The 55,354-nt window shown below is 71.3% G+C and carries 67 protein-coding genes and 1 pseudogene (2 of these 68 only partly in view); 59 read left to right on the top strand and 9 right to left on the bottom strand.

The annotated features are described in order from the left end of the window. Positions 1 to 449: the beginning of a cytochrome P450 gene (locus OG556_RS16425; RefSeq protein WP_371517691.1), read on the bottom strand. 781 nt of this gene lie to the left of the window's left edge; the window shows 449 of its 1,230 coding nt (coding positions 1-449); it begins with the start codon at positions 447 to 449; the stop codon falls past the left edge of the window. A 293-nt stretch (positions 450 to 742) separates the two neighbouring features. Between OG556_RS16425 and OG556_RS16420 the strand changes: the two genes are divergently transcribed. Both OG556_RS16420 and OG556_RS16415 read left to right on the top strand, forming a co-directional pair. Beyond that, positions 743 to 1,609: a helix-turn-helix domain-containing protein gene (locus OG556_RS16420; protein WP_371517690.1), complete on the top strand. Its 867-nt coding sequence runs from the start codon at positions 743 to 745 to the stop codon at positions 1,607 to 1,609. Continuing rightward, a complete protein-coding gene (locus tag OG556_RS16415) occupies positions 1,606 to 1,911 on the top strand; it encodes a DUF397 domain-containing protein (RefSeq protein ID WP_331743531.1) in 306 nt (101 codons plus the stop codon). Before OG556_RS16420 ends, OG556_RS16415 begins: the two co-directional genes overlap by 4 nt. A gap of 354 nt (positions 1,912 to 2,265) precedes the next feature. Here the strand turns inward: OG556_RS16415 and OG556_RS16410 are convergent, their stop codons facing one another. The 3 genes and pseudogenes from OG556_RS16410 to OG556_RS16400 all read right to left on the bottom strand — a co-directional run. Further along, positions 2,266 to 2,997 carry a 5-formyltetrahydrofolate cyclo-ligase gene (locus OG556_RS16410; RefSeq protein WP_331743534.1) on the bottom strand — a complete coding sequence of 244 codons (732 nt, stop codon included), beginning with the start codon at positions 2,995 to 2,997 and terminating at the stop codon, positions 2,266 to 2,268. An 11-nt stretch (positions 2,998 to 3,008) separates the two neighbouring features. Continuing rightward, positions 3,009 to 3,977, bottom strand: coding sequence for a transcriptional regulator (locus tag OG556_RS16405; RefSeq protein ID WP_331743536.1), 969 nt, complete (start codon positions 3,975 to 3,977; stop codon positions 3,009 to 3,011). Positions 3,978 to 3,989: 12 nt separating this feature from the next. After that, positions 3,990 to 4,154: pseudogene (locus OG556_RS16400) on the bottom strand (helix-turn-helix domain-containing protein); the annotation flags it as partial. 204 nt (positions 4,155 to 4,358) lie between these two features. Between OG556_RS16400 and OG556_RS16395 the strand changes: the two are divergent. The 5 genes from OG556_RS16395 (at position 4,359) to OG556_RS16375 (ending at position 7,030) form a co-directional block, all read left to right on the top strand. Next, positions 4,359 to 4,790 carry an ATP-binding protein gene (locus OG556_RS16395; RefSeq protein ID WP_331743539.1) on the top strand — a complete coding sequence of 144 codons (432 nt, stop codon included), beginning with the start codon at positions 4,359 to 4,361 and terminating at the stop codon, positions 4,788 to 4,790. A gap of 65 nt (positions 4,791 to 4,855) precedes the next feature. After that, positions 4,856 to 5,281 (top strand): hypothetical protein, encoded by a 426-nt coding sequence (locus tag OG556_RS16390; protein ID WP_371517689.1) that lies wholly within the window; start codon positions 4,856 to 4,858, stop codon positions 5,279 to 5,281. Between the two features lie 14 nt (positions 5,282 to 5,295). Further along, positions 5,296 to 5,799 (top strand): hypothetical protein, encoded by a 504-nt coding sequence (locus OG556_RS16385; RefSeq protein ID WP_371517688.1) that lies wholly within the window; start codon positions 5,296 to 5,298, stop codon positions 5,797 to 5,799. Positions 5,800 to 6,045: 246 nt separating this feature from the next. Then, entirely contained in the window at positions 6,046 to 6,426 is a 381-nt protein-coding gene (locus OG556_RS16380; RefSeq protein WP_371517687.1) for a hypothetical protein, read from the top strand. Positions 6,427 to 6,475: 49 nt separating this feature from the next. After that, positions 6,476 to 7,030, top strand: a complete 555-nt coding sequence (locus tag OG556_RS16375) for a hypothetical protein (protein WP_371517686.1) — start codon at positions 6,476 to 6,478, stop codon at positions 7,028 to 7,030. Positions 7,031 to 7,092: 62 nt separating this feature from the next. Here the strand turns inward: OG556_RS16375 and OG556_RS16370 are convergent, their stop codons facing one another. Then, entirely contained in the window at positions 7,093 to 8,403 is a 1,311-nt protein-coding gene (locus OG556_RS16370; RefSeq protein WP_371517685.1) for a M14 family zinc carboxypeptidase, read from the bottom strand. 187 nt (positions 8,404 to 8,590) lie between these two features. On the opposite strand from OG556_RS16370, the gene OG556_RS16365 reads away from it, so the two are divergent. The 34 genes from OG556_RS16365 to OG556_RS16200 all read left to right on the top strand — a co-directional run bounded on the left by OG556_RS16365 (position 8,591) and on the right by OG556_RS16200 (position 38,269). Further along, positions 8,591 to 8,713: a hypothetical protein gene (locus OG556_RS16365; protein ID WP_371517684.1), complete on the top strand. Its 123-nt coding sequence runs from the start codon at positions 8,591 to 8,593 to the stop codon at positions 8,711 to 8,713. Positions 8,714 to 8,796: 83 nt separating this feature from the next. Then, positions 8,797 to 9,936 carry a ThiF family adenylyltransferase gene (locus tag OG556_RS16360; RefSeq protein ID WP_371517682.1) on the top strand — a complete coding sequence of 380 codons (1,140 nt, stop codon included), beginning with the start codon at positions 8,797 to 8,799 and terminating at the stop codon, positions 9,934 to 9,936. A gap of 269 nt (positions 9,937 to 10,205) precedes the next feature. Further along, positions 10,206 to 12,062, top strand: a complete 1,857-nt coding sequence (locus OG556_RS16355) for a glycoside hydrolase family 15 protein (RefSeq protein ID WP_371517681.1) — start codon at positions 10,206 to 10,208, stop codon at positions 12,060 to 12,062. Between the two features lie 248 nt (positions 12,063 to 12,310). Then, a complete protein-coding gene (locus OG556_RS16350; RefSeq protein ID WP_371517680.1) occupies positions 12,311 to 13,255 on the top strand; it encodes a hypothetical protein in 945 nt (314 codons plus the stop codon). Continuing rightward, positions 13,252 to 13,521: a hypothetical protein gene (locus tag OG556_RS16345; RefSeq protein ID WP_371517679.1), complete on the top strand. Its 270-nt coding sequence runs from the start codon at positions 13,252 to 13,254 to the stop codon at positions 13,519 to 13,521. Before OG556_RS16350 ends, OG556_RS16345 begins: the two co-directional genes overlap by 4 nt. A gap of 144 nt (positions 13,522 to 13,665) precedes the next feature. After that, on the top strand, positions 13,666 to 14,592 hold the full coding sequence (locus tag OG556_RS16340) for a phosphotransferase family protein (protein WP_371517678.1): 927 nt from the start codon (positions 13,666 to 13,668) through the stop codon (positions 14,590 to 14,592). 264 nt (positions 14,593 to 14,856) lie between these two features. After that, positions 14,857 to 15,456, top strand: coding sequence for a hypothetical protein (locus tag OG556_RS16335; RefSeq protein WP_371517677.1), 600 nt, complete (start codon positions 14,857 to 14,859; stop codon positions 15,454 to 15,456). Next, positions 15,456 to 15,797, top strand: a complete 342-nt coding sequence (locus tag OG556_RS16330) for a hypothetical protein (RefSeq protein ID WP_371517676.1) — start codon at positions 15,456 to 15,458, stop codon at positions 15,795 to 15,797. The genes OG556_RS16335 and OG556_RS16330 overlap by 1 nt, the downstream gene beginning before the upstream one ends. Next, positions 15,797 to 16,267, top strand: coding sequence for a hypothetical protein (locus OG556_RS16325; RefSeq protein WP_371517675.1), 471 nt, complete (start codon positions 15,797 to 15,799; stop codon positions 16,265 to 16,267). The genes OG556_RS16330 and OG556_RS16325 overlap by 1 nt, the downstream gene beginning before the upstream one ends. Before the next feature lie 109 nt (positions 16,268 to 16,376). Beyond that, positions 16,377 to 16,631 carry a hypothetical protein gene (locus OG556_RS16320; RefSeq protein WP_371517674.1) on the top strand — a complete coding sequence of 85 codons (255 nt, stop codon included), beginning with the start codon at positions 16,377 to 16,379 and terminating at the stop codon, positions 16,629 to 16,631. Next, a complete protein-coding gene (locus OG556_RS16315) occupies positions 16,624 to 17,052 on the top strand; it encodes a hypothetical protein (protein WP_371517673.1) in 429 nt (142 codons plus the stop codon). The genes OG556_RS16320 and OG556_RS16315 overlap by 8 nt, the downstream gene beginning before the upstream one ends. Before the next feature lie 128 nt (positions 17,053 to 17,180). Next, the gene (locus OG556_RS16310) at positions 17,181 to 17,750 is read left to right on the top strand and encodes a hypothetical protein (RefSeq protein ID WP_371517672.1); all 570 of its coding nucleotides are present in this window, start codon (positions 17,181 to 17,183) and stop codon (positions 17,748 to 17,750) included. 238 nt (positions 17,751 to 17,988) lie between these two features. Beyond that, positions 17,989 to 18,582 carry a hypothetical protein gene (locus OG556_RS16305; protein ID WP_371517671.1) on the top strand — a complete coding sequence of 198 codons (594 nt, stop codon included), beginning with the start codon at positions 17,989 to 17,991 and terminating at the stop codon, positions 18,580 to 18,582. 5 nt (positions 18,583 to 18,587) lie between these two features. Continuing rightward, complete coding sequence (locus OG556_RS16300) at positions 18,588 to 18,851, top strand: hypothetical protein (RefSeq protein ID WP_371517670.1); 264 nt, start codon at positions 18,588 to 18,590, stop codon at positions 18,849 to 18,851. Continuing rightward, positions 18,844 to 22,638, top strand: coding sequence for a hypothetical protein (locus OG556_RS16295; RefSeq protein WP_371517669.1), 3,795 nt, complete (start codon positions 18,844 to 18,846; stop codon positions 22,636 to 22,638). The genes OG556_RS16300 and OG556_RS16295 overlap by 8 nt, the downstream gene beginning before the upstream one ends. Then, positions 22,638 to 23,471 (top strand): hypothetical protein, encoded by an 834-nt coding sequence (locus OG556_RS16290; RefSeq protein ID WP_371517668.1) that lies wholly within the window; start codon positions 22,638 to 22,640, stop codon positions 23,469 to 23,471. Before OG556_RS16295 ends, OG556_RS16290 begins: the two co-directional genes overlap by 1 nt. Before the next feature lie 12 nt (positions 23,472 to 23,483). After that, positions 23,484 to 26,309, top strand: coding sequence for a hypothetical protein (locus OG556_RS16285; protein ID WP_371517667.1), 2,826 nt, complete (start codon positions 23,484 to 23,486; stop codon positions 26,307 to 26,309). A 17-nt stretch (positions 26,310 to 26,326) separates the two neighbouring features. Continuing rightward, positions 26,327 to 27,016: a hypothetical protein gene (locus tag OG556_RS16280; protein ID WP_371517666.1), complete on the top strand. Its 690-nt coding sequence runs from the start codon at positions 26,327 to 26,329 to the stop codon at positions 27,014 to 27,016. Beyond that, positions 27,013 to 27,189 (top strand): hypothetical protein, encoded by a 177-nt coding sequence (locus OG556_RS16275; RefSeq protein WP_371517665.1) that lies wholly within the window; start codon positions 27,013 to 27,015, stop codon positions 27,187 to 27,189. Before OG556_RS16280 ends, OG556_RS16275 begins: the two co-directional genes overlap by 4 nt. A gap of 17 nt (positions 27,190 to 27,206) precedes the next feature. Further along, complete coding sequence (locus OG556_RS16270; protein ID WP_371517664.1) at positions 27,207 to 27,425, top strand: hypothetical protein; 219 nt, start codon at positions 27,207 to 27,209, stop codon at positions 27,423 to 27,425. A gap of 28 nt (positions 27,426 to 27,453) precedes the next feature. Beyond that, complete coding sequence (locus OG556_RS16265) at positions 27,454 to 27,699, top strand: hypothetical protein (protein ID WP_371517663.1); 246 nt, start codon at positions 27,454 to 27,456, stop codon at positions 27,697 to 27,699. 456 nt (positions 27,700 to 28,155) lie between these two features. Then, positions 28,156 to 29,391, top strand: coding sequence for a recombinase RecT (locus tag OG556_RS16260; RefSeq protein ID WP_371517662.1), 1,236 nt, complete (start codon positions 28,156 to 28,158; stop codon positions 29,389 to 29,391). 79 nt (positions 29,392 to 29,470) lie between these two features. Further along, positions 29,471 to 30,745 (top strand): hypothetical protein, encoded by a 1,275-nt coding sequence (locus tag OG556_RS16255; RefSeq protein WP_371517661.1) that lies wholly within the window; start codon positions 29,471 to 29,473, stop codon positions 30,743 to 30,745. A gap of 146 nt (positions 30,746 to 30,891) precedes the next feature. Then, positions 30,892 to 31,122 (top strand): hypothetical protein, encoded by a 231-nt coding sequence (locus OG556_RS16250; protein WP_371517660.1) that lies wholly within the window; start codon positions 30,892 to 30,894, stop codon positions 31,120 to 31,122. 69 nt (positions 31,123 to 31,191) lie between these two features. Next, positions 31,192 to 32,040, top strand: coding sequence for a hypothetical protein (locus OG556_RS16245; protein WP_371517659.1), 849 nt, complete (start codon positions 31,192 to 31,194; stop codon positions 32,038 to 32,040). After that, complete coding sequence (locus OG556_RS16240) at positions 32,037 to 32,936, top strand: hypothetical protein (RefSeq protein WP_371517658.1); 900 nt, start codon at positions 32,037 to 32,039, stop codon at positions 32,934 to 32,936. The genes OG556_RS16245 and OG556_RS16240 overlap by 4 nt, the downstream gene beginning before the upstream one ends. After that, positions 32,933 to 33,871: a hypothetical protein gene (locus OG556_RS16235; RefSeq protein ID WP_371517657.1), complete on the top strand. Its 939-nt coding sequence runs from the start codon at positions 32,933 to 32,935 to the stop codon at positions 33,869 to 33,871. The genes OG556_RS16240 and OG556_RS16235 overlap by 4 nt, the downstream gene beginning before the upstream one ends. Then, a complete protein-coding gene (locus OG556_RS16230) occupies positions 33,868 to 34,227 on the top strand; it encodes a hypothetical protein (RefSeq protein ID WP_371517656.1) in 360 nt (119 codons plus the stop codon). Before OG556_RS16235 ends, OG556_RS16230 begins: the two co-directional genes overlap by 4 nt. Next, a complete protein-coding gene (locus OG556_RS16225; RefSeq protein ID WP_371517655.1) occupies positions 34,224 to 34,697 on the top strand; it encodes a 6-pyruvoyl tetrahydropterin synthase family protein in 474 nt (157 codons plus the stop codon). The genes OG556_RS16230 and OG556_RS16225 overlap by 4 nt, the downstream gene beginning before the upstream one ends. Beyond that, on the top strand, positions 34,694 to 35,428 hold the full coding sequence (locus OG556_RS16220) for a 7-carboxy-7-deazaguanine synthase QueE (RefSeq protein ID WP_371517654.1): 735 nt from the start codon (positions 34,694 to 34,696) through the stop codon (positions 35,426 to 35,428). Before OG556_RS16225 ends, OG556_RS16220 begins: the two co-directional genes overlap by 4 nt. Beyond that, the gene (gene folE, locus OG556_RS16215; protein WP_371517653.1) at positions 35,425 to 36,018 is read left to right on the top strand and encodes a GTP cyclohydrolase I; all 594 of its coding nucleotides are present in this window, start codon (positions 35,425 to 35,427) and stop codon (positions 36,016 to 36,018) included. Before OG556_RS16220 ends, folE begins: the two co-directional genes overlap by 4 nt. A 15-nt stretch (positions 36,019 to 36,033) precedes the next feature. Further along, on the top strand, positions 36,034 to 36,594 hold the full coding sequence (locus OG556_RS16210) for a hypothetical protein (protein WP_371517651.1): 561 nt from the start codon (positions 36,034 to 36,036) through the stop codon (positions 36,592 to 36,594). 329 nt (positions 36,595 to 36,923) lie between these two features. After that, positions 36,924 to 37,394, top strand: coding sequence for a hypothetical protein (locus tag OG556_RS16205; protein ID WP_371517650.1), 471 nt, complete (start codon positions 36,924 to 36,926; stop codon positions 37,392 to 37,394). 404 nt (positions 37,395 to 37,798) lie between these two features. After that, the gene (locus OG556_RS16200) at positions 37,799 to 38,269 is read left to right on the top strand and encodes a hypothetical protein (protein WP_371517649.1); all 471 of its coding nucleotides are present in this window, start codon (positions 37,799 to 37,801) and stop codon (positions 38,267 to 38,269) included. Between the two features lie 140 nt (positions 38,270 to 38,409). Here OG556_RS16200 and OG556_RS16195 read toward each other — a convergent pair whose 3' ends face one another. Then, positions 38,410 to 38,601, bottom strand: coding sequence for a hypothetical protein (locus OG556_RS16195; RefSeq protein ID WP_371517648.1), 192 nt, complete (start codon positions 38,599 to 38,601; stop codon positions 38,410 to 38,412). Between the two features lie 645 nt (positions 38,602 to 39,246). Here OG556_RS16195 and OG556_RS16190 point away from each other — a divergent pair. From OG556_RS16190 to OG556_RS16130, 13 genes are all read left to right on the top strand, one after another. Then, entirely contained in the window at positions 39,247 to 39,876 is a 630-nt protein-coding gene (locus OG556_RS16190; RefSeq protein ID WP_371517647.1) for a helix-turn-helix domain-containing protein, read from the top strand. Positions 39,877 to 40,050: 174 nt separating this feature from the next. Further along, entirely contained in the window at positions 40,051 to 41,142 is a 1,092-nt protein-coding gene (locus OG556_RS16185) for a hypothetical protein (protein ID WP_371517646.1), read from the top strand. 121 nt (positions 41,143 to 41,263) lie between these two features. Further along, complete coding sequence (locus tag OG556_RS16180; RefSeq protein WP_371517645.1) at positions 41,264 to 41,803, top strand: hypothetical protein; 540 nt, start codon at positions 41,264 to 41,266, stop codon at positions 41,801 to 41,803. 114 nt (positions 41,804 to 41,917) lie between these two features. Next, positions 41,918 to 42,886: a LysM peptidoglycan-binding domain-containing protein gene (locus OG556_RS16175; protein WP_371517644.1), complete on the top strand. Its 969-nt coding sequence runs from the start codon at positions 41,918 to 41,920 to the stop codon at positions 42,884 to 42,886. A 152-nt stretch (positions 42,887 to 43,038) separates the two neighbouring features. Next, positions 43,039 to 43,665 carry a hypothetical protein gene (locus tag OG556_RS16170; protein WP_371517643.1) on the top strand — a complete coding sequence of 209 codons (627 nt, stop codon included), beginning with the start codon at positions 43,039 to 43,041 and terminating at the stop codon, positions 43,663 to 43,665. A 67-nt stretch (positions 43,666 to 43,732) separates the two neighbouring features. Further along, positions 43,733 to 43,966 (top strand): hypothetical protein, encoded by a 234-nt coding sequence (locus OG556_RS16165; protein WP_371517642.1) that lies wholly within the window; start codon positions 43,733 to 43,735, stop codon positions 43,964 to 43,966. A gap of 85 nt (positions 43,967 to 44,051) precedes the next feature. After that, positions 44,052 to 44,408, top strand: coding sequence for an HU family DNA-binding protein (locus OG556_RS16160; protein WP_371517641.1), 357 nt, complete (start codon positions 44,052 to 44,054; stop codon positions 44,406 to 44,408). Beyond that, the gene (locus OG556_RS16155; protein WP_371517640.1) at positions 44,405 to 44,845 is read left to right on the top strand and encodes a hypothetical protein; all 441 of its coding nucleotides are present in this window, start codon (positions 44,405 to 44,407) and stop codon (positions 44,843 to 44,845) included. The genes OG556_RS16160 and OG556_RS16155 overlap by 4 nt, the downstream gene beginning before the upstream one ends. Before the next feature lie 103 nt (positions 44,846 to 44,948). Then, entirely contained in the window at positions 44,949 to 45,233 is a 285-nt protein-coding gene (locus OG556_RS16150) for a hypothetical protein (protein ID WP_371517639.1), read from the top strand. A 78-nt stretch (positions 45,234 to 45,311) separates the two neighbouring features. Next, positions 45,312 to 45,896: a hypothetical protein gene (locus tag OG556_RS16145; RefSeq protein WP_371517638.1), complete on the top strand. Its 585-nt coding sequence runs from the start codon at positions 45,312 to 45,314 to the stop codon at positions 45,894 to 45,896. Positions 45,897 to 45,907: 11 nt separating this feature from the next. Continuing rightward, positions 45,908 to 46,459: a hypothetical protein gene (locus OG556_RS16140; RefSeq protein WP_371517637.1), complete on the top strand. Its 552-nt coding sequence runs from the start codon at positions 45,908 to 45,910 to the stop codon at positions 46,457 to 46,459. After that, complete coding sequence (locus OG556_RS16135) at positions 46,456 to 46,788, top strand: single-stranded DNA-binding protein (RefSeq protein ID WP_371517635.1); 333 nt, start codon at positions 46,456 to 46,458, stop codon at positions 46,786 to 46,788. Before OG556_RS16140 ends, OG556_RS16135 begins: the two co-directional genes overlap by 4 nt. A 132-nt stretch (positions 46,789 to 46,920) precedes the next feature. Beyond that, entirely contained in the window at positions 46,921 to 47,277 is a 357-nt protein-coding gene (locus OG556_RS16130; RefSeq protein ID WP_371517634.1) for a hypothetical protein, read from the top strand. 23 nt (positions 47,278 to 47,300) lie between these two features. Here OG556_RS16130 and OG556_RS16125 read toward each other — a convergent pair whose 3' ends face one another. The 3 genes from OG556_RS16125 to OG556_RS16115 form a co-directional block, all read right to left on the bottom strand. Then, on the bottom strand, positions 47,301 to 48,920 hold the full coding sequence (locus tag OG556_RS16125; RefSeq protein ID WP_371517633.1) for an IS1634 family transposase: 1,620 nt from the start codon (positions 48,918 to 48,920) through the stop codon (positions 47,301 to 47,303). 126 nt (positions 48,921 to 49,046) lie between these two features. Beyond that, complete coding sequence (locus tag OG556_RS16120) at positions 49,047 to 50,027, bottom strand: hypothetical protein (protein WP_371517632.1); 981 nt, start codon at positions 50,025 to 50,027, stop codon at positions 49,047 to 49,049. Between the two features lie 2 nt (positions 50,028 to 50,029). Beyond that, positions 50,030 to 50,245 (bottom strand): hypothetical protein, encoded by a 216-nt coding sequence (locus OG556_RS16115; protein WP_371517631.1) that lies wholly within the window; start codon positions 50,243 to 50,245, stop codon positions 50,030 to 50,032. A 453-nt stretch (positions 50,246 to 50,698) separates the two neighbouring features. Here OG556_RS16115 and OG556_RS16110 point away from each other — a divergent pair, with 453 nt between their 5' ends. The 5 genes from OG556_RS16110 to OG556_RS16090 form a co-directional block, all read left to right on the top strand. Continuing rightward, positions 50,699 to 51,736 carry a DUF932 domain-containing protein gene (locus OG556_RS16110; RefSeq protein ID WP_371517630.1) on the top strand — a complete coding sequence of 346 codons (1,038 nt, stop codon included), beginning with the start codon at positions 50,699 to 50,701 and terminating at the stop codon, positions 51,734 to 51,736. Positions 51,737 to 51,839: 103 nt separating this feature from the next. After that, positions 51,840 to 52,826 (top strand): DUF4192 family protein, encoded by a 987-nt coding sequence (locus OG556_RS16105; protein WP_371517629.1) that lies wholly within the window; start codon positions 51,840 to 51,842, stop codon positions 52,824 to 52,826. A 200-nt stretch (positions 52,827 to 53,026) separates the two neighbouring features. Continuing rightward, positions 53,027 to 54,073, top strand: a complete 1,047-nt coding sequence (locus OG556_RS16100; RefSeq protein WP_371517628.1) for a DUF4192 domain-containing protein — start codon at positions 53,027 to 53,029, stop codon at positions 54,071 to 54,073. Positions 54,074 to 54,147: 74 nt separating this feature from the next. Continuing rightward, positions 54,148 to 55,245, top strand: a complete 1,098-nt coding sequence (locus OG556_RS16095; protein WP_371517627.1) for a DUF4192 domain-containing protein — start codon at positions 54,148 to 54,150, stop codon at positions 55,243 to 55,245. Positions 55,246 to 55,330: 85 nt separating this feature from the next. Then, positions 55,331 to 55,354, top strand: partial view of a hypothetical protein gene (locus OG556_RS16090; RefSeq protein ID WP_371517626.1) — the start only. Its footprint extends 330 nt past the window's final position; 24 of the gene's 354 nt are visible here — the first part of the coding sequence; its start codon is at positions 55,331 to 55,333; the stop codon falls past the right edge of the window.

Below are 55,354 nucleotides of genomic sequence, written 5' to 3'. Positions count from 1 at the left end.
ACCGGCAGGGGTTCAGCGATACTGCGCACCGCGTCGCCGCCGTCGGCCGCCATGAACCGGGACACGAGCGCGTCCGCCGTCGCTGTGATCTGCGGCTCCAGGGCGGCGATCCGCCGAGGTGCGAATGCCTTGGCCAGCAGGCCCCGCAACCGCTGGTGCTCTGGGGCGTCCGCGTAGAGCACCCACGATGCGACCGGTTCGAGTACCGACCGCAGCGCCGGGCTGATCTCGTCCAGCAGGCCGGCGGCGGTCGGCGCGCACACGAAGCCCGGGTGCCGAAGTAGGTGGCGAACTTCCCGATGACGTGGGAAGACGAGCCGCCCGCTGCCCAGGTCCGGACAATCGATGGCCCGGGGGCCCTCGGCCAAGGTCGTGAGCGCGGGCTTGCGCTCCGGTCCAGAGGAGAGCGCCGTTAAGACGGTGGCTTGGTCCATGTTGTTGCCTCCCATCTGCCCGAACGTCCGCGAAGGGCCTTCCCGGGCCGTCGCGAGCTGGACGGGCGTAGCACCGGGATGAGGGCCCACAGGCGGCAATCGGGCTGTGGTGTAACGAAGTTCGAGGGGGCTACGGGAGGCGCCTGCCGACCGCAGGGTGGCGCACGGCCCCGTTCCCAACCGTGAACCGATGATGACGCTACGTCAGGCAAACGGCAAGAGGGTCGGAAAGGACACTCTGTCCTTTTCGCCGAACCGGCATATGCGAGATACTGCCTAACCGCTAGCCTGTCCCAGAGAAGGGGGAGGTGCTGAAGGTGGCTGTCGAGCCGACACCGCGGCGACGCCGCCTTGCGAGCGAAGTCAGGCTTGCCCGGACCCGACTCGGCTGGAGCGTCGAACAGGCCGCCGCTGCACTCGGGTATGGCTCCGCGTCCACCATCTCGAAGATCGAGAACGGCACGCAGGGGATCAAGCCGCAGCAACTCCCGCACTTTTTCGATGTCCTCCAGATCGCCGACCCCGCCGTCCAGGAAGCCTGGCGCGAGATGGTGCGCAACGCCCGCGACCGTGACTGGCACCAGCGCTACCCCGGCGTCGCAGACGACCCACTCGGCGATTACCTCGCCAACCTGGAGATCGCCAACACCCTGTTCATCTGGTGCCCGGTAGTCGTCCACGGCCTCCTTCAGTGCGACGACTACGAGCGGGCCGTAGTCGTCGCTAGCCGAGCCTGGAAGAGTGGCGAGGACATTGAGCGCTTCATCACGGTACGGCGGAACACCCGCCTCAGCGCGCTGTCCCGCAAGACCCCGCTACGGATCTGGGCAGTACTCACCGAGGCCCAGCTCCGTCAGGAAGTCGGTGGTCGGGCCACAGCTCGCGCTCAAGTCCTTCATCTCATCGAACTGGCCCGCGCCCACCGTGACATCGTCATCCAGGTCGTCCCGCTGTCGCGCGGCGCGCACGCCGGCACGGACGGGCCCTACATGGCCTGGACGTTCCCGACCGGCCATGACTCGGTCACCATCGAGGGCATGAAGACCGCCCTTCACCTCAACGACCCCGCAACCGTCACCGACTACCACACCTGCAGCGATCACCTGAAGACCGATGCCCTGCCGCCGAAGGAATCGCTGGAACTGCTCGCTCGAATCGCCAAGGACCTCTTGTGACCCACGACTTCGCGCCCCACGCTTCCCATGTTGACGCTGACACCATCGTCACCGCTGAGGAGAAGAACCTCCTCGACCCGACGTGGGTCAGGGACCAGTTCGAACGTGCGGAGTGGCTGACGGCCAGCAGCGGTGGAACCAACTGCGTGAAGGTCGCCTTCCTCGACCGTGGACTCGTCGGGTTGGGCGACACCTTGAACCCTGACAAGGACCCTCTCCTCTTCGCGTGGACCGAGTGGAAGGACTTCCTTGAAGGCGCCAGGGCTGGGCGATTCGATCGCACCGCAGCCCCCACCGCCTAGCCGCGGGCCGCCGGCACGTCACACAGCGCCCTCGCAGCTTGAGTCTCACCCGAGACGGTGGAGAACTGCCCTGGCTGTGGTGCGCTCCATCCAAGACGACTCGGAGCGGTTGTTCGACCTCACCCGCCCCGATCAGACCCGTCGCCTTCGCCCGCTAGCGGATCTACGTCCCGGACCTACCCCGGCACCCGCCGGGCGGTCACGTGGCTGCTGTACGTGCCGGCCCAGTCGATCCCGCGCGACGAGTTCGGGCTTCTGCGGCTGGCACTTGGCCGGGGGCAGCTGTCACGAGGTCATGGAGCCCGTCGCCTTCAGGCGACGGGCTCCGGCGCGTATCTGGCCCGGCTCAGGACACTAGGCCGTCCGGCCTTGACGGAGCTGCCGGTCCACAAGAGCAGGAATTGACGCGATCTTCGCCTCGGTGAGGTGGTTCCACAGAATGCCGGACGGGCGAGGTCGAGGCGGGCACGTGATGATCTCGGTAGGCGTGACCACCAGGTCCACGTAGACGTCGTGCTCCGACGTCGGGATGCTGTCCACCAGTTGCAGCTGGTGGACCGTCGTCGCGATGACGGTGCCCGGCCCTACCAGTCCGGCCTCCGCGAGCAGCGCGTACTCCAGGTCGGAGTAGCCGGCGCCCTTGCCGATCCGGGCTCCGGAGCGATCGGCCGCGACACTCCCGAGAACGATCAGGTCGACGGGCCGCATTCCGCCCACGTCGGTCGTCGGTGCGATGGCCGCCGCCGTGCGACGGTTCGCCGCGGCCTCAGCGGGACTCGGCAGTTCAGCCGGATCGAGGACAAAGAAGGGGTGCGGAAGGGCGAGCCGGGGGACCGCCATGTAGACCAGACGCCCCTCCCGCAGGGCTATTGCCCGAACCGGCTCCTGCGCTGTGTCGGGTACCGACTTCACCACCGAGGCGGTACGCCACGCCGGAAGCTGGGCAAGCAGCTCTGCGGCCTCGTGAGAGCCGTGGAAGTCGGGGATGCTGTTGCGGACAGGTCCACGCACGGCCCCTGCGGCATCCAACGCACTCCACACGCGCTCTCGCAACGCGGACTTGTCCGCCTCGATGTTGTTGGACAAGGGGGCTCCTTCTACGGCGCAGCCATCAGGTCGAACAGCCTGTCCTGAACATCCTGCACCTCTTGGGCTGTTCGCCACGGCCTGAGTTCCCTGACTGCGGTGACGACCACGCCGATTCCGCCACCGCTCATGATGGTCTGAAGATCGTCGATGGCCCGGTTGATGGCGAAGACAGCACCGTCGAGCTGGCCTTGCCCGATGGCAGCGCGGGCAAGGTTGCCCAGCACGATCGGCCGGGACTTCGGGCCGATCGAGACGGAGCCGGCCGCAGCTTCCAACCGTCTGCGCGCGGTGCGGTGTTGCCCGAGTTCGAGGTAACACGACCCAGCGAGTCGTTCGACTTGGTCGACGGCGGCAAGGTCGCTGGCGATATCGGTGGCATCGACTGTTTCGAGGGTGCTGATCGCCTCGCCAAGCGCACGGTCGCACTCGCGGCCCTGGCGAAGCATCGCATGGGCCTCGCCAGCGTGCAGCAGCGCGAGACCCGCGAGCGCTGGGCTGATCGGTGCGGCCACCGTGGCGGCGGACTGGGCCAGGGCCAGGCCGGCTTCGGCATCCCGCGTTCCGTACAACTCGACGTACGCCGACCGTAGGAGGGCATGGCCCTGCACAGCCGGGTCGCGTAGGCGCTCACCGATGCGGGCGGCCTGATCGTAGTACGTGCGGGCTGCGGCGGAAGCCCGGCGCTGGCTCGCGTCCCAGACAAGCTTTCCCATCAGGATGGCGGTCTCGGCCTGCAAGGCGAGCACGTCCCGTGTGAGGCGACTGGAGTGGGATTGCTGGGCGAGCTGTTTGAGGTGTGCGAGTTGTTCGCTTCCCTCCGCGAGGAGTTCGGAGCCGGGGACCAGCTCGTAGCGTGCCGACAGAGCGAGGTGTGCCTCGCGTAGTTCAAGGACCGTGGTCAGATCGGCGATTGTCGGCGCGCTCGGCACCTGACTGTGCTCCACGGTTGCCGACGGACCGTCGAAGAAGACACTCAAGTCAGTGACCTTGATCTTGAGCGCTCGGGCGAGTGGCGGGTACCTCCATGGCCTGGGCTTGTCGTGCCCACGCTCCCACCTGCGCACGGTAGAGAGACTCACGGTCAACAGTTCGGCCAGCTGCTCCTGCGTAAGGCCGGCAGCTCTCCGCCATCGGACAAGCTGTCGTTGCTCCATAAATCCCCCGAAGATCCACGCCGAACAACAGTGCAGGCCACGGGCCACTTTGAACCCTAAGGGAACCATATTCGCACCAAATCCGGCCTGGTGATCGGAAGTTGATGGTGATTCCGTAGGTAGTGCATCGGGCGCGTCGTGTCTTCGACGCGAGGTCCGTTGACCCACGACCCGCAGCCTCTTCGCCCGCTGGGAGCGATGTACATGGTGGCCGTCGAACACCCGACCGTACGCCGCTGGAAGGGGCGCTACAGGGCGGATACGGACCTGGTCCCCATGGTGCGTCACAACGTGCGGACGGAGCTGGGGAAGTGGGGATGGGACGTGAACGGCGAGCGCGTCGGCGATGTACTGCTCATCCTCACGGAGTTGGTGTCGAACGCCATCCGGCACGGCAGCAGCCCGGGTGACTCCGTTGTGGTGCAGCTTGACGAGAGCGGCGGCACCTGCCGGGTCGAGGTCGAGGATTCCCGGCCCGACCGGCTGCTCCCCGGGGCCTTAACCGCCTGTGGAGAGCACGGCCGGGGACTGATCCTCGTCGACCGCCTGGCGCTCGCCGTGGGAGTGGTGACTACGGCGACGACGAAGAAGGTATGGGCGAGCGTTCTTGCCGACGACACGGGAGCCACGCGGTGAAATTCAGCAAACTTGCCCAGTTGTTCGGTCGGCGGCCTGCGCCCGGCAGTCGGCGCAGGGCTGAAATGCCTCGTCCGCGACCCTACGCGCCGCCGGCCCGCCACGTGACCGGCCAGGACGTGTTCGTTCGGGAGCGCCCTTGGACGCCGCCTGCGCCGTTTTGGTGCACGGTCACCGCCTACTACCGATTCGGGCAGCCGATCACGCTCTGGAGCGGCGGCGCGGGCAGTGTCCGCCTGGCCGTCAAGGTGCTGCGCGAGCGGGTCGAGGCGCTCGCCGACGACCTCGGCCTTCCCGAGGGCGACGAGCAGTTGCTGTGGCTGGACGCCCCGTCCGCCGAGGGGCGGGCGGCCGACGACCTCGCCAAGGGCCGATCTCACGCCATCGCGATCACCCACGGCACCGTCGTCTACATCATCAACGCCACCCGGGCCGCCGCCGCTCGCGCCGAGACCGGGGCGGCGATCAACGACCTGCTCTGTTCGGCCTGACAGGGGCGAGTCTCATGACGTACACGCGACGCGGCCGACTCCGAGTGGCCGCACCGGACTTCAACCTCGGCGCGACCTGGCTCGCCTCCGCCAACCGGGAGCCGGAAGCGGCCATCGACCGATGGCGGGCGGGCCAGCTCGCCGACATCGAAACCGGCGAGCTGTTCAACGTCCTGCGCGTCAACGGAGAACAACTCGGCATGGCCGTCTTGAAGGGCCTGCGCCTGGCCGACAGGCCAGTCGGCCCGGTGCTGCACAACCGGACCGGCCAGTGCGTCGAGTTCCTGGTCACGATCCGGGCCGCCGTGCAGTGGAGCATGTCGAGCACCGAGCTGATCGGCCGGCCCGCGGACGGTGATCCACCCGACACGGTCGCGATGCCAGCGCCCGGCATGCAGCGGTTCTCCGGGAGGAGCTGGCTTGTGCTCCCGGACGGCGAGCGCAGGCCGACCGACCTGGGCGACCTGGCCGTGGCCCTGCGGCACGCCCGCGACCTACTGCGGCGCACCGACCAATGAACTCCCGTCGCGGCCAAAGGCGGCTCTGAGGCCGCGACGGGCACCCGGCCCGCCCGTTCATCCCCCCTTGAACGGCCGGACCGGGACGGATCGGCCGTCCCCGCAGCCGATCCGCAAGCTGACCGTTCCCGGGCCGGGCGCACACGCCGGCGGGCGCGCTGCGCCCCCTGGGGACGGTCGGCTCCGATCTCCACACAAGACCAACCACGAAGCCCTGCGGCACCCCGCAGACCGGAAGGAACGACGATGCGATCCAGCTCCCGCGGGTCGACGGAGAAGGCGGCCGACCCGCCCGGGCTCCAGGACGGCACCGGCTGGACGGGCCGAGCCCCGGAGATCCTGCGCTCCTACTACCTGGGAGCGACCGCCGACGAGCTGTGCGAGTGGTACGGGATCCCCGACAGGAAGGCCTTCGGCCGGCTCCGGCTGCGCCACCACGCGCCCGTGCGCCCGCCGCACCGGTCGCGGCCCGCCTCCGCGCAGCCGGAGCGGGCCGAGACCAGGCCGAGCCCCCAGGCCCGGGAGATCACCGACGAACGGCTCGTCCTGCTGCTGCACGACCAGCTCTACGACATGCAGCAGCGGGTCCTCACCTCCTTGATGGGCCCCATCCTGCCCGTCGTCTGACACCCCCCCAGTTCATCTCGTCCGCCGACCCGTTCCCGAGGACCGTGCGATGACCGACAACGACCAGCCGCGCCTTTCGGCGAGTGCCCCCGAGCACCGGCTTCCCGTGGTGCAGGAGCCCCGGGTCCGCCCGTGCGGGCACTACGCCGACCTCACGGAAGAGGAACGCGAGGTGATGGCGCTGCTGGCCGCAGACTTGAACGCCGTGCAGATCATCGAGCACACCGGTGCGTCCGACTACGCCGTCCGGACCCGCATCGGCACGCTGGGACAAAAGCTCGGGGCGACCACGCTGCCGCAGATCACCGACATCGGGTGCCGGACGGGACTGCTGGTCCCGCCCCGGGGCGTGCTGAAGACCGCGATCTCCGTCACCGCGCTCGCCTCGTTCCAAGCTCTGGCACACGGCAGCACCCGAGAGCGGATCGCCCGCCGCAAGAAGATCTCGCAGAACACGGTCGCCAACCACTTGGCGACCGTCCGCGCCCGGATGCGTACCGCGTGGAACCCGGCGGCGGTCTACCGGGCCCACGGAGTGGTGCCCGCAGTCCTGGACGCCACCACCCCGCCCTGCCCGTTCTGCGCTGCCGGCGGCGCATCATGAACCACGCCCTGCCGCGCGTGGCGCGGCTGAAGGCTGACGGCCGCCCGAGCCCGGTCTGCGGCCTACCGAGCGAGAACGGCGGCCGCCACCGCGGCGCAGGCCTGCACCGCCACCAGGCGCCGCAGCCCCACCGGACGCGCGCGCAGCTGGCGTTCACACTGCCGCGCCCGCTCGAACAACAGCCTCTCCAGGCGCGCGCGGGTGCTCCGGACGGCCTTGCCGGGCGGCTCCTCACACACGGAGCGCAGCGCCATCCCCGCCGAGCGCAGCGTCAGCATGACTCGCGCGTAGTGCGCCTCGGCGAGTTCGGTGCCCGGAACCGGGGTGTCGTCCTGGGCCCGCTGCTGCCAGGAGCGGGTGACGGCGTCGGCGACGGCGGCGGTGTCGGCGGCCGCACGCGCGAACACGTCGCCAGGGTGGCCGGCCTGCCCCAGCAGCCGCAGCACCTCGGCGGTCTCACCCGTCAGGGCCTCGGCCAGGACGGCGAGCGCCACTGCGGGGGAGTCCTCGAACCGGGTAGCGACGTGCCAGCGGGGAACCTCCGGCAGCAGGGTGAGTGTGCCGTGCCGGGCGGCATGGTGGGCCAGGTGCGCGCCGTAGGCCGGAGCCTGCTGCCCGTGGTCGCGGATCACCAGTTCTTCGATCGGCGGCATGCGATAGACGCCGTCGCCGAGAACCGGCCAGCCGACGACGTCCGACGGGGCGGCCTCGCCAGCTGGCAGACCGTGCCGTGCGGCGACTGCGGCCAGGTGAGCCGCCAGGCCCGGCACGTCCCGGCTCACGACGAAGAAGGTCTCGCCGAACTCGGCGTTGTGCAGGCTCACGATGGCGGCCGGCTCCAGTTCGTCCACCAGCTCGGCCAGCGCCTGCTGCTCCGGCAGTCCGAACCGGTGGAGCTGGCCTCGCCAGGGAATGGGAAATGTCCATTCCGGCTGCTCCGCCAGTGCCGGGCGGTAGAAGTAGCGGTGTTCGGTGTGGAGGTCGAGCGGCATGCTTGTCCACTCGGAATTCAGCGCTGCTCCGTCGGGGTCCACGCATGGCAGGAAATTCCAGGCAACACCGTCGCGCAGCTCCGGCCGTGCGGTCATCAGGTCGGCCAGGAAAGCGACGGTCGCATACCCCACCGGCTCGTTCGGATGCGGGCCGCCGACCACCAGCACGGACCGCCTCCCCGCCCCGACCGACAGCACCTCCAGCGCCCGACCCCCACGTGACGTGCCGATCCGCCGCATCCTGCACAGCCCTGCCTCGCGCCGGGCGATGCCGCGAAGCCGCCGCGCGAGCTCTTCCACCGATGGCACCAGCTCTGCGGCCGGCACCAGCTCCGCGTAGCCGGCCAGCCGCTCGTTCAGACCGGAAAGGAAATCAACCACCGCTAAAAATCCCTTCTCGAAACCGGGCTGGAATAATCCTTGCCCGGAATTATGTGCTGCCCGAAAATGGGCATGGAAAGTGGTCGGTTAAATCCCCGGAAACCTCTTCCGGGGGAAGTTGATGAATGCTTTCATAGGTGTCGGTGAATTCGCCACCATCCCTTTCGATACCGACAGGAGTACCTTCATGGACGCCCTCCTCGCCGCCGCCACGACCGCTGACCCGCAGGACACCGAGCAGTCGCAGGACAGTGGGCTGCGCCCGGCCGCCGGCCACGAGCTGCTGGGCTGCACCGTCTCCGGCCAGTAGCCCACCGGCACCATCCACGGTGGGCCTGGCAGCGTGTCAGGCCCGCCCTCACCCCCGGTCCGCCCTCGACTCGAGGAACCCCAGTGAGTCACCTGCGACTTCGTGCCGAGCATCAGCCCACGATCCGGCCGGACGGCCGGATCCAGATCGGCTCGCTGCCCGGCCTCGCAAGCACCCTGCCCGACCTGGAAGGCTGGCGCCGGCGCCTCCTCCAGCTCCTGGACGGCACCCTGACGGCAGACCAGGCCGCTCAGACGATCACCACCGAGCACCCGGACGTCCCGGCCGCGCAGGTGCAACTGCTGCTCCTCGACCTGCTCCGAGCCGGGCACGTACAGGACGCCGCCCCACCCGGCCCGGCCGCCCGCCTGAACGCCGACACCGTCCGACTCCACCGGCGCGGTATCGAGTACTGGGAGATGGTCGACCGCAACCCCCGCCGAACCGGCGCGGACATCCAACAGGCCCTGGCTCGCTCTGCGGTGGCCGTCGTCGGCATCGGTGGCGTCGGCTCCAACGCCGCGGCCGCGCTGGCCGCCGCGGGAGTCGGCCGCCTGATCCTGGCCGACCACGACCGCGTCGAGGACTCCAACCTCAACCGCCAGGTCCTCTACACCCGCGCCGACCTCGGCCGACACAAGGTCGACGCCGCCCGCGACCGACTGCTGGAACGCCACCCCGACCTCGACCTCGTCCTGCTGCCCGAACAGATCACCCGCCAGGTGCAGTTCACGCGCCTGATGCGCAGGTGCGACCTGCTGATCCTCGCCGCTGACGAACCCGACGGCCTGCGCCTGACCGCCAACCGCGCCGCCCTCACCACCTCCCGACCCTGGATCGACCCCGGCTACCACGGCCCCGTCATCAGCACCGCCCTGTACACGCCCGGCACCGGCGACGGCCCGTGCTGGGAGTGCCTGCGCCACTTCGACGCCACCGCCTACGGACTGCCTGGCGTCCACGGTGACGTCCTGGCCGCCGCCCTGCCCCGCCCCCTCGGCAACCCCGTCATCTCCACCAGCGCACTCCTGGCGGGCGCCTACGCCGCCCACGCCGCGCTCGCCCACCTCACCGGCACCCGCAGCACGAACCCGGCAGGCGCCATCCAGCGGCACAGTCTCATCGCCCCCGCCGACCAGCCGCTGGGCCCCATCACCCACCCTCGCAACCCAGACTGCCCTTCCTGCGCCCCGTACCACCCGACCGCCGCACAGGCCGACTAGCGGAAGATCCCTGCCACCCGCTGGCCCACAGCAGCACCGTCCGGGCCCGGATGACAGGACGACTACCGCCCGCCATCCGACGAGTTCCTGCACAGCCGACTCCGAGGCCGGCTCTCTCCCGTACCCGACGGCGGCCCGCCGTCGACCGCCGAGCGCGCCGGGGCGAGAACACCGCGCTTCTGCGCATCCGCACATCACGCACCACCCATGGCGGCCGTCCGGGTTAGGGCCGCACTCCCACCACCCACCCTCGCCACAGGAGGTCCACCATGCCCGACCCGCTCATCGAGGAGCACGCCTTCCTCAGCAACACCCGCACCGCCGCCCTCACCCGGCCCGACGGCACGATCGCCTGGCTGTGCCTGCCGGACTTCGACTCCAACGCCGTCTTCGCCAGCCTCCTCGGATCCTCCGCGAACGGATCCTGGCGAGTCGGCCCGGCGACCTACACCAGCACGCCACCCGTGAGCCAGCGCCGCTACGTCGGCGACACCCTCGCCGTCGAACACGTCTGGGAAAGCACCGCCGGGACATTGGAGGTCATCGACTTCCTGCCCGCCCCGGACGCCACCGGGTACGCGCCGCCGACGATCGTGCGCATCGCCACCTGCCGCAGCGGCATGGTCCGCCTCGCCTCCGAATTCCGGCCCCGCCCCGGCTACGGCTCGCTGACCCCCGGGATGCACCAGGTGGACTACGGCACCTCCAGGCTGCGCGTGACAGCCGACAACGACACCTACTGGCTGGACGGCCCGAGCCACAGCATCAACCTCGGCGGTACCGCCTCGTGCGACATGCCGTTGCGCTCCGGACAGAGCATCGCCTTCGCCCTGACGTGGACGCGCACCGGCACCCCGGCGCCTCCCCCGATGACGGACAGCACCGCACTGGAGGCAACGAAGCGGTACTGGACCGAGTGGGCGGCCGCCTGCACCTACCAGGGCCAGCACCGGGACGCCGTCGTCCGGTCGGCGCTCACCCTCAAAGGCCTATGCGACGCCGGCGGCGCGACGGTCGCGGCCCCGACGACCTCACTGCCCGCACCCATCGGCGGCGTGCGCAACTGGGACTACCGCTACACCTGGCCACGCGACACCGCCTGGATCATGCAGTCCCTCCTGTCCCTGGGGTACACCGAAGAGGCCACCGCCTACCGGGACTGGCTGACCACCCACGTCGGCCCGGACGGCCCCACACCCCTGTACGGCCTCAACGGCGAGCCCGTCCCCGCCGAGGAAACCCTGCCCCACCTCAGGGGCTACCGCGGCTCCAAGCCGGTGCGGATCGGCAACGCCGCCGCCGGACAACACCAGCTCGACGTGTACGGCGAACTCGCAGACCTGCTCCAGCAGATCGACGACGCAGGCATCCCGCCCTGCCCCGACGCCGACCGCCTGCTGCTCGCCATCGCCCTCAACGTCGAGGCGCTGTGGGAGCAACCCGACGACGGAATGTGGGAGAGCCGGGGCACCCGCCGCCGCTACGTCTCCTCCCTGGTCTGGGCCTGGGTCGCCCTGGACCGGGCAGTCCGCGTGCTGTCCCGCCACGGTGCCGCCGACGAGGAAACCCTGCTGCGCCTGGCGGCGACCGCCGAGGCCATCCACACCGAGGTGTGCGCCCAGGGCTACGACGCTGAACGCAACACCTTCACCCAGTACTTCGGCAGCCAGGACCTGGACGCCTCCCTCCTGCACATCGCCCGCGTCCGCTTCCTTCCCCCGGACGACAAGCGAGTGATCGGCACCGTCGAAGCAGTGGAGCGCGAACTCTCCGCCGGTGGCGGCATGCTCCTGCGCTACCCCACCCACACCGACGCCGCCGACAACGTGGACGGACTGGCCGGCCACGAAGGGGCGTTCCTCGCCACCGCGTTCTGGATGGCCGAAGCCCTCGCCCTCATCGGCAGGAACGGCGAGGCCCGGGAACTACTCGACCGCCTCCTAGCGGTGCGCAGCGACCTCGGCCTCCTCGCCGAACAGTACGACCCTGCCCAGGGAATCCACCTCGGCAACTACCCGCAGGGCCTGTCGCACGACGGCCTGATCCGCGCCGCCCTGGCCATCAACGCCGCGAGCACGGTCCCCCCCGCCGACGGCGAGCTGATGCTCGCAGCGGCAGAGGGATAGCGGCGCAGCGCTGCCCACCCTCGCCGCCCACAGCATCCACCACCTCCACCCGCCGCCGCCCGCCTCCGAGCCGGTCCTCACGCTGCTGCGCCGCACGACCGGCGAGCAACGCGTCGCCGCCGAACCGCCGCACCGGCCCCTCCCCGGAGGAGCCGTCCCTCCCGGCGGACTGAGCACCCGCACCACCGCACCGACCCATGGCGGCCGTACGGGCCCGGGCCGCACCCCTTCGACCGCAGAGAAGAAGATTGAGCACTCCGCCACCCTCCGACGACGGGCTGGCAGCCCGTGATCTGGACCGCCACCTGATCAACCGTGCAGGCATCCTCGTCGACTCCCGCACGCTCGACGAGCTACCGGCCACCCGTCTGTCCGGGACCTCCCCCGTCCTCCTGGCCACGGGTACCCCCGTGCCCACCGGCGTCCCCGCACCGCTGCTGCGGCTGCTGATGCGCGCCGGTTCCATGGCGATCCCGTGCGCCCTGATCGCCGAGCGCCTCGGCCCGCAGTTGACCGGCATGCTCATCACACAGCGCATCCCCAACGTGTGGTCCGCCTCCGTGAGTGCGGCAGAGCAGCGCGAACGGGGAGCCAACGCTTACCGCGCCGCCGCCCACGCTCTCGGACTGTCGGTGGACACCTGCCTGGTCATCACCACCGACCCCGCACCGCCCGCAGCGAAGGCCAGCGGTGCGCGCCGGGTACTGCTCAGCCGCACCGGTGTCCTCAGCACTTACGCCACGGCCATCACCGGGCTGAACGAATACGAACACGCCCTCGCTCAGCTGATCGCCCTTGGACACACCTACGAGAGCGCCGCCGAGGAACTTGGCTGCTCGATCCCCAAGGCTTCCAACACCATGTTCAGGCTGATGCGCCGCCACGGCCGGAGCGACCGCACCCGCACCATCGCCGATCTCATCACCACCGGGCTGCTCGACACCACTGAGCTACGCGCCGAGCTGCCCGACAAGCTTCCCGACCTGCCCCCGCGCGTGCTCAAGGTCCTCACTCTGCTCGCCACCCACGAGGTCCGCACCGTCGCACGCCTGGCCGGCATCAGCCAGGACACCATCGGCAGCGTCATCACTCGTGCCGTCACCGCGATCGGCGCCCGCAGCCGCACCCACGCCGTCGTCACAGTTCTCCTCCTCAGCCGATCGGACCTCGCCGAATCCGATGGTGGGCGGTGAGGCTGATCGAATACCCGCGCCAGTACACCGCCGACGGCAGTCCGCCGTTGCACCCGGCCGGGACCGGTGCCGGCCGCTCGGGCTGGGAGGCCGATGCCGTCGCCCTCCTGCTCGGCACGATGCCCGGGCTGGCCGTTGTCGGAGACCCCGGCGCCACCGTGGAGACGGCCCCCGACCACCCCAGCGCCCCGGCCGCCACCACCCGTCCCGGTACCCCGGACTTCTTCACGTCACGATCCTCGGCGGCCGGACCCGACAGCGTGTGACGCCGGCTCCCCGCAGACCGATCCGGGGGCATCACACAGCCCGCCCATCCCGTCTGCTCAGGGTCGCCGAGTCGCAACGATCGACCGATCGGCTGGCCGCAGAACGGTCAGAACCGCTAACTACCCCTCACCAGAAGGCGCATTGTGACTCCCGACGAAAGCCGTGCCGCCGTCGTCGCCACGGCATCGCTCCAGGGCCTCGACCCGCGCGGAGCCGTCCTCCTCCACCTCGGTCCCCACCACACCTGGCGCCTGCCCAAGTGCGGAGCCATCGCGAAAGTTTGGCGTCCGGGCACCGACTTCGCGACGGCTTTCCGCGAGTGTCGCATCGGGTCGTGGTTGCGGCGTAACGGCATCCGGACCCCGCGGCTGGTGGGCAACTCGGCCTTCCCGGCCCCGTACGCCGAAGGCCGCTACTACCTCCACGTCACGTACACCGAGGACCTGGGCGACCGCCGTCCGAGCATGGCTGTCCTGGCCGACGTCATGAGGCGGATGCACGGCCTGGACGTGCCGCCCCGTCTGGGCCTGTGGACGTTCAGCCCGGTGCCGAAGCTCGCCCAGCGCATCACGGAACTGCCGCCGGGCGCGCTCTCCCACGACCAGGAGATGCACCTACGGGGACTGCTGGCCAACGCCCAAGCGGCCTGGTGTTCCGTGCCCTGGCCCGCTCCCAGCGTGATCCACGGCGATCCCGGGTTCGCGAACTGCCTCATGACCTCGACCGGTCCCGCACTGATCGACTTCGAGCGGACCTCGACCGGCCCCGCGCTGTGGGACCAGGCCATCTTCGCGTGGCGGCGCGACGTCTTCGGCATGCCCAGCAGCGAGTTCGAGGAGTTCGTCGGCGGCTACGGCGCCGACGTCACCACGCACGACGACGGCCGCACCTACCGTCTGCTGACCCCGCTCTTTGCGCTCACCGCTTGGCTCTACCTGGCCGAGTGCGCCCGGACCGAGCCCGAGCTCCAGGCCGAGTCAGACCGACGCCTGGCCACCCTGCTCGCCTTGCCGCCGTTCCCGTGGAGCTGGAAGTCCGCCACCGAGGCTAGGGCGAAGGCCACGCGATGACCGGCGGCGACCTCTGCCGCTACACCTGCACCACCATCCCACGCTGAGCAGAGGGACGCCGCGCCCCGCGACGTACCCCGGCCACTGCCGATGGGCGGGTGGTGAACTCGCCAGCGCCGGGGACGGGCTGCTGGAGGCGAACGGAGGCGCCGGCACTCACGCGCGTCACTGGGGCGTCGTACCTGCGGCGGTCCAGGACGACACAAGGCCGAGCCTCCGCCTACCTTCAGGTCCTCGCCACCGAGCTGCGCCAGGAGGTCAACGGTGGAGCTGATCGTCACGGCCGAGGAGATCGCCCGCCGTCTCGGCATTACCGTCCCGCTCAGCGAGGGCACCCGGCAGCGCATCGAAACGGCCATCGAGGACGCCCAAGACACCCTCGTCGCCCACCTTGGCCGGCCCCTGCTGCCCGTCCAGTACACCGAGAGCGGCGTCCACGCTGGCACCGACGGTTGGGTGCTCCACCACGCGCCCCTCATCGCGGTGATCTCCGCCGTCCTCGACACGGGCACGCCGTCGGGCCCCTTCGGCTCGCCGACCTACACCATCACCTACACCGCTGGCATCGATGCCCGCGCCGACCCGCAGACAGCCCCGCTGCGCCTGTGGGTCAGGGCGACGGCCTGCCATCACCCGCTGCTCGCGGACGCACCCGTGCGGCAGCGCCGTGTTTCCTCCGCCTCCGTGGAGGGCCAGTCGGTGACCTACGACACCGCGGCCGAGCCGCCGGTGCTGCTCGCGCCGCCGGACCTTGACACCATCGACCGGTGGCGGCTGCGTGGCCGCCGTATCTACCAGGCGCCGATCAGGCCGAACCCTCCCGGGCTCACCATCCGGGGTGGCTACGGCACGGGCCGGCTGTGATGGCTGTTCTGCTCGCCGACCGGCAGCTCGGCGTCCGTACCCGGGGAACACCCGTCCTGGACGTGCACGGCGCGGAGATGACCGGGCCGCTCGGTCCGCTGCGGGGACCGTGGCCAGGGCGGGCCATGCCGCAGACCGACGGCACGTGGCACCTGGCTCTGGACAGGCAGGCCGGCACTCTGCTGGTCGGCGACGTCGTAGCCGAGCCGGCCACCGGCACCGAGTGGACGGTGCTCGCGGCCGACGAGGTGACCAGCGCCAGCGATCCGACCCTGGGGTACGTGCGGGTGAAGGCCCGAGCCCGTACCTCGAACGGCACCCGGCCCGAAGGGCACCCCTGATGGCGCACCTCGAACTGCCCGCCGACATCGCCCAGCGTCTGGCCCCGCTGATGCTGCGGCACACACAGCTCCTGGCCGAAGAGGTCGCGGAGGAGGCCCGGCGGCGAGCCCCGGCGGCGAAGACCTGGCACATCCAGGAGGACGGCCAGGCACGGCCCACCCATCAAGCCGCCGATGGGCAGACTGTGCCCGCCCCGGTGCCGTTCAAAGTCGGCGACGCCTTCCTCGTCGGGCCCCGCGACCCGGACGGTCCGGTCGAGGAGACAGCCGGCTGCCGGTGCACGGTCACCGAGGACCCGGAAGCGGTCGCCGCGACCATCTCGGCAGGCAAGGCCGCCATCGACGGCGAGCGAACCCGCGCCGAGGTGACGTGCGACTTCCCGAGGGCAGCCGAGGCGGAGTTCGCGCACGGGGAGGGCACGCACTTCATGAGCGGCGCCACCTCGCAGGTCGCCAACCGGCACCGGTGACCGGCAGCCCCAGACGCCGGGCCTTCCTGCTGTCTGGCCCGGCGGGACGGTAGAGGTCCCGACTGCTTTCCTTCGGCCGGTCACCCCATTCCCGTTCGAAGGACCCGTCATGGCACACACCGACACCGTCAGGATCGTCCTCGCCCACCACCTCGACCGGCAGGGGAAGTCACTGCTGCCCGGCGACGAGATCGAGGTGCCGCACGATGAGGCCCGGCAACTGGTCAGCGCCGGGTACGTGGCCGGTGTGGACCCGTCCGACGCCGAGGCCGTCGCCAAGGCCCTCGCGCCCGCGGTCGAGCGCAAGCCGGCCCTGTCGAAGGCGCCGGCCAACAAGGCCGCCGAGGGCCAGGCGAGTGCGTGACCTGGCCTCCCTGGACGCCGAGGAGCTTGCCGTCACCTGGCTGTCCCAACACGACGAGCTGACCGGTGTCCTGGGAGGCCCCGGTCGGGTAGGGGCCCGCAACGCTCCGCCCTACCCGCGCATCCGCGTCACCCAGGTGCCTGGTGGCTCTGCCCCGGGGTGGCGTTGGACCGCCACCTTCCACCTCCAGGTCGAAGCGCTCGGCGACCTTGACCGCTCCACACCGCGCCCGGTGCTGCGCCTGGCGTTCACCACGGCGGTCAAGGCCCTGCACGAGCTGGCCGTGCAGGAGGGGAAGCCGGGGAGGCCGGTGGTGACCGCGGTGCGGGCTCTGTCGGCGGGCGGGTGGTTGCCGGAGCCGACCGGGCAGGGCCGGTACGTGGGCGTCGTCGCTCTCACCGCGCACCCTGCGGCCGGCTGAGGCCGGGGGATTGTGCGAGTTGCGCGACAGCCTCATGCGCGGTGAGGGGCGGGGACGGCGCGACGCTACCGCCCGGCGGGGCCTACGGTCCGACACGTCCCTGGCGCGTCCCTTGAGGAGGATCGACCGTGCCCACGGAGAGCCTGTTCGTTGCCCAGATGGCCCGGCTGTACCTGGCGCCGCCGGGTACGATCGCGCCCACGGACCCGGTGGCGGTGATGCCGACCGGGTGGACGGAGGTCGGGCTGTTCAAGCCGAGTTCGTTGGAGTGGAACACCGACCCCAAGTTCGAGGACATCAAGAGTCACCAGTTGCGGTACGCGGCTCGGACGATTCAGACCGAGGACGCGGCGACGGTCAAGGTCGAGCTTCAGGAGTGGAACGCTCGCAACATCGTCGCGGTGTACGGCGGTGGTGAGGTCACCTCCACCACCCAGAGCGGCAAGACGTTCTACCGGTACAGCCCGCCCAAGGTGGGCGGTCGCAAGCAGTTCGAGGCGGCGGTGGAGCTGATCGACGGCTCGAAGCACTACCGCCGGATCGTGCCGCTGTGCGAGCAGGTCGCGTCGGTGAACCAGAAGTTCCCCAACGACTCCGAGTCGACGCTGCCGCTGGAGCTGAAGGTGATCGGCGGGGCCGTCGGCGACCCGTGGTACGACCTGACCGACGACCCCGGATTCGCCCCGGCGGCACCGTGAACTTCCTCTGGAAGTAGCAACATTGGGCCTGTGCCCATAGGTGGCCCCTGCGCCTACTGTGGATCACGTCGGGCGGCCCTCCCCCCTGGGGCGGCCCGACCCAGCGATGCCCCGGCTACCCCCCTGGCCGGGGCATCGCCTTGTGCAGTACGGGGGCTGGCGCTCCTCGGGGCGACGCTAGCCCCCTGCGGCTCCTACGGTCTGCGGCGTTCCGTTGCCGACAGACCGAGGAGCCGACATGGCCGGGATCGACCTGGACGCCGCCCGCCGGCGCCGGCTGACCGCCGCCGCCGAGAGGGCGGGCGCCGCGCAGGCCGAATACACCGTCGGGGAGGAGCCGGTCATCCTCGGCGGCACCGAGGTGGCCGTCCTTCCGGCGGAGCTGCCGCTGGAGGTGTGGCAGCCGCTGATCGGCATCCCGTACCTGCCGCTGCTGCTGCGTTCGCTGGTGGAGGCCGCCCAGGCGCAGGGTGAGCAGCAGACGCAGGCCGCCAGCCTGATTGTGGACGTGCTCGGCTCGGAGCCGAGCCTGCCGTCCGACCTGATCGCGGCCGCCGCCGAGATGGGCCGCCGACTGCTGGGCGAGGACGGCTTCGCCCGGCTGATGGCCCAGCGCCCCAGCCACTCCGACATCCTGGAGCTGGTGCGCTACGCCTGGACCAAGTACCTGGCGGGCGGTGGCGGCCTGGGGGAACTTATCGGGCCGTCCGAGACGCCTTCGAGCGCTGGGACGACCTCGAGGCCGACTTCCAGCGGTACTACCAGCTCGATGTCCGAGGTGTCTGGCGACGGCCCGGCGACCCTCAATTCGTCGGCACCCGACGCCTCCTGACCCTGATGCGGGGACTGCCTGCTGAGGCCCTGCTGCGCCGGGACGAGGCGGAGGTCGGCGCGGATCGTTGGGGCCTGACACAGGAGCTGCTGGCGCAGCTGGTCGAGCTGGTGTCGGTGCTGGCGGCAGAGCACCGCCTGCGCCGACCGGTCGAACTGCCGCGCCCGGCCTACCTGAGCGCTGGCCGCGCGCGCGAGCGCGACGAGCAGGGCATGGCCCGTGCGGTCGCCGTGCTGCGCCGCAGCGGGAAGGCGGTCGGCCGTGGCTGAGGAGATCGACTCCGGTCGCCTCGTCGTCGAGGTCGTCGCCGACTCGTCGGGGTTCGCGACGGACGCGAAGGCCCGTGTCGACGCGGCCGTGCGCAACCTGCGGGCCAAGATCCGGCTGGACCCGGACGCTTCCGGTCTGCGTGAGCGCGTCGAAGCCGCTGCGCAGGCCACCCACGCCCGCATCAAGGTCACGGTCGACATCGACACCGCCGGGCTGCGCCAGCGCGTCAAGGCGGCCACGCGGGCCGTCAGTGCCCGCATCAAGGTCGCGGTCGATGCCGACACGTCCGGTCTGGCGGAGAAGGTGCGGGCGGCGACCGCCGGTGCCGCGTACGTGCGCGTCGGTGTCGGCCTGGACACCGGCAACCTGCGGCAGCGTGTCCGGTCCGCCGTCGAGGCCGCCGCCGCCACCGTCAAGGTCGACCTCGACGTCGAGACGGCCGGGCTGCGAGCTCGGGTCAAGGAGGCGCTGGCCGGCCTGTCGGTGCGCGTCCGGGTCGACGTCGACACCGCCGCCGCGACCACCCGCCTCGCGGAGTTCCGCGCGCTCGCGTCCCGGCCGGTCGACGTCCCGCTCAACGCTCACGGCTCCGCCGGCGGCGAGGGCGGGGGCGGGGGGCTGCTCCAAGCCGCTGAAGGCTTCGGCTCCACCGTCGCCGGTCTGGCCCGCCTGCCCGCGATGGCCTCCGGGGCGCTCGCCCTCGGCCAGGCCCTCACCCAGGTCGCCGCCGGGCTGTTCGCGATGGGCGCGGCCGCCGCGCCCGCGGTCGGGCTGCTCGGCGCCCTTCCCGGGGCGGCGGGCGCCGCCGTTCAGGGCGCGGGAACCTTGTTGGCCGCGTTCTCCGGCATCGGCGCCGCCGTCAAGGCGCTCGGCCAGGCGGACAAGCAGTCCGCCGGGGCGTCGTCCGCCTCCGCGCAGGCCCGGCAGGCCGCCGCCGACCGGGTGGCGGACGCGCAGCGCCGCCTCGGCTCCGCGCAGCGCGACAGCGACGAGCAGGCGCTTCGCGGCGCCGAGCAGGTCGCGCAGTCCCGGCGCCGGCTGGCCGACGTCCAGGAGCAGGCGGCGGCGCAGGTCGCCACCGCCGACCGGCAGCTGGCGGCGGCGGAGCTCACGGTCACCCGCGCGCACCAGGCCGCCGCGCAGGCGCAGCAGGCGCTCAACGACGCCCGGCAGCAGGCCGCCCGGACCCTGGAGGACCTGAACCGGGACGCGGCCCGCGGGCCGCTGGAGGAGCAGAAAGCGCTGCTCTCCCTGGAGCAGGCTCGCAGTCGGCTCAACCAGGTCAACGTCTCCCCGTTCTCGTCGGAGACGGACCGGCGCGAAGCGCAGATCTCCTACCAGGAGGCGGTCAACCAGCTCGATGACGTCCGCACCCGCAACCGGCGGCTCGCCGAGGACGTCAAGAAGGCCAACCAGCAGGGCGTCGAGGGCAGTGACCAGGTCGCCTCCGCGAAGGAGCAGCTCGCCCGCGCCCAGGAGGCCGAGCAGGACGCGGTCCGGGGCGTCCAGGACGCCGAGCAGCAGGCCGCCCGTGCCCGTGTCCAGGCGGTACGCGAGGTCCAGGACGCGCACAACGACCTCGACAAGTCCGTCCGTGAAGCGCAGCGCCAGCAGAAACGTTCCGCCGAGCAAGTAGCGGACGCGCAGCGGGACGTCGCCCGGGCGGTGCGGGATCAGTCCCAGGCGCTGAACTCCGCCGCCGGGGCCGCCAGCGCCGCCGAGCAGGCGCTCGACGCGCTCTCCCCCGCCGGGCAGCGCTTCGCACGCTTCATCTCCGGCACGGTGCAGCCGGCACTGCGCGGGCTGCGGAACACCGCGCAGGAGGCGCTGCTGCCGCCGCTGGAGAAGGCAATCAGCCGGGGCCTGACCCTGCTGCCGATCTTCAACGGGGCGATCGGCGAGACCGGGAAGGTACTCGGCCAGGCCGCCGAGCGCGGCGCGGAGATGGCCACGTCCGGGCCGTGGCGCGCGGACCTGGCCCAGGTCGCCTCGACCAACACCAGGGTGATCGGCTCGCTGGCGAACGCCGGTCTGAGCGCGGCCGACGGCCTGCGCAACATCACGGTCGCCGCGGCGCCGCTGCTGGAGCGGCTGGCCCGCGGTACCGAGCGCGGGATGGCCCTGGCGGCCGCGTTCATCCAGGCCCGCCGCGACGGCGGCCAGCTCGAAGGGTTCTTCCAGCGCGCGGGGGACACCGGGGCGCAGCTGTGGGGCATCCTGCGGGACATCGGCCTCGGTGTCCTGAACATCGGGCGCGCCGCCGCCCCCGCCGGGCAGCAGCTCCTCAACTCGCTGTCGGCCGCCGCGACGTCCTTCCGCACGCTCACGGGCGAAGGGGAGACGCAGGCCAAGCTCGCCGGGTACTTCGCCAACACCGTCCCCGTCCTCCAGGAGGTCGGTCGGCTGGTCGCAGCCCTCGGCGTTGCCTGGTTCAACTTCACCAACAACCCGACACTCGCGCCGCTCATCGCCCGGCTGCGCACCGACGTCCTGCCAGCAGTAGCCGAGTTGGCCGGATCGCTGGGCAACGGCGAGCTGTGGGGCCAGCTGGTTGGGCTGCTCACCTCGATCGCCGGCATCGCCGCTCAGCTCGGCGGCCTCGGCAACACCCTGTCCGGGTTCCTGTTCGTCATCCAGGCCGTCGCTTCGGCCGTGCAGGTGCTGCTGTCGATCCCCGGCATGGGCGCCTTCGTCTCGGCGCTGCTGACGATAGCTGGCGTCGCGGGCGGCATCATGTTCGTCGCCAACGCGATCGGTGCTGTGCGCGGCGCCCTGACCCTGCTGTCCGCCAACCCGATCATGCTGATCGTGGCGGCCGTCGCCGCCGTCGTCCTCGGGCTCGTGACGGCCTACCAGAAGGTCGACTGGTTCCGTAACGCCGTCAACGGCGCGTTCAGCGGGCTCGCCGACGGCGTGCGCTACGCCCTCGACAGCATGGTCTCCTTCGCGACCTGGTCCTGGGGCAAGCTGTCCGGGATCTTCGCCCCGCCCATCCGCTTCCTCGTCAACACCGTGTACGACGGCGGGATCCGGAAGGCCTGGAACTGGATCGCGGACAGCTTCGGCCTCGGCAAACTGCCCAGCTTCACCGTCGGGTTTGCCCGAGGCGGCGTCGTGCCCGGCTACGCGCCCGGGCGCGACACCGTCCCCGCCATGCTCTCCCCCGGGGAAGGCGTGCTCGTGCCGCAGGCCGTGCGCCAGCTCGGCGGAGAAGGCGGCATCACCGCCCTCAACGACGCCGCCCGCGCCGGCCGCCTCGCTGACGCCGGCGCGCCCGTGCAGGGCTTCTCCCTCGGCGGGCTCGTGGACGGCGCGGTCGACCAACTGCGCGGGTGGGCCGCCGGCGCCCTCGGCAAGGCCCTCAACCCGGTGCGGTCCTGGTTCAACTGGATGCCCGACACCGCGTGGGGCGGAGTGCTACGCGGCATGGTCAACCGGGCCGTGGACGGCGTGCTGGCGTTCGTGCGCGGCTACTCCGGCGGGGGAGTGGTGCCCGGTTATGCGCCCGGCCAGGACAGCGCCCTGGCCCGGCTTAGCCCCGGCGAAGGCGTCCTGACCCCGCAGGCCGTGCGCGGCCTCGGCGGCAGCACGGCCGTCAGCGCGATCAACGCCGCCCGCGGCCAGATCGCCGACGGCGGCCAGGGCGAGCGCATCGGCACCGTCATCTCGCCCGGCGCGATCGTGCAGTACATCACCAACCCGCTGCCCGAGACGCCGGGCGAGACCGTCAACAACCGGCTGCGGGCCCTCGCGAGCTTCGGCCTGTTCGACAAGGAGAGCGCCTGATGGCCCGCGAACGCTGGCTGGTGGACGGCTACGACCTCACCGACGGCCTGGTGCGCGACGTCGAGTACCGCGCCGGGCTGACCGCCACCCCGGCCGTCGTCGGCGCGAACGCCACCGTGCCCAACCGCATCGGGGAGCTGTGGCGGCCCAAGCACTTCGGCCCCGGCAAGTTCACCCTCGCTCTGTGGCTGGCCCCGCAGTCTGGTGGCTGGCAGGAGGTCGAAGCGGCGTGGGAGGACCTGCTGCGCATGGTCGCCCGCCCTCACCGGCTGCTCACCTTCGAGCGGCGCACCGCCGCCGGCCAGGTCCGGCGCTGCGAGGGCGAGGTGCTTTCTGCGCTCACCCCGACGCCGCTGGGCCAGAGCGGCATGCGCATCAGCCTTGAGGTCACCGTGCCCGCCGGGTACTGGGTGTCCGCCGACACCAGCACCCAGGCCAGCACCGCGGGCGCGGCCGCGCCTCAGGACCTGGCACTGACCGCGTTCGCTGACGCCACCGCGCCCATGGAACAGCTCGCCTACCTGATCACCGGGCCGATCACCGCCCCGACCGTCACCGACACCACTGACGGCACCGGCCGCGACGGCGATTCCTTCACCTACACCGGGCAGATCCCGGCCGGGCAGACCCTCACCGTCGACGCCGCCACCTGGCAGCTGACCGGCAGCGGCGGCCTCGTCCCCGACCCCGGGCGGCTGACCCTCACCGGGCCCGCGGTCCTTCGCCTGGCTCCCGGCCGACCAGGCAGCCCCCCGAGCGTGCGGCTGGCCGGCACCAACACCGGCGTCAGCACCCAGCTCGCCGTCACCGGCCGCCGCGCCTACCTGACCTGACCGGAGAACACCGTGGCCGTGCACCTGCGCGTCTTCAGCCCGAGCGGCGCCCTGCTCGGGCTGCTGCCCTACCCCGCCGACCTCAAGACGCAGGCCGAGCACAACGGTGCCGGCGCGCTGACCTTCACCTACCCGCGCAACGCCCTCGGCGCAGCCCTGCTGGCCGGTGACGACCCGCGCATCTCCCTGGTCATCGACGGTGTCGAGCAGCCGCAGCGCTACCTGCTGGAGGACGATGGCGACGACCCGGCAGACGGAGGCGGAGACGCCCGGCCGGTGCAGGTCGGCTGCCGGGGCGCCCTCGCCCTGTTGGACCGCGCCGTGATCTACCCGGTCGGCCACACTCCCGGTCAGGCCGTGCAAGGCCTTGACGCGCACTTCCCGTTCGTCAACGCCACTCCCGGGGCCGTCATCGCCACCCTCCTGCAGCGCGCCCAGGCCCGCGGCGCCCTGCCCGAGATCACGTGGGACTTCACCTCGGCCGCCGACAGCGCCGGCCGCCCCTGGCCCACCACGTACACCGTCCAGTACGACGCTGGCGGCGACCTGCTCAAGACCGTCACCTCGATCACCGGCGCCGGGTGGGCCGACGTGCGGATGGAGGGCTACCGGCTGCGCGCCTACGTGCCCGACACCGCGTGCGCCACCGACCATCCCGGGATCGTGTTGTACCTGGGCCGGGACGTCCTCAAGGGCCCCCGGCAGCGTTCACGTCGCTCGGTGCGGTCCCACCTGCTGGCCTCCGGCGACTCCGGAAACCTCGCCGAAGTCGTCAACCCGACCGCGGCCGCCCGCTACGGACGCCGCGAGGCCTTCGACGGCCGGGGCGGCATCACCGACACCACCACCCTCGCCGAACTGGCCCGCGTCACCCTCGGCGGCATGGGCGCTGCCTCCGAGGGCTTCACGATCGAGCTGGACCCGGCCGCGACCCAGCATCGGCCCGGCATCGACTACCGGCCCGGGGACTACATCCGCTACGACCAGCGGCGCACCGACCCGACCACGCTGGAGCCGCTGCGGGTGCGCACCATCGCCACCACGTACGACGACGCCGGCCTGCCCACTAGCAGCCTGGAGCTCAACGACCTGTTCGTGGAACAGCGCATCCGGGTGCAGCGGCAACTGGACGCCCTCACCAACGGCTCCGCGACCGCCTCCCGCACCCCGCTGCCGCCGCTGGGTGACCGCAACGACACCGTCGCCCCGAAGCAGCCGGACGCGGTGCTGCTCGGCTCCTGGGCCTACCTGGACCGGGACGGGCAGCAGCATGCCGCGCTCGCGGTGTCCTGGCCCAAGGTGACGCAGAACGCCGACGGCACCGTGTACGACGACGCCGGCAACTACTATGTCTCCTACCTACTACCCGGCCTGGCGACCGGAGGCCGGGACCCGCAGTGGTCCCCGGAGCAGGCCGTCAACGGCACCATCACCCACTACGACCAGCTTCCCGCCGGGCAGCGCGTCCAGGCCCGGGTGCGCACGGTGGACGCCTCCGGGAACTCCTCCACCTGGCGGCTGTCGGAGGAGATCATCCTCGCCAGCGACACCACGCCGCCCCCGGTGCCGTCGAAGCCGACGGTCACCTCGCTGATCGGCGCACTGCGGGCCGTGTGGGACGGCCGCGGCGCGCAGGGCGAGGAAATGCCCGCTGACTTCGCCGAGTTGGAGGTCCACGCCTCCACCGCGGCCGGGTTCACCCCCAGCGCGGCGACGATCGTCGACCGGCTCGCCGGAGCGGCGGCCGCCCCGATCACCGGCCTGTCCTACGGCACCACCTACTACGTGCGGTTCGTCGCCCGAGACCGCGCGGGCAACGCCTCGCGGCCATCCGTCGAGGCCTCCGCCGCTCCGACCGTCGTCATCAGGTCCGACCTCGCCGACCAGATCATCGGTACGCTCCAACTCGCGGACGCCACAATCGTCGGCGCGAAGATCGCGCTCGCCACCATCCAGGACGCCAACATCGGCACCGTCTCCGCCAGCAAGCTGACCGTGGGCAAGCTCAACGCGGACCTCACAGTGTCCGCCCGCATCAAGACCGCCGACACGGGCGCGAGGGTCGAGATCAACTCCGGCGGCATTGAAGCCTGGAACGCCGCCGGCGTGAGGACCGTCTCTGTGTCCGCGACGACCGGCGAGGTGAAACTCATCGGGGGCCTGTCCAGCGGAACGACCGGGCAGCGGATCGAGATCAACCCCGGCGGGGGCCTCCCGGAGATCCGCTTCTTCCCCACCAACGGCAACAACTACGCCTTCATCAACGCGGTCGGCGGGAGCAACGGCTCGGCGTACATCGGACTGAACAGCGGCACCTTCCAGCACAACGGGCAGTCGACGGCCTACAGGCTCTACCTGACCGACTACGTCTCCGCCCTGGAGACCATCCGCACCGACACCCAGAAGCCGTGGGGTGGCGCGGTCAGGATGACCGCCAGCGAAGGCGCCGCCCTCGTCTACCTCGAAGAGGACAAGCTTCACGGTTACGTGAGCGCCCGACAGTGGGGCGCCAACCTCGGCCGGTACAACGACGACGGCTCCAGCAGCGAACTGTGGCTCGACAACCCTGCCCTGCAGTACAGGGGCACGTTCCCGAACTACTGGTACGCCGACCCGGATCGCGGATTGTTCACCGGCACCGTTCAGATGGACAACTGGAACAGGGCGTCGCTCAGCTACGGGCCAACGATGATCTCTGACATGGTGCCGATCGCCAGCTTCCGGTGGACGCAGGCGATCCTCGGCTGGCACGTGACCGACAGCAGCCGCACCGGGTTCACCGTTGGGGTCAACGCCAACAACAGCGGGTCCGTCGGCTTCTGGTGCTTCCGCATCTGACAGGGAGGGAAGACCCCATGCCCGAGCAGTACCGAGTCCTCGCCGTCGACCAGATCACCATCGGGCCGACGCAGTGCTGGCAGGTCCGCCAGCAGCGATCCGACGGACACCACATCACGATCTTCCCGACCTCCGCACTGGAGTGGCGCGCAGCCGAGTACGACATCGACCCCGGCACCCCGGACGGCCTCGACCAGATCATCGACATGCTCCTGCACGAGCCGTTCGTTCCCGACCCCATTGAGCACCGGCACACCGACCCGGCTGCCGCCAAGGGCCTCACCGCCCCTGCCACGCAGGCGATCCACGGCCTGGCCGTCGGGGACACCGCTCCCGTCACCCTGCACAACGCGCCCGACCGGGCGACCGCCCGCGCCGCCCACCTCGAACGGATCGCCCACGTCAAACGGACCCGCGTCACCGTCACGGCCGGCCCGGCCGCAGGCAAACTCCGCGCGGCAGCAGCGCAGCCCGCAGCGGACCCCCTCGACGTGATCCGACGCAGCCACGGCATCACCCCCGAAGGCGTGGCGGCCAAGGTCGAAGTCGTGGAACAGGTCCGCCGGCAGCTCGCCCTGCCGCAACCCTCGCCTCCCGCCGATGCCGCGCCCCGCCACCTGGAGACCTTCACCACGCCGATGTGGGACGCTGCCGTGCCCCGACGCGACGACGCGCACCAGCGCGACAGCGGAGACGAGACAGCATGACCGACCGCCCCACCCCTGACCAGCTTGACCACCTGCTCGGCACCGCCGACCGCCGTCGGCTCACCCTTGCCGAAGCTGCCCTGCTGAGGGCAGGCGTTCAGGACCTGCGGAAGGCGGCCGCCAGCGCATGCACCCGATCGCCCGCCGACGACACCGCCAAGGTGACGAAGTGAACGGAGGACCCGCCACCGTGACGCAGACCACCGAGCCTGTCAGCGTGGACGCCGAGCAGTACATCGCCCGGCTGCGCACCCAGATGGCCGAAGCATGGGGCCAGACACAAGCGGAGCTGGCACTCGCCCGCGAGGAGAACACGGCGCGGGCCGCCCGCGAAGCCGACAAGGACCGGCGGATCGCCGAACTCGAGTCCACCATCGCCGAACTGCGCGGCGCCTCGACGCGACCGTAGACACCGCCGCGTCCTACCGTCCCCGACTGTGGAACGGGACCGGGACGACCAGCAGCCTCCCGCTGGCCGACGACACCGACGGAGGACCAGATGGAACGAGATCACCGGCTGGAAGACGACCCGGGACCTGATCCTGTTCCTGATCGGAACAGCAATGATCGTGCGGGAGGTGTGGACGCCGCCGATGGACCCGAGCGTGATCGTCACGGGGCTGACCCTCGCGGGACTGCCCGCCGCGCTGTCAAGGGACGAACGGCCGCCGCCACGCGAGTAGCAGCGCACGCCGGCCTGGTGACCCGCTACCGGGTCACCACCGGCTACCTGGCCGCCGCCGGCATCGCGCTCGCCGCTACCTGGCCGCTCTGAGCGCACCCCGCTCCGCACCCACCAGCGCCGGGAGACGACCGTGAACATCCTCGTGGTCGCCGGACCTGTGTCTGCGGCCGGCACTGCCTTAGAGTGATGATGTGGCCGCCGGGCCAACCGGCCGCGTGCTCTGGCAACACGCCCTTCGGGGCTGTCTCCTATCAAGGGGAGCACGCGGACCCGGGCGGGATTCGCACCCCGCGGGCCCGGCGGCCACACTTCCTAATCTCCCTTCTCCGCAGCCGATTTGGCCCCGTGGTGGGTGTTCCCACGCAGGCCGGGCCAGCGGGAGGGTGGAGGCAGGCAGCCACACCGGGGCCTGCGAACCCCGGTGCCGCCACGGAGACAAGGAAGGCACCCTGAGGTGACAGCACCAGCTCAGCAAGCACCCCCCGCGACCGAACAGGTCACCCCGCTGACGGACAACCGCGCGGAGATGACCATCGAGAAGGCCGACCAAGTCCTGGAGATCACCGGCGACCAGCGGTTCTGGACGAAGGCGCAGCGGGCCGCCCTCGCCGCCATCGGCCTCGCGCAGGCCCCGACGCACGACCTCGTCGCGTTCTTCCACATCTGCAAGTCGACCGCGTTGGACCCGTTCCGCCGCGAGATCTACTACATCCAGCGCAAGCGCAAGGTGTTCGGGCAGGACGAGCTGTACTACACCGCGCAGACCGGCATCGACGGGTTCCGGCACATCGGGCAGCGCACTGGCCGGTTCATCCGGCGCGTCGGCCCGTTCTGGACCGGACCCGAAGACGACCCGAAGTGGTGGATCGTGGGAGAGGACGGGATCAACCGCCGACGGTGGGTCGACGTGTGGCTCCACGACAACCCGCCCGCCGCCGCGATGTGCCGCATCGAACACCGCAGCATCGCCGGGGACGAGACGGTCACCCAAGCCGTCGCCGTCTTCGCCGAGTTCGCCGTCGGCAAGGACGAGTGGCAGGACGACCCGCGCACGGGCAGAGGAGTCAAGACCGGCAAGCGCATCCTGACTGGGCAGTGGCCGACCATGGGCGCCCACATGATCGGCAAGGTGGCCGAAGCCCAGGCATGGCGCATCGCCTTCCCCCGCGAACTCGTGAACATCTACGAGCACGCGGAGATGGAGCAAGCCGACGCCGCTCAGCGCGAACTGGAGCGCGAGGCAGGAGCAGCACGCCGCCGCGAGGCCCGATCCCAGAAACAGCCCGGTGTCGTCGTCCCCGGCACGGTGGTCAGCGCCTCCACCACCGAGACGGCCGATGGAGCTACGGGACAGGGCACGCCCGAGGCAGAGCCGGACACGACCTCGGCGGAACCGGCTGACGAACCCCCCACCGCAGATGAGCTGCGCCAGGAACTGCGCGCCTACGCCTCCGCGATGGGCAGCACCGTCACCAAGATCACCGACCGGTGGCGGAAGGCGACCGGGATCGGCCTCAACAAGGCGAACGCGGCGCAGCTGACCATCCTGCTCGCCGAGCTCCGCCCCTACGTTCTGTCCGCGCTCGGATCCCACCCCGAGGCGGCCGAGCACGTCGAGGCCGGCGGCCTGCTGATCCGGCTCGACGCCGACACCACCGTGTGGAGCAGAGAGGACGCCCGCGAGGGCTAGCCCGTTCCTCCCCGCCCACCCCACCCGCAGGGCGGCGCCCCGGCCGCGCGGCCCTGCGGCCTGCCCACACGGACACCTCATGCAGCCCCTCATCGAGCAAGCCCGCAACCTAGCCCGCGCCCGTCTCGTCGGCCCCAGCCCGCTCCCGTGCCGCTGCGGCGCGCCGCGTCACGCGCACCGGGGACAGAAGCGCTCCGGCGGCCACCTGCCCACCAGCTGCGCCCGCTACGGCCGTGACCCCGCTGACGTGCTCCTGGAACGTGCCCAGGCGGCAGCCCATGCCCGGCTCGGCGACGACCTCGCGGCGTCCGAGCGCACCGGACGCCGCCGACGCTCCCGCCGCCCCAAGAAGCCGGGCCAGTGGTCGATCGGCGCCTCCGACACCAGCTCCTGCCGCCGTGCGATCTGGTACCGGGAGAACCCGCCACCCGGCTACGTCCCGGCCCCTGTAGACCGGCGCGCAGCCCGGGCCGGAACCCTGATCCACGACTCGGTGTCCCGACGCCGGCGCGCCCTCTACCCGTGGCGGCTGTACGAGCAGTCCGTCACCCTGCCCGGCCTGGACCGGCCGAGCCGCTACGACGAGTACGACCCGGTCACCGGCGTCCTGTACGACTACAAGACCGCTGGGGACTGGAAGTGGGCGCTGGTCGGCGACGACGGCCCGCCCGAGACGGAGTGGGACCAGACGCAGCTGTACGCCCTCGCCCTGTACCTCGCTGGCGAGGTGGTGACCGAGGTGAGGATCATCTACTTCGAGCGCAAGAGCGGCAGCGACGAGGAGTTCACCCGCCCGTTCGACGAGCAGGCCGCCCGGCGGGCGCTCGGCCGGTTGACCGCGATCGCCACGGCCCTGGACCTGGGTACCGCGCTGCCCCGGGACAGGTCCGGGCCGAGCACCGACGTGATCTGCCGACGCTTCTGCCCGGCTCGCATCGACTGCTGGAACATGCTCCGCGCCGAGGCCGTCGGCCGTTCCCCGGAGTCGTACACCCTCGTGACCGACAAAGCCGACATCGAATGGGCCCTCGGCGAGTACGACCGGCACCGCGCCGCGAAGTCCGCTGCCGAGAAGGCGCAGAACATCGCCAAGGCGCTGCTCGACGGGGTGCAGCCCGACACCTACGGCGAGTACGAGTACGTGCGCACCGCCGGACGGCTCAAGGACCCCGAACCGGACCATCAAGGACGCGTCCGGCAGCTCGAAGCCTTCTGGGACAACCCGCCCAACGAGCGCCCGGCACTGCACGAGCTCGACTACCCGACCAAGCGGTCCCGCACGTCCGGCAACACCCAGGTCCGCCGGGTGCGCGCGGCCAAGCGCGGAGCCCCGCCGGTGCGCGGCGGCCAGTAAGGCCGCCAAATCCTGCGCGCATCACTCTCCCTGGCCAGGCGCTCCTTGCCCGCGCCTGGCCAGGCCGACCCCGGGCATCGAAACGGCCCCGCTGTCCGTCGGCTGATCTAACGTCCGCCCATCGCACGTAAGTTGAGAGGAACACCGTGACCAGCCCGTACGGCCCCGCGCCCGACGCGCCTCGATCGCCCTGGTTCACCCAGCGGTCGCCCGCTCTGCGGCCCGCCGCGCACCTCACGCCAGCGCGGCCCGCCGGGGACGCCGGCACACCGATCTACGAACAGGTCGTCGCCGAGTTCGGCGACCCGTTCAGCCGGATCGGCCCGATCCACGCCCGGTACCCGCGCCGACCTCTCGCTGGCCCGGCCGGGAACTGAACCCCCACCCCAGTACCGGAAGTTGCTCGACGCGACCTAACGCCGGGCGGGCGCCTAGGTTCCCCGCTCATGGCAGCCCCCCGCTACATCGACTACATGCCGCTGGACGAGATCCGGCCCGCCGCCCGAAACCCGAAAGGGCACGACGACGACGGGCTGGATCGTTCCGTCGAGCAGTTCGACTTCACCGAGCCCGGCCTGCTGGACGAACGCACCGACCGGCTGGTGGCTGGCCACGGCCGCTACGAGACCCTCGCGCGCCGTCGCGAAGCGGGCAAGGCCGCTCCGGAGGGCGTGGTCGTCACCGCCGACGGCACGTGGACCGTTCCCGTGGTGCGCGGCTGGGCATCGCGCGACGACGCCCACGCCGAGGCCTACCTGATCGCCTCCAACCACCTGACCACCGCCGGGGGCTGGGACGGCGAGGGCCTGGCCGAGATGATGGCCGATCTGGAACAGGTCGACCCGGGCCTGTTCGCCGCGACCGGCTTCGACCACGATCAGCTCGACGCGCTGCTCGCCGACCTAGGCCCTGATGCTTCCGGTGGCGACTCGGGCCCGGAGGAGGACAGCGACGACACGGAGCCGGAGCAGGTCACCCGCGGGGATCTGCTGGCCCTGGCCGGGGTGACCGTCGGCGAGCCCGAGCACCAGGTCGAGACCGGGCAGGTGTGGGAGCTGGGTGACCACCACCTTCTCGTCGTGGCCGAGGTCTTCGACGGCTGGCCCGCCTGGTCGCCGCTGCTCGTCGAAGGCAGTCTCTTCCTGCCCTACCCGACGCTCCTCTCACCCTTCGCCGACCGGGCTGTCGGCCGCCGCCTGGTGATGGTGCAGCCGGAGCGGTACCTGGCCGGTCACCTCCTCGACAAGTGGGCGCGGATCAGCGGTCAGACCCCCACCCTCAGGGCCGAGTCGTGACGGCGGTCCTGCCGACCGCGGGCGGCACCTTCGACCCGGCGGAACGGCCCATCTACTTCACCGCGGGCGGAGGCGAGTTCAATGCGGGCCCGCACGTGCTGATGGCCGTCAACGAGATGATGGGCGACGCCGAGGAGCAGCGACTGCGCGACCTGCTGGACGCCGGCTGCCGGGTGCTGCTCGACTCGGGGATCTTCTGGCTCACCAACCGGCACAGCCGGGCCCATGGTGTCTCCATGGACGAGGCCCTGGCCCTCGCCCCGGAGCAGATCGACGGCTTCGAGGATCTGCGCGAGCGGTACGTGTACCTGGCCCGCACCTACGGCGACTGGCTGTGGGGATACATCGAGCTGGACCAGGGCGGGCTGCTGCACAAGCGGGCGCAGCGCGCGGCCCTTCACGACCTCGGCCTCGCGCCGATCCCGGTGTACCACCCCCTGGTGGACGGGTGGTCGTACTTTGACGAACTGGCCGAGCAGTACGACCGCATCTGCGTGGGCAACATCGTCCAGGCGTCGGCCCCGGTACGGCTGCGGCTGCTGCACACGATCTGGGAGCGCCGCCAGCGGTACCCGCACCTGTGGATCCACGCGCTCGGTCTGACCGCCAACGAGTGGTGCCTGCCATTGGCCCCGGACTCCTGCGACTCCTCGTCCTGGCTGGCGCCGCTGCGCTGGAACCACCAGCGGATCGAGACGGCGATGCTGCGCCGTGTCGGCAACCTGCCCGCCGGCTTCCGCTATGCCCCGGGCGACAGCGCCTCCTACCAGGCAGCCGCCCGGCTGTGCGCGGACGCCGCGACGGCGCTGGGCACCTGCTGGAGGCACGCCGCCCAACGCGTCCAGGAGCTGACCGGCACCCCCGGCGGCACCGCGCTGGAAGGGGCGCAGCGATGAGCCCGAGCCACCAGCGCGCCGCGGTGAAGCGCACCGGCGGAGGCGCGTTCGACCCGGCCGACCGGCACCTGTACTTCGCTGCCGGGGACTCCGAGCACTACCCGCACCACGTGCTGCTGGCCACGAACGACCTGCTGACCGCCGGCCACGAGCGGAAGCTGGTCAAGCTGCTGGACGAAGGGCACCGGGTCCTGTTGGACAGCGGGATCTTCTGGCTGACCAACCAGTACAAGCGGGCCCACCCGGGCATCTCCATGGACGAGGCCCTGCGCCTGGCCCCGGAGGAGATCGACGGGTTCGATGACCTGTACTCCCGGTACGTCGAGCTGGTGCAGCGCCATGGGGACCGGCTGTGGGGCTACATCGAGCTGGACCAGGGCGGCCGGGACAACAAGGTCCGCACCCGCGCCCGCCTCGAGGGTGAAGGCCTCGCGCCGATCCCGGTGTACCACCCGCTGGTGGACGGCTGGGACTACTTCGATGACCTCGCGCAGCAGTACGACCGGATCTGCTTCGGCAACGTGGTCCAGGCGCCGAATCCGGTACGGCTGCGCCTGCTGCACACCCTGTGGGAGCGCCACCGCCAGTACCCCGACCTGTGGGTCCACGTCCTCGGCCTGACGGTCAACGAGTGGTGCCTGCCGCTCGCCCCGGACTCCTGCGACTCCTCCACCTGGCTGGGCCCTCTGCGTTGGCCCGACGTCCGCGTCGACTCCGCGTTGCTGCGCAAGGTCGGCGTGATCGACCGCGGCTTCGCGTACGACCTGGACCAGCCAGCCCACCCCACCCGCGGCCGCACCGCCTGCTGCCTGATGTGCGCGCAGATCGTCGAGGCCACCACCACCGTGTGGCGCCTCGCCCGCACCACCCGCGATGAGCTGCTGGGCCAGCAGCCCTACCCGCCCCTCACCGAACCGGAGGCACGATCCTCGTGAAGCCATCTGCCAACGTCTGGACCAAGGTCCAGCTGCCCGGATTTCACCACTGGCCCGCCGCGCCCGAGCACCGCTCCTACCTCCGGGCCCGGCACCGCCACCTGTTCCACATCACGGTCTCTGTCGCCGTCGCCCACGACGACCGCGACACAGAGTTCCACGACCTCGGCGATCTGATCCGCGGCTGGTGGGGCCCGGATGCCCGGGAGTGCGGACCGGCCTCGTGCGAGACGCTGGCGCGCACCCTCGCCGAGCACATCAGCGGCGTCGGCCTGCGGGTAACGACGGTCGCGGTGTCCGAGGACGGCGAGGCCGGCGCGATCGTTCACCTGGGAGATGCGGGGGAGCAGCGGTGAGCCACGCCGTCACCGTCCGCCACAACTTCGAGACCGCTCACCGGCTGCCGCACCTCGCGGGGAAGTGCGAGAACCTGCACGGGCACTCCTGGCTGGTCGAGGTCACCGTGACCGCCCCGGTGCTCGCGGCCGGCACCGTCGTGGAGTTCGGCGCCTTCAAGCGGGCCCTGCGCACGTGGATCGACACCTTCCTCGACCACGGCACCATGCTCGGCGCCACCGACCCCCTCGCCCCGGTCCTCGCCGGGCAGGGCAGCAAGCTGTTCCGATTCGGTGCCGACGACCCGACCGAGCAGGAGCAGCATGCCGCCGGCCTCGGCTGGCCGAGCGTGGAGGCCGTCGCCGAACTGCTCAGCCGCGTCGCCACCGAGGCCCTGCGCACCCTGCCCCGCGCGGCTGGGGCGTACGTCTCCCACGTCGGCGTGTCCGAGACCGCCGTCAACGCCGCCTCCTGGACGGCGGCCCCGTGAGCGCCCTCGTCGTCCCCGACGCGGGCCTGCCCGTCGCCGAGACCTTCGGGCCCACGATCCAGGGAGAAGGGCCGAGCGCGGGCCAGCGGGCCCTGTTCCTGCGCCTGGGTGGCTGCAACCTGGCCTGCGGCTGGTGCGACACCCCGTACACCTGGGACGGCAAGCGGTACGACCTGCGCAAGGAGATCGGCCGCGTCCCGGTGGTCGAACTCGCCGAGTGGGCAGCCGAGCACCCGCACGCGATCGTCGTCATCACCGGCGGCGAGCCGCTGCTTCACCAGCGCACCGACGCCTGGCGCTCGCTGATGGCCGTGCTGCGCTACACCACCCGCCGGGTCGAGATCGAGACCAACGGCACCCTCGCGCCGAAGCCCGTCAGCCTCGGCGTGCCGCGGCTGGTCTTCAACGTCAGCGCCAAACTGGCGAACTCCGGGATGCCGGAGGAACGGCGGATCAAGCCGGACGCCCTGGAGGCCTTCGCGGACCTCGCCCACCGCGGCCGTGCCCGCTTCAAGTTCGTCGCCGCCGGCCCGGACGACCTCGAGGAGATCGCCGACCTGGTCGACCGCTTCCGCATCCCCCCGCACGCGACCTGGGTGATGCCCGAAGGCGTCACCGCCGAGGACACCATCGACGTCGCCCGGTCCCTGGCCGACGACGTGATCGGCCACAACTGGAATCTGACGATGAGGCAGCACGTGCTGCTGTGGCCTGGAGAACGCAACCGATGACCAACCCCACCAACACCATCGACCTGACCGGTGCGACCGAGCACGCCGCCGGCCTGCTCGCCGCCCTCGGCATCCCATGCGACACCGAATCCACGGCCGCTACCCCCCGGCGGATGGCCAAGGCCCTCGCCGAGCTGACAGCCGGCGTGCGCCTGGACCCGGCCCGGCACCTCGCTGTCACCTTCCCGTCGGAGGGGGAACGGGCCGGGCTGATCGCCGCCGTCGGCGTGCCCTTCGTGGCGATGTGCGAACACCACGTGCTGCCCTTTCCCGGCCACGCCACCGTCGCCTACCTGCCGACTCCGGGAGCCCGGATCGTGGGCCTGTCCAAGCTGGCCCGTCTCGTGCAGGAGTTCGCCGCCCGGCCGCAGGTTCAGGAACGGTTGGGCCGGCAGGTCGTGGACGCCCTGGGCGCGTACCTCGACATCCAGGGCGCGGCGTGCCTGATTCGGTCCCAGCACGCCTGCATGACGCTGCGCGGTGCCCGTGCGCACGGCGCGGCGATGGTGACCACCCACCTGACCGGTGCGCTCCACGCAGACCCCGCCCGTCGCTCCGAAGTTCTCGCACTTATGCCGTCACCGTCCTGACGGGGAACGGGATTTGTGCCCAAGGAGGCCGTTCGCGCGGGAGGATGGCAGGGCCAGGCCGGGGCCGCGAACCCCGGCCGCCCACCACCAAGGAGACGACCGATGAATCTCAGGGTTCCGCTGGACCTCCCCCCGACCGCGTTGCGGCTGGGCGACCTGCGTGCCTTCCTCGGGGTACTGCCCGATGACCTGATGGTCGTCGGCGACTGCGCCGGACCGCAGGGTAGGTGCCTGACCAGGCTGGGGTGGCCGATGAAGGCGTCGGTGCTGGACGAGTCCGGCCGCCATGTGCCGGTGATTGCCCTGGCGCAGGTCCACGCCGCCGACAAGTTCGGGATGACCGTGTCGCGCCTCCATCGGCTCGTCGCCGACCTGCCGGAGGAAGCGCCGGTGGTGACGGCCTGGAGGACGCCGGAGGGACCCCGTCAGACGACCGTCGGGACGCCCGAATTCGGCGACTTGATCACCAACGTGACCACTGGGGCGGCGGTCAGGGTGGTGGTCCTGCCCGGCGTGCTCAGCGGTGCGACCGGCCGGGCGTACGACGCAATCGTCGACGGCTTCGGCTTGCACTGACCCGAAGGCCCAGCAGCCAGCCGGGCACCAGTGACGTCACTAGGTGCCTGGCTGGGTGCTGACGTCCCTGGGTCCGATGAGGGCTGGGGTGGCCGCCGGCCGCCCGGCCCGGGCGTGGCGGGCTCGCGCCGGTCAGTGCGCACGACCCCGTGAGGGTCACCCCGATGCTCTCCATGCCGACCCGGCGAGCCGTTCCAAGTTACTCGCCTCTGCCTCATCACCGTCCTTACCTGGCGAGGGAGTTGTGCCCAAGGGGGCCGATGCTGCTGGAGGATGGCAGAGCCAGACCGGGACCGCGAATCCCGGCCGCCTGAACAAGGAGACCAACGATGATGCTCAACGTTCCCTTGGAGCTCCCCGCGACCGCGATCCGGATCGGGGACCTTCGCGCCCTCCTGGGGGTGTTGTCCGCTGATCTACTGGTCGTCGCCGACTGCCCCGGGCAGGACGGTCCCGGTCGCACTCGGGTGGGATGGCCGGTGAAAGCCCCGGTACGCGACGAGTCCGGCCGACGGGTACCCGTGGTCGCGCTCCCGGAGGTGGACGGTGACGACGAGGACGCCATGACGGTGTCGCTCCTGTGCGGGCTCCTCGCGGACTTGCCCGAGAGTGCGCCCGTGGTGGCGGTCTGGGAGACCGAGGACGGCCCCCTTCAGACGACGGTCGGCGCTCCTGAGGTCGGCGACCTCATCAACGAGGCCTCCGGGCTGACGGTTCGGGTGGTTGTCCTCCCGGCCGTGCTCAGCGGTGCGACCGGCACGGCGTACGACGAGATTGTCTACAACCTCGGTTGGGAGTAGCCCGACGGGGCGACGGCGAAGCCGCTGACCACCTACTGCCGTAGTAGGTGGTCAGCGGCTTCGCCGGTGGATTTGTCGGCCGCCGGCTTGCGGACTGGTGCCGGGCCGAGGGACTGCCCCTGGCGGGGCCGCGATCACTGGACCGGAGCGACGGGCCGGATGAGGGCTTGGGTGGCCGTCGGCCGCCCGGGCTGGGCGTGCAGGCTCGCGGCGCCGGCGTGCACGACGTCGAGATGGCGCTCTCTACGCCGACCCGGCGCACCGCGTTGAGTCAGTCGCCCTTATACCATCACCACCCTTACCTGGCGCGGGAGTTGTGCCCAAGAGGGCCGACGCTGCTGGAGGATGGCAGAGCCAGACCGGGACCGCGAATCCCGGCCGCCGACAGGTCAAGGAGACCCATCATGATGCTGCTGAGTGCCCCTGAGGTGCCTGACGAGGTTCTGCGTGTCCGGGACCTGCGCAAGCACCTTTCCCTGATGCCGGACGAACACCTGGTCGCCGCAGACTTCGACGGCCTGTCCGGGGCAGCGGGCTCTCTGCTCGGCCGGCCCGTGAAGGCTACGGCGCGCGACGAGTCCGGCCGGCGGGTTGCTGTGGTGGCCCTGCCGCAGGTGCCGGTCACGGACGCGAGCGTCGTCAGGGTCGCTTTCCTGTGCAGCCGGTTGGCCGAGATGCCGGACGACGCCCTCGTGGTCACCGTCTGGGAAGACTCTGACGGCGCCCGCCAGAGCACCGTCAGCGCCCCGCTTGAGGGCGTCTACGTGAGCGAGGCCTCCGGAGTGACGATGCCCGCGGCGATCCTGCCGTACGAGCTCAGCGACGCCACCGGCTTCGCCTACGAGGAGATCGTCTGCGTCCTCGGCTGGGAGTAGCCGACGCCCCAACAGGACAGGCGGGCACCCCGTAAATTTACTGGGTGCCCGCCTGGGCGCTGACGTCCTGGTACCAGCGCCTCACATGAGGCGGTGGTACCAGGCGGGCCGCCTGCGGCCGGTGCCCGGCCGCAGGCCTGCTACCGGTGGCGGAGCAGCGACCACAGGACCGGGCCGGTGAGCCCGATGAGGGCCGAGGTGGCCGTCGGCCACCCGACCTGGCTGTGCAGGCTCGCGGTGGTCAGCGCGCCGTGGCCACAGACCGCGAGGTCTCGCCAGGTAACCGGCCGGTCCGCCGCCGAAGGCGGCGCGGAGCCTTTGAACTGTGTCATGATGGGCATCGTTCCCTTTCTGCTAATTCCATGCAGCGCGACGGAACACGCGGGCCACCCCCTGTCCGGGGTGGCCCGCTCCGCACATCGAATCCTACGGACCATCAGAGGTCCTGCCAAATCACCTTCGTATCGCTGTGAATCGTTCCAGCTCAGCGCCCGAGAGAGCGCGTGATGCGAAACCCCTCACTTCAAGGAATTCGGGCTTCGGGGTGGCCTGGAGCGTGCAAGCATGCACGCGTCGGCGCTCCCGGTTGTGCATCACAACCTCGCATAAACAACTTGCATTTGGGCACGCCAGGGCGCGTTGGATCATCCGGCATGAAGATATTATTAGTTGGAAACATTTCCACTCAAGGGTATTCAATTAAATGGATGAATCAGCCGGTATGGGTGATTAGGTAAATCCCCACCAATTTCCCACGGGTTGAATATGAATTCTTGGGCTAGTTGGGGTTTGAGGGGCTTCTGGCCTCGGTCTTCTGGTAATTCGTGAATCTAGATCGCAATTGCGAACTTGCTACTGGGGAAGACCCCTGGGTTTGTCTGGAGGGTTTGTCGAGGGATGGGCCTCGTGCTGAGCCCGGAGGGCTGCCTTCGCTGCCGGGGAGCCGTTGGCCCGCTGTTCGTCGTACTTTCACGCTCGTGAGTAGCCGCCGCGGTCGCCGTCCCGCCCTCGATCCGGAGGTGGAGAAGCGGCTCCTGGATGCCGTGCGGGCGGGCGTGCCGGTGAGCGACGCGGCGCCGATGGCCGGCGTCCACCCCAGCACCGTGTACCGGTGGCTGGAGCGAGCGGAGCAGGAGCAGCAGAGGCGCGAGGCCGGCCAGCGGGCCCGTGCGGGCGAGCAGTCCTTCTGCGAGTTCCGCGACAAGTTCATGCGCGCGCGCAGCGAGGGCAAGGCGCAGCTGGTGTTGCTGGTGCGGAAGGCGGCGACAGGCGGCCACGTGGTGCGGGAGCGTACCCGCACGGTGCGGGACCCGGAGACGGGCGAGCGGGTGGTGCAGGCCGAGCGGGACTTCGCCCAGCCGGACTGGCGGGCGGCGCAGTTCCTCCTCGCGTGCCTGGACCCGGACAGCTTCGGCCGGGCGGCGCAGGCCCGTATCGAGGTGGCGCCGGCGGCCGGTGGCGAGCTTCCGGCGGCCGCGGCGGACCAGGGGGCCGGGGTCGAACGGTTGGCGGCCCGCTTGGCCAAGATCCGGCAGGACTTCGCGGCGGAGCTGGAGGAGGACGCGGCGGTGGTCGATGCGGAGCTGGTGGAGGGCTCGGAGCCGTAGGGGCTGGTCCGTCGTTGCGGGCCGGCTGCGGCTGGGCGGCGCCGGCCAGGAGTGTCCCCTTTGGCCAGAATGCTCAACTCGTGTGCCCTCTAAGGCTGTTGTCCGGTTCTGTGCCCTTGGTGAGTGTGGGCTTAGTCGGGCCCGACGGGCCCAAGGGGGCAGGGAGTAACACACATGGCGAGCAAAGATGTTGAACTGGGCCGGGTGACTGCCGTGGTAGCTGAGCAGGTCGTTGCCGAGCTGGCGTCCGCCAACCGCGTGCTGCACAGCGTCGGTCTCGGTGAAGTGCCGGACTACGCGATCAACGGGGGCGTGCTGCTCAGCACCGTGCGGCAGGAGATCCTGAGCCTGTCCGAGGTGCGGCAGATGGTCACCCTGGCCGCGCTGTGGCGGCTGTGGGCGAAGGGGAAGAACGTCGCCGCGATGCACCCCGACATGGCGTCGGAGCTGGCGACGTACCGGCTCGGCACGCTGCCGGGGCAGCTGTTCCGCAACCTGGCCCGCCACCCGAACCTGATGGTGGTCTTCGCCGAGCCGCCCACGGTCGAGCTCAGTGTGGGAGACGGCGGCAAGGGGCGGCTGCTGGCGATCCTCTTCAGCGGGCGGCACGCCCCGGACAAGCTGCTGTGCCTGACCAGCGACCAGCGGATGGATGAGATCGCCGTCGCCGTGATCTGTGAGCCGCTCGCCGAGGACGGCACCCCGCTGCCCCCGCCGCCTGGCGGGACGACACCGGTACTGGAGTTCTGCCACCTGTCGATCCCCGCTCGGACTGGGGACAAGTTCACCGCCGAGGAACTTGCGCTGAGGATTGCCCGCAAGAGCGGCCAGGAGAAGCCGACCGACGCCCAGCGCGCGATCGTGACGAGGGCTCTGCAGGTCGCTGTCTACCTGTGCTCCTCGAAGGCGGACATCGCGGCTGCGCCCGCGCCGCGAGGCAAGGCCGCCAAACCCGGCAAGCAGCGGCGCTGGAACAAGCCGGAAAGCTTCCTACGCCTGGGCTGGCGGCTCGGCCCGCGCCTGAAGGCTGCCCGGGTACGCGCCCAGGAAGCGCGGCGCAGCGCCGCCCCGAGCACCGGCGGCACCGGCTCGGCAGGGGGCTGGAGGCAGTACACCCACCAGCGGGGCGGGCACCTCAAGACCGTCTGGTACGGGCAGGGGAAGACGCTCTCCGACTCGCGACTGATAGAGCCGTACTGGGTGTCGGAGGACCTGCTCGACGAGGACGGGCAGGCCCCCGAGGGCATCATCCGGCCTGTGAGGTAAGGCTGTTGTCCGCCTCTGCACGGGGTGGGGAGGGTGGTGGGGTCCGCCAACGCCGGGGCCCGGCGTTGGCGGACCCCCTGTTGCCGAGCCCCGCCGCGAACGGGGCCTCCCGGAGGACGAGATGACCAACAAGGACCTGACCGACCTGCCCCCCGCTCTGGCGGCTCGGCCGCGAGACGAGAAGCGAGGCCTGCCGATCCCCGCCATCAACGTGCACGATGATGGCGTCGACTTCGTGGTCATCAACGGCGAGGCCGCCCTGCGGCTGGCCCTCGCGGACTGGTGCTCGCTGTGCGGCACACCGCTTGAGGGGCCGGCCGCGTTCCTTGGCGGCCCGATGTCGGCGCAGACGGGCTGCTACTCGGACCCGCCGATGCGCGAGGCCTGTGCACAGGCGGCGCTCACGCTGTGCCCGCACATTGCCCGGTCGAATGCCCGCCGTGCTGGCGAGCGCCGCGTCGCGGAGGACTCTGCTGTGGCGGTCGGGTTCACCCTGGAGAAGCCCGAGGAGTGGGTGATGGTTCTCGCGTCCGGCTACCTCGTCGGCTCCACGCCCGCCGCGGGCGGCGGCTTGGTCCCCGTGTTCGTCGTGCGGGAGCGGCTGCGCGAGCGTCGATTCGGATACCAGGACGGCGTGTTGACCGAGACGGCCGCCGCCTGACGGCGCGACCTTAACGGCTGGCCCGGCCTAGCGTCCCGGCACACCAACCACCCGATCTGGGGAGGAAATCGTGCCGATCAGCAATCGGGCCGACCGCGGGCGGGAGGCGAGCCGATGAAGCTCGTCTCCCGCTCCGAGTGGGGCGCGGCAGCGCCCACCGGCGCCTACACCCGCATCAGCTCCACGCGCGGCGTCAAGATCCACTATGAGGGCTCGTCCGTGCCCGGCGGCCTGCTGGCCGACCACGGCCGATGCGCCGGCCACGTCCGCGACGTTCAGCGCTCCCACCTCGACAACCGGAGCGAGAACTGGATCGACATCGCCTACTCCTTCCTCGTCTGCCCGCATGGGTACGTGTTCGAGGGGCGCGGCCTGAACAGGAAGAACGGCGCGAACGGCAACCCGGCACTGAACGCGGGCCACTACGCGGTCTGCGCGATGGTCGGTACTTCGGGGATCACCTCGCCGACCGACGCGATGCTCGACGGCCTGGTGGACGCCGTCGAGTACTGCCAGGTGCAGGGCGGCGCCGGCGGCGAGGTCCGCGGCCACAAGGACGGCTATCCGACGTCGTGCCCGGGGGACGAGCTGTACTCCTGGGTGCAGCGTGGCACGCCCCGGCCCGGCGGCGGTGGGGGCGACGGCGGGACGCCCGACCCCCAGCCGGCGGGCGACAGCGCCGGCGTCTACACCGTGCAGCCGGGCGACACCCTCAGCGCCATCGCCGGGCGCTTCGAGACCGGGGTGGCGCAGCTGGTCGCGCTCAACGGCATCGCCGACCCGGACCGGATCCAGGCCGGCCAGCAGCTCCAGGTTCCGGCCCCGCCCTTCCCGGGGCGCGAGCACTTCGTGCTGGGCGCGCACAGTTCCTACGCCCAGCAGTTGCAGACCTGGCTCCAGGCGGGCGACTGGGGTCCGCCGTACCGGGTGGGGCCGAGCGAGGACATGGAGGCGCTGGACCTTCGGAAGGTGCAGGCGCTTCAGGAGTACTACGTCGGCGATCTCGGGCCTGCGGACGGGCTGACCGGGCCGTTGACGTGGCTGTACGCCTACCAGACCGCTCACGGGCTGCGGTCCCGGTAGGGGTCAACTCGGTTGCGGGGCGGGCACTTTGAGTGCCCGCCCCGCACTGAAAGTTACTGGGGTCACCTTATTTGACTCAGGTCTATTTTGTGCGAGGCTGGTCCTGCCAGCCGGGGACCGCGAACCCCCGGCCCGACGAAGGAGATAGCCCGATGACTGAAACCACCCCCGCCGACGAGACCCGCACCGAGGACGGCCCCCGCCCCCGCCGCACCCTCACCCTGCGCCTCGACGTGCGGACCCTCGTGGCACTGGGCCTGGCCGGAACCGGGTTCATCACCGGCTCCCTGGTGATGAGCCACCCGGCGGCCGCCCCGGCCCCCGGCGCCCAGCCCGCTCAGACCCCGATCGTGCCGAGCCTGACGGCCACCCCCGTGCACCTGGGCACCGAGACCCCGACGGCCCCCGCCCTGCCGACCCTGACCCCGGTCCTGACGAGCGCCCCGGGGGCCCCGGCCCCGACCGTCCCCGCCCTGAGCCCGATCCCGGTCGTTCCCGCCCTGAGCCCGGCCCCGGCCCTCCCGACGCAGACCGGCGAGCAGAACGGCCCGGCCTCGGCCCCGGCCCCGCTCCCGGCCGTGACCGTCACCGTCACCCACGTGCAGACGGCCCCGACCGTCGGAGCACCGTCCCCGACCGGCGGCCCGAGCGCCTGCGTCCCGTCCCCGTCCCCGTCCCCGACGGGGGCGGCCAGCCCGGCCCCCAGCCCGAACCCGAGCACCGACCCGACCCCGACCAGCGTGCCGGTCACCCCCGGCCGCCCGACCTCCAGCCGCTGACCCCGCGCCTGACCGGCCCCGCCCCGGCGGGGCCGGTCAGGCCCCCTCTGAAAGGACGCCCACCACCATGCGTGGCACCGCACTGCTCGTCGGCTCCCTCCTCGCCGGACTGGTGCTCGGAAGCATCAGCGGTGCCGCCATGGCCCGCAGCGCCGACGGCCCCTCTCCGGCCCCCGCCGTCACCACCTCCCGGCCCGCCGACCCCGGCTGCACCGCCCCGGCGGCCCCGGCCAAGCCCGCTGTCGGCCCGCCGAAGCCCTCCCCGGGCCCGGCCCCGGCGCCCGCGCCGCGCGCGGCGTAGGCGCCCCCGAACCCGGGCCGGGCGACGTGACCACGCACCGTCGCCCGGCCCGGAACCACCCCTAACCCACCGCAGGAGCAGACCCATGACCATCAACAAGCGCGTCCTCATCGATCGCCTCGCCCCCGTGCTCGGAGGCCGGCGGCCCGCAGCCCTCGCCATCGAGGCCGTCCTCGACGCCATCGTGCGTGCCGTCGTCGAGGGCGAGCCGGTGGCCGTCACCGGCTTCGGAACCTTCGAAGCCGTCGAGACCGCGAGCCGCAACGCCCGCAACCCCAAGACCGGCGGCAGGATCGTCGTGCCCGCGCGTCGAGTCCCCCGCTTCCGCCCCCACTCGCGGTTCCGCGACCTCGCCGACGGCCGCCGCGACCTGCCGCAGGACGGTAGCGCGATCCGCAAGGACCCCAAGGGCACCCACACCTCGACCAGGGGTGCGGAGTGAGCGGCCTCGCGGCACAACTCGCGGCGCTGTTCGCCCAGTTCCAGCCCGAGCCCCCCACTCCGTACGTCCTGCGCCGCGACATCGACGTCTCCGGCGTCTCCGGTACGGGCGTGGTCGCGGAGGGCTGCGTTTTCTCGACCGCCGCCGGGTCCAGGGGCGTCACCCGCTGGCGAGGCGAGCGCGGTTCCACCGTCGCATGGGACCACGCCGTCGACGTCGAGTCGATCCACGGCCACGACGGGGCGACGAGCGTCGTCCTCCTGCCGCTGCCGGCCATGATCCACGCGCTCACGTCCATTGCCGAACTCGGGCAGCAGCGAGGGGGCGACGAGTGGGCGCGGGGCTGGAACGAGGCGCTGCGCGCGGTCCATGGGCTGGTCGGGCGGGCCCTGGCGTCGCACCTGGCCGCCGCCGAGGAGCGCGCCGAGCCCAGCTAGATGTACTTTAGTGTTCTTTATTGACCTAGGTCTATTCCTGCGGGAGGCTGGTACCGCCAGCCGGGGACCGCGAACCCCCGGCCCGACCTAGGAGAACCGACCGATGGCCTTCAGCAACGGGACCCACCCGCCCCTGAACGACGGATCGACCGTGGAGTACCTCGGGCGAGTGGAGTCCCTGCGGCACCAGATGTTCACCGCCCGCCCCGGCACGCTCCCCTGCGACACGTACGCGGACGAGAACGGCGAGCAGCAGCACCTGTACAACCTCCTGCGCGACGACGAACTGGTGCTCAGCCACGTGCACCCGAAGGACCTCATGGACTGGACCCCGCCGACGGACGAGAACGGGCAGACGCTCGACCCCTTCGCCCCGGAACACGGCTAGCCCGAGCGGCCCGGCGGCAGGGGCCACCCTGCCGCCGGGCCCGCGCCGCCCGCCCGCCACCAGACCAGGGAGCACACCGTGGAACCGACCAGGGCCATCTACCACGGCAGCAAGACCGAACTGCACGGCCGCATCTTCACCCTCGCCACCAACGAGCGCTGCACCGGCCACCCCGAGGTGCCCTTCGGCGGGCTTGGGGAGTGCATCGTCCTCCTCGCCCCTGACGGCAGCAGCCTCCAGCACGTCCACCCGGGCAGCTTCACCGTCCTCGCCCCCGACGGCGACCCGCTCCACCGCGACGCCCAGGACGGCGACTGGACGTGGCTACCCGGCCGAGGCGAGGCGCGCTTCGCCTACGCCGAACCCGGCACCATCCCCGGGACCGCGCAGGTCCACTACTACGCGTTCACCGGCCGCTGGATCATCCTGTCCGCGCTCGTGCGCCGCGAAGACCGCACCGCCAAGCGCTCCCGTTACACCTCCCCGCAGGACCTGCTCGCCTGGCGCATCCGCGCCGCCCTGGACGACCTCGCCGCCGACTGCAACCACACCATCACCGACGCCTACGGGCGCTGCGCCGACCGCCTGGAACGGCACATGCAGCACATCGAACTTGCCCTGCCCGCTGCGTCGCGCGCCGGCCACCCGGCCGCAAGCCACTGAGAGAGGACCCCATGCGCGTCTTCACCGCCACCACCTACCAGGACGACGGCCAGGCCGTCACCCCGGTGAGCATCGCGCTCCTGCGCGAGGACGGCGTCTCCTACTACGCCATCGACAGCTCGATCGGGCGCGTCCGCATCGACCCCGCCCAGACGATCGGACCGGGCCTCGTCCACATCCCGTGGTGCGACGGCCGCCTCGACCGCCGCGACCGGGACGTGCGCACCCGTGACCGGCTCGCCTGCGAGCTTCGGTGGTTCCTCAAGGACACCCCCAGTCCCGAACTGTGGTCGTGGCGCGGGGACACCGACCACCTGGTCCTCGCCCGGATGTGCCACCGCCTCGGAGCGCTGCCCCGCGACGTGCCGGACTGGGTGGGAAGCCTGCGCCAGGAAGCCCACCGCCTCGACCTGCCCTTGCGGGACCTGCCCCGGTGGCCGCATTCCAGGGATCATCCGATGGAGACCGCCCGCCACTTCCAGCGCATCGCCCGCTGTCTGGACGCCGCAGCCGCTGCCGACCCCCGCGACCTGGACACCGCACACCGGGGCGGTGGCTGGTGAACATCCCCAACCACGCGACCCTGATCGGCAGCCTGCTGCGCGACCCGGAGTTCTACGCGGCGCCCGGCGCGCTCGCCCGGGCGAAGTTCACCCTGCTGCAGCGCCCGCGGCTCGCCGAGCCCGGCCAGCCGCGCGATCCGCAGGTCAAACAGCTGACCGTGCGGTGCGTCGTCTGGCAAGACCTCGCGTACAAGACGGCGCAGACCCTGCGGGCGAACGACCGCGTCATCGTGGTCGGGCACCTCACCCAGCGCGTGCACCAGCCGCCCGGCGAGAGCGCCCGACTGCTGGTCGAGCTGACCGTCGATGCGCTCGGCACCCTGCTGTAGAACCCGTTCGGCGTGCCCGCGCCCTGCCCGGCAGGACGCGGGCACGCCGCGCTGTTCGCCAGCCCCCGCACCCCCTGATAGACATAGACGACCCCCGGCCCCGGTCGGACCACAGCACGAAGGAGAGCACCGATGAGCGGCAAGGAGCCGGCCGCGACGCCGAAGCGCAGCAAGCCGCGCCGCACTGCGAGCCCCGGAGCACGGCTCGCCGCCGCCGTTGAGGAGCTGCAAGCCGCACTCGCGGCCGTCGAGGAAGCCGGACCGGAGCCGATGGATCTGCTCGACCAGCTCCGCGACCCGCTCGAGGTGATCGACAACACCGCCACCAAGATGCGCGAGATGCGCCTCGAAGCTGTCGTCGCCGCGTACCCCGACCGGTCCGTGCCCGTGTACCGGATCTCTGACGCCTCCGGGCTGGCCCCCGCCCTCGTGACCCGCTACGCCAAGCAGGCAGGGCTGGAACTGCGCAACCGCCGCGCGAGCAGCTAGCTGGTGACTTCGCACATGGGGTTTTAGGTTTCCAGCCAGCGGGGTCGGGTTTCGTCGATGCCGAGGAGTTCGAGCAGGTGTGCTTGGACTCCTTGGTTGATGAGGATGACGGGTGGGCTGGTGGTGGTGCCGGGGCGGAGCATGAGGTTTTCGAGGTGGTAGAGGATCATGCGTCCGGTGGGGCGGACCTTGCGGTTGTCGGGGTAGAGGCCGCCCATGGCCTGCTCGGGGCCCAGGGCCTGGCGGACCTGGCGTTCGATCAGGCAGAACACGAGCAGGGCCAGGCAGATGACGGTGATCAGGGCGGCGATGCGCCGGTTGTGTTCCAGGAAGATCGGGGCGACGGCGAGAGGGCCCTTGAAGTCGTTGTAGCGGCGCTCGACGACGCCTTGGCCCTTGTAGCGCTTGAGGACCTCGGCGGCGTCGGCCTGCTCGGGAGTGAGCCGGGTGACCAGGGCGTACCAGCCGTCGGCGGCGGCCTCGGTGTCCAGGACGTCCTGATCGAAGTGCCAGGTCAGCGACGGGCGCCCGTCGGAATCGATAGTGACCTCGGTGCGCAGGCAGGTCGCGACCCGGCGGGTCTTGGCGATCACACCGATGCGGGCCTCGACCTTGGCCGCGGTGTTGTAGAAGCGGCCGCCGGCCGAGCGCCGCAGCTTCTCCAGGTCCTCGGCGGCCCGGGCCAGGCGCTTGGCGCGGGCGGCCTGCCGGCCCTTGGCGTTGCCGGTGGAGTGGACCAGGATCCTGCGCAGCCGGTGCTGCGGGTCGCTCTTGCGTGGCCCGGTCATGACGTGGACGTCTTCCAGGACCCGGTAGGACTCCCGCTGGTCGGCGGGGGTGTTCCGGTCGCGGTCGCGGTCGTTGGCGTAGTCGACCAACGGGGCGGACCGAAGGTCGAGGGCGGCGTAGACATCCGCTTTGACCTGGGCGGCCGGGAGCGGGGCGATGAAGTCGACCCTCGCGTCCAGCAGCGCGGTGATGTTCGGGTAGGAGACGAGTTTGGAGTCCGCGACGAGCAGAAAGTCCTTGCGCTCGGCGATCTTCCGCAGGGCCTTCATCGCGCCGACGACCTGCGCGACCTCGCCCGCGCCGCCGTCGTAGACCCGGTGGAAGAGGGGGATCCCGCCGTCGCGGGTGACGGCCAGCCCGGCCTGGATCTGCTTCAGATCCACCCGCCGGTCCTTAGGGTGACCGTATCTGACTTGCGGAAAGCCCTCTTCCTGGTCCTCGTAGGCGCCGAACAGGGACATTGAGGTCATGTCCCAGTGAATTTGGGCGGTGTCGATGCCGAACTCCGCGATGGCCTGTGCGCCGACGGAGCCGGTGATCTCCTCCAGCTGCGGGGCGATGGCGTCGAGCGCGCGGGCGAGCCTGTCGTCGTTGAGCAGGTCCGGCTCGACGCCGAAGACCTCCTCGACGGCCCACGTCCTCGCCCAGTGCCCGACCCGGACCATCGAGGTCGGCGAGGACAACCGGTTGGCGACCAGGACCTCGATCACCTGCCCGTGCGTGAGGTGCGCGACCTCGCGGATCGGACACAGCTCGTCGATGATCCCGGCCACGTCCAGCCGGCGCAGAAACTCGGCAGAGGCGGGCAGAGCGCCCAGACGCCTCTCCACCACCGGGGCCAACTCCACCGTCATACGAGGACGCTGGACCCGGGAACGACGCGAACGAGATATCGACACGCCCTACCCAACGACCCGCCCTCGCCGAAGTACTGGCCACATCATCAGTTCATCCGAAACAGCTACATGCGGAGGATGGGGCTAGCCGCCGGCCATCTGCTCGCGAAGCTCGGCGAGCAGGTCGCGGCCGCTCCGGTACGCCCGGTCGGCCTCGAGGGCTTCCTGCTCCCACGCGGCCAGCTCCTCGTCGTCCATGAGCTCCCACGGGGCGGGGCCGGAGGCGACGCCGAGACTGTACTCGTCCTGCTCCTCGGCCTCGTCCTCGGCGAGCTTGCCGACCTTGCGCTTGATCCCCTCGTCGCGGTCCCGGCGCTCCAGCACCATCTCGAGGGAACCGTCCACGCACCCGAAGCCGGTGACGCGAACGAGCGGCGCGGGACGCGTCCGCGACTCGACGTAGTCGCGGAGTGCGGTCCACTTCCGCCGGCTTAGGACCGCTCGTCGGCCCGGTCCTGCGGCATCGTCGAAAGCGGTGAGGAGCGCCTCCAGCTGCGCCTGGGTCGGCAGGGCGCGCCCGGCCAGGATCAGGTCGACGGTGCTCTTCGGCACCCGGCAGCCGGCAGCTTTCGACAGGTCTTCAAGGACCTTGAGCGAGGGTTGCCCGGCCCGCGCCCGTATCCGCCTCAGCCCCAGCCCCAGGCTGGCCATGGTGCGCCTGGGGCGGCGGCTCGCAGCTGGCCCGGCCGCTGCTGGGCCGACGTGTTCGGGATCGCGGAGAACGGGAGGGGCCGCCTGCTCTCCAGCCGGCGGAGCGGAGCGCTGGACGGCCACCGCCGCCCACAAGGAGTGGATCTCCCGCTCGGCCTGGTGCCGGGCGTGCGCGTCAGCGGGGTCCGCGGCCGCACGGGCGAACGCGAGCACGGTGTCGAGACGGGGGAGACGGTGGCCGGCGGCGGCCTGGCTGAGGGTGGAGGCCCCCTTCGGCTTGTCGTCGGCCTTGGTGCGCTTGGCGAGAGCGGTGTAGGTGAGGCCGCTGGCCGCCTTCATCCGGCGCAGCGCGACCGCCAGTGCGTGCAGGTGCGGACCAGCTTCCGCCGGCAGCGGGTTGGCGCGGCGCCCCATGATCAGCGGGCCCGCCCGTCGAGCTGGCCGCCGCCAGGGCGCCCGCGGGTGATCAAGCTGCTCGCGGCGGTCGCTATCACGATCAGGGTGTCCGGGGCGGGCGTACCGGTCAGCGCCAGGACGGCGAGCACCACGACCAGAAAGGCGAGGAAGAGGGCTTCGGGGCCGGACAGGCCGCTCTGGGTGAGGGCGTTGGCCGATGAGGGCAGGAACTTCATGCGGATCTCCTGAGAGGCGTAGCGGGCGTGCCGTGCGGTCTGGCGGCGGCGCTGGGACGGTCGATCAACTCGGCTGCATCGGCGGCCGGTTACGGGTTGAGTACATCTCGATTCCGGCCCGCCCGGCTACTCCGTTCGTCTCGCGAGGTCGACCGACGTCAGACTGCCGCGAGATTCAGGTGAGTGCGCTGACCTGCCGTTTCCCGCGACTTTGATCCGCTAGCGTCCAGCCGTCTCGGCCGCTCCAGCCCGCCCCGACCTCGGGCTCGGCGCCCGCCGGGGCCGGGCTTCCGGGTGGCCGCCGACCGGTGCGGAAGTCCCCGAACTTCGCCCCTCGAAGGGTGTGCCCATGGGCGCCCGCCCAAGAATAGACTGAGGTCAAGAAAGCAGACGGAAGTCAGCTTCGTTGCCCGCCCGGACCGCGAACCCGGGCAGACCTCACAGGAGAACCCCATGCGCGACAGCGACGTCATCACCGGCCGGGCCGACCTCGGCGCGATCGACAACACCACCGGCGAGGCGGCCTTCTACTCCCACCGCCAGCCCGCCTGGCACGGCCTCGGCACCGTCACCGAGGAGGCGAAGAGCAGCGACGAAGTCCTGCACCTCGCCAAGCTGGACTGGCAGGTCGAGAAGCTGCCGATCCTGCCGATGAACAAGGGCAAGCTCGGCAAGAAGATCCCCAACCGCTTCGCCACCGTCCGCACCGACACCGGCGACTGGGTCGGCGGCCTCGTCGGCAACACCTGGACCCCCATCCAGAACCGCGAAGCCTTCACCTTCCTGGACGAGCTGGTCGGCGGCGGCCACGTCACCTACGAGACCGCCGGTGCGCTCGACGGCGGCCGGGTCGTCTTCATGTCGGTCATGTCGCCGAGCATCACCATCGACCCCGAGGGTGCGGCCGACCGCATCGACCTCTTCACGCTGTTCGCCAACAGCCACGACGGCCGCTCCGCCGCCGTCGCCATCGAGACCCCGGTGCGGGCGGTGTGCACCAACACCCTCGACCTCGCCGTCAACGAGGCCCAGCGCGTCTGGAAGGTCCGCCACACCGTCGACGCCCTTGACCGGCTGGACGAGGCCCGTCGCACCCTCGGCTTCACCGAGGACTACGCCGCAGCCCTGGAAGCCGAGGCCACCGCCCTGTACCAGCAGGCGATGACCAACCAGGAGTTCGACAAGCTGATCGCCCAGCTGTGGACGCCCCCGACCGAGGGCGCCCGCAAGAACCTGGTCGAGGCCCACGAGGGACGGCGCGACCGGCTCCACCACCTGTTCGCCGAGGCCCACACCCAGGACAACATCCGGGGCACCCGCTGGGCTGCCCTCCAGGCGATCGTTGAGTTCGAGGACTACTTCCGCACCGTCAAGACCCCCGAGGCCCTGACCGAGCAGGAGCACCGCGCCAACCTGGCGATGACCACCCTGCTGCACGACCAGAAGAGCCCGCTCAAGGACAAGGCGAAGGCCCTGCTGCTCGCGGCCTGACCCGGCGGCCGGGGGCTCACGGGCCCCCGGCCGACCGGCCCCCTCCACCTCACCCCGGCCGCGCCGCCCGACGGCGCGGCCCCACCTGGAACGAGGAACCGCCATGTCCGACAGCACCCCTTCCACCATCGAGACGGCCGACCTGGCCGACTTCGTTGCCGGCGCGCTCGGGCGCGAACCGGCCGGGCAGATCGTCCTGGTCGAGTTTGGCGAGCCCCTGCGCCTGCTCCTCGCGGACATCCCGGAGGACCCGAGCCGCTGGTCGTCCTTCGCCCGGGCGTTCATCGGCGACATCGCCGAGTTGCCCGCCACCAGCAAGGGGCAGCGCGGCGTCGCGCTGCTCGTCCACGCCCGCGACGGCCACGGCATCGAGGACATCGACTCCTGCGCCGCCGTGTGGCGCCACCTCGCCGCCGCGTGCGCGAGGTACGGCCTGACCGTGCTCGAAAGCCAGTTCATCACCCCCACCCACTGGTGGCCCCTGCCCGCCGAGCCGGCCACCGGCACCCCTGGTCCGGGAACACCCCGCGCCGCCGGGCGGCCGACGGCTGACGGGCGTCCCGGGGACGGGGCGGAGGGCGCCGCGGGTGTGGTGGCCGACGCCGTGCGCGCCTTCGCACGTGAGCTGGAAGGCGGTCACGAGGCCGTCAAGCAGCACATCGTGCCGCTGCTCGCCGCCGTGCTGACCGGTCGCCGCGACGTCGAGGAACTGACCGACGCGGAGGCGGCGCAACTGCTCCTCGCGGTCCAGAACGGAGACGTCCTGCATACGGCCTCGACGTTCTGCGAGCCCGAGGAGGTGAAGCGGGCGGTGCTGCTGTGGCCGCGCGTCGCCCTCCTGTGCGCCGACCCCTATCGCCGTATGGCCGCCGCGCCGCTCACCTTGCTCGGCGCCGCGCTGTTGCTCGACGGCGACGTGCCGGCGGCCGCAGAGGCGCTGCTGCTGGCGCTGGAGGTCAAGCCGGGGGACCAACAGGCGCGGGCGCTGATGGGCCTGGTCTGCCTGGCGGAGCTCGACCAGGTCATCGGCGCGCCGGTGGCCGTGGCGGAGTCGCTGCGGGTTTCCCTTCGCGACTGCCGCGAGGGGTAGCCGGGGCTGCGGTGTCGTCGGGGTGCCCGTCCTCGCCGGGACGGGCGCCCCGGTCCGGCCCCGACTGCGCTCCAAGCCGGGGGAATTGGGGTGTGCCCAACAGACGCGCCCTCAAATAGACTTAAGTCAAGAAAGAAGACGGAAGTCTTCTCCTGTTGCCGTTCCGGACCGCGAATCCGGACCAACCCTGATAGGGACCCATGAACGAGAAGCTGCTCGTGCTCAACGGCATCGAAGGCCTGGTTCACCTGCTGCCGCACCTTTTCGAGTACCACCCCGAGAACAGCGTGGTTCTCGCCGGCATCACCCCGACCGGTACGCCGCTCGGAATCCTCCGCACCGATCTGCCCGCCGACCCCGCCCACTGGCCGTCCATGGCCGACGAACTCGTCCGCCGACAGCAGGACGACTCCGCGTCGTTCCTGTTCCCGACCCACCGGCTCGTCGCCTACGTCTGCCCCGACCCGGCTGACCCGGACTACGGGCCGCAGTCCCGCCTCACCCACCAGCCCATCACCGACCACCTGCGCGAAGCGTGCCACCGCCGGGGGCTGGTCCTGAGCGAAGCGGTGTACGTGACCCGGTCCCGCTACTGGTCGATGCTGACGACCGGCCCCATCGACGGGCACCCCATCCCCGAACCGCCCGCAGCACTCGACTCGACCCACCTGCCGCGCAGCAGCGACGTCCTGAAGTCCTTCGCCCCCGCCACCGGGGCCCGGGCCGCCGCCATGACCGCGACCCTCGACACCGCCGTGCGCACCATGCACGCCGACATCCGCTCCGGCGGGCACCAGAGTGTCGTGGACGACGCGATCGACCTCGTGACCGCCACCATCGCCGAACTGGTCACCGGCGCCCGGCAGGCCAAGGACACCCCGGACGACCTCGCGGCCCGACTTCTGCTCGTCCTCCAGTACCGCGACGTGCTCAACACCGGGCTCATGCACTGCGAGGACCACGAGCTGACGGCCGCGAACGAGCTGTGGCTCGCCCTGGCCCGCCGCTGCCCCGCCGCCTACACCGACCATGCCGCCGCACCGCTCGCCCTCCACGCGTTCACCACATGGGCACTCGGCAACGGCGCCCCGTCCCGACTCGCCCTCCAGGCTGCCGAAGCGTGCCTCCCGGGCCAGGACCTGACGGACTTCCTCCTCAACGTCTTCAACAGCGGATCGAGCTTCCACGATCTGCGCAAGCACCTGCGTGAGGCCCGCGCTACCCGGCAGGACCCCGTCACGGGCTGAACCAGCCGTCGAGGGGGCCGCCCCACGGGCGGCCCCCGCACCACCCCAAGCCCATCCCGTGAACGGAGAGAATCTTGACCATCCGCCCGGTGCCCGCCTTCGACGTCAGGAACCCCGCACAGGCCGTCGAGGCACTGCCCTACCTGCTGGGCTTCCAGCCCGACCACGAGGGCATGGTGTTCGTCCTCACCTACGACACCCTGAACGACCGCCCGCTCTTCAGCCAGAAGCTGACGCTGCCCCGCAACGTGGAGGACCCGACGGAGACCGCCCACGACCTGCTGCACACCACGATGCACCGGCTGGAGGAGTTCAGTACCGGACCGACCAGCATCCTGCTGTACCTGTGCGCGGACGAGGAAGGCGCCCGCGACGGCCACAACGCGATGCGCCAGCACCGAGGCCTCGCGGACGCGCTGATCCTCTCGGCCGAGATCCACGGCGTGGACATCCTCGGCGTCACGTTCGTGACCCCCACCCACTGGTGGGCCTACCACGACCGCAACCCCCACTACCGGAGCGAGGGAATGCCTGTGGACGGCCCGGACAACCCCGGACCCGTCACCGTGAACGCCCTCGCGATGGGTGTCCCCACCCCGCCCAGCGGGGCGAAGATCGCCGCCGCCTTCAAACCCGTCACCGGGACCGACGCCGACACCCACCGGGCCGCGATCCGCGAAGCTGTCCGTCTGCGAGCCGAGCGAGTCCAGAGCAGCAGCTTCGACGCCGAGACGGAACGGCTCACAGCGATCCTCGACCGTCTGCTGCTGAACGGCGGCGACGGAACCCCCTTGACAGACCTCACCCCCGAGCAGACCGCCGAGTTGATCGTCGGACTGCGCCACCGGCCCCTGCGCGACGTCGCGCTCGGCTACATCGCACCGAACGAGCTCGCGCGCGCCCGCGAGCTGTGGGCGATGCTCGCCCGCCGCTGCACCAGCGACAGCACCACCTTTGTCGCCCCCCCTCTGACGCTCGCCGGGTTCGCCGCCGCCGTCGCCGGGGAGATCCCGGCCGCGCTCATCGCCACCGAACGGGCAAGGAACGCCGACCCGCGCTATCTGATGGCCGAGCTCCTGATGGAGCACATCATGATGACCGGCTCCGTGAAGGACCTCGCCGACGCGGTCCGGGAGGAGCACGAAAACCGCCTGCGCGGCCGAGACAACTGACCGACCGCCCGGGGGCGGGTGCCCGTCACTCGCCCCCGGGGCCACGGCCCGCACCGCCAGTCCGACCGCAACCAGGGGGCACACCGTGAAGCACAGCGAAGCGCAGCTC

The organism is Kitasatospora sp. NBC_01300 (assembly GCF_041435235.1).
Classification (GTDB): domain Bacteria; phylum Actinomycetota; class Actinomycetes; order Streptomycetales; family Streptomycetaceae; genus Kitasatospora.
The sequence above is the reverse complement of the archived record's forward strand: the minus strand, read 5'-3'. Positions and strand labels throughout refer to the sequence as shown.

Excerpts from the sequence above, each read along its gene's own strand:
- OG556_RS16330 (WP_371517676.1), top strand. The coding sequence starts at position 15,456 with ATGGCTGTTCTGCTCGCCGACCGGCAGCTCGGCGTCCGTACCCGGGGA.
- OG556_RS16120 (WP_371517632.1), bottom strand. The coding sequence starts at position 50,027 with ATGGGGCGCCGCGCCAACCCGCTGCCGGCGGAAGCTGGTCCGCACCTG.
- folE (WP_371517653.1), top strand. The coding sequence starts at position 35,425 with ATGACCAACCCCACCAACACCATCGACCTGACCGGTGCGACCGAGCAC.
- OG556_RS16305 (WP_371517671.1), top strand. The coding sequence starts at position 17,989 with ATGGCCGGGATCGACCTGGACGCCGCCCGCCGGCGCCGGCTGACCGCC.
- OG556_RS16320 (WP_371517674.1), top strand. The coding sequence starts at position 16,377 with ATGGCACACACCGACACCGTCAGGATCGTCCTCGCCCACCACCTCGAC.
- OG556_RS16300 (WP_371517670.1), top strand. The coding sequence starts at position 18,588 with ATGCGGGGACTGCCTGCTGAGGCCCTGCTGCGCCGGGACGAGGCGGAG.
- OG556_RS16125 (WP_371517633.1), bottom strand. The coding sequence starts at position 48,920 with ATGACGGTGGAGTTGGCCCCGGTGGTGGAGAGGCGTCTGGGCGCTCTG.
- OG556_RS16105 (WP_371517629.1), top strand. The coding sequence starts at position 51,840 with ATGTCCGACAGCACCCCTTCCACCATCGAGACGGCCGACCTGGCCGAC.
- OG556_RS16175 (WP_371517644.1), top strand. The coding sequence starts at position 41,918 with ATGAAGCTCGTCTCCCGCTCCGAGTGGGGCGCGGCAGCGCCCACCGGC.
- OG556_RS16245 (WP_371517659.1), top strand. The coding sequence starts at position 31,192 with ATGGCAGCCCCCCGCTACATCGACTACATGCCGCTGGACGAGATCCGG.
- OG556_RS16130 (WP_371517634.1), top strand. The coding sequence starts at position 46,921 with ATGAGCGGCAAGGAGCCGGCCGCGACGCCGAAGCGCAGCAAGCCGCGC.
- OG556_RS16325 (WP_371517675.1), top strand. The coding sequence starts at position 15,797 with ATGGCGCACCTCGAACTGCCCGCCGACATCGCCCAGCGTCTGGCCCCG.
- OG556_RS16380 (WP_371517687.1), top strand. The coding sequence starts at position 6,046 with ATGCGATCCAGCTCCCGCGGGTCGACGGAGAAGGCGGCCGACCCGCCC.
- OG556_RS16280 (WP_371517666.1), top strand. The coding sequence starts at position 26,327 with ATGCCCGAGCAGTACCGAGTCCTCGCCGTCGACCAGATCACCATCGGG.
- OG556_RS16140 (WP_371517637.1), top strand. The coding sequence starts at position 45,908 with ATGCGCGTCTTCACCGCCACCACCTACCAGGACGACGGCCAGGCCGTC.
- OG556_RS16255 (WP_371517661.1), top strand. The coding sequence starts at position 29,471 with ATGCAGCCCCTCATCGAGCAAGCCCGCAACCTAGCCCGCGCCCGTCTC.
- OG556_RS16150 (WP_371517639.1), top strand. The coding sequence starts at position 44,949 with ATGGCCTTCAGCAACGGGACCCACCCGCCCCTGAACGACGGATCGACC.
- OG556_RS16290 (WP_371517668.1), top strand. The coding sequence starts at position 22,638 with ATGGCCCGCGAACGCTGGCTGGTGGACGGCTACGACCTCACCGACGGC.
- OG556_RS16110 (WP_371517630.1), top strand. The coding sequence starts at position 50,699 with ATGCGCGACAGCGACGTCATCACCGGCCGGGCCGACCTCGGCGCGATC.
- OG556_RS16390 (WP_371517689.1), top strand. The coding sequence starts at position 4,856 with ATGCCTCGTCCGCGACCCTACGCGCCGCCGGCCCGCCACGTGACCGGC.
- OG556_RS16395 (WP_331743539.1), top strand. The coding sequence starts at position 4,359 with ATGGTGGCCGTCGAACACCCGACCGTACGCCGCTGGAAGGGGCGCTAC.
- OG556_RS16165 (WP_371517642.1), top strand. The coding sequence starts at position 43,733 with ATGCGTGGCACCGCACTGCTCGTCGGCTCCCTCCTCGCCGGACTGGTG.
- OG556_RS16185 (WP_371517646.1), top strand. The coding sequence starts at position 40,051 with ATGGCGAGCAAAGATGTTGAACTGGGCCGGGTGACTGCCGTGGTAGCT.
- OG556_RS16200 (WP_371517649.1), top strand. The coding sequence starts at position 37,799 with ATGATGCTGCTGAGTGCCCCTGAGGTGCCTGACGAGGTTCTGCGTGTC.
- OG556_RS16355 (WP_371517681.1), top strand. The coding sequence starts at position 10,206 with ATGCCCGACCCGCTCATCGAGGAGCACGCCTTCCTCAGCAACACCCGC.
- OG556_RS16160 (WP_371517641.1), top strand. The coding sequence starts at position 44,052 with ATGACCATCAACAAGCGCGTCCTCATCGATCGCCTCGCCCCCGTGCTC.
- OG556_RS16180 (WP_371517645.1), top strand. The coding sequence starts at position 41,264 with ATGACCAACAAGGACCTGACCGACCTGCCCCCCGCTCTGGCGGCTCGG.
- OG556_RS16115 (WP_371517631.1), bottom strand. The coding sequence starts at position 50,245 with ATGAAGTTCCTGCCCTCATCGGCCAACGCCCTCACCCAGAGCGGCCTG.
- OG556_RS16385 (WP_371517688.1), top strand. The coding sequence starts at position 5,296 with ATGACGTACACGCGACGCGGCCGACTCCGAGTGGCCGCACCGGACTTC.
- OG556_RS16375 (WP_371517686.1), top strand. The coding sequence starts at position 6,476 with ATGACCGACAACGACCAGCCGCGCCTTTCGGCGAGTGCCCCCGAGCAC.
- OG556_RS16100 (WP_371517628.1), top strand. The coding sequence starts at position 53,027 with ATGAACGAGAAGCTGCTCGTGCTCAACGGCATCGAAGGCCTGGTTCAC.
- OG556_RS16275 (WP_371517665.1), top strand. The coding sequence starts at position 27,013 with ATGACCGACCGCCCCACCCCTGACCAGCTTGACCACCTGCTCGGCACC.
- OG556_RS16170 (WP_371517643.1), top strand. The coding sequence starts at position 43,039 with ATGACTGAAACCACCCCCGCCGACGAGACCCGCACCGAGGACGGCCCC.
- OG556_RS16195 (WP_371517648.1), bottom strand. The coding sequence starts at position 38,601 with ATGACACAGTTCAAAGGCTCCGCGCCGCCTTCGGCGGCGGACCGGCCG.
- OG556_RS16365 (WP_371517684.1), top strand. The coding sequence starts at position 8,591 with ATGGACGCCCTCCTCGCCGCCGCCACGACCGCTGACCCGCAGGACACC.
- OG556_RS16235 (WP_371517657.1), top strand. The coding sequence starts at position 32,933 with ATGAGCCCGAGCCACCAGCGCGCCGCGGTGAAGCGCACCGGCGGAGGC.
- OG556_RS16205 (WP_371517650.1), top strand. The coding sequence starts at position 36,924 with ATGATGCTCAACGTTCCCTTGGAGCTCCCCGCGACCGCGATCCGGATC.